This is a genomic window from Cupriavidus phytohabitans, from assembly GCF_017815025.1.
GTDB lineage: Bacteria > Pseudomonadota > Gammaproteobacteria > Burkholderiales > Burkholderiaceae > Cupriavidus.
This window is the reverse complement of sequence record NZ_JAGIQB010000028.1, coordinates 1-56,849: the sequence shown is the minus strand read 5'-3', so window position 1 is coordinate 56,849 and position 56,849 is coordinate 1. Positions and strand designations below refer to the sequence as shown.

55 protein-coding genes and 1 tRNA gene (1 of these 56 running past the window's edge) are annotated in these 56,849 nt (G+C 65.5%); 49 read left to right on the top strand and 7 right to left on the bottom strand.

The features are described from left to right. The 32 genes from J8I34_RS19735 to J8I34_RS19580 all read left to right on the top strand — a co-directional run. A protein-coding gene (locus tag J8I34_RS19735) for a branched-chain amino acid ABC transporter substrate-binding protein (RefSeq protein ID WP_209806760.1) crosses the window boundary here: on the top strand, positions 1-1,036 show its 3' portion. 221 nt of this gene lie to the left of the window's left edge; 1,036 of the gene's 1,257 nt are visible here — the last part of the coding sequence; its start codon lies beyond the left edge, outside the window; the stop codon is at positions 1,034-1,036. 176 nt (positions 1,037-1,212) lie between these two features. Continuing rightward, a complete protein-coding gene (gene rpsO, locus J8I34_RS19730) occupies positions 1,213-1,482 on the top strand; it encodes a 30S ribosomal protein S15 (RefSeq protein WP_010809136.1) in 270 nt (89 codons plus the stop codon). A gap of 444 nt (positions 1,483-1,926) precedes the next feature. Beyond that, entirely contained in the window at positions 1,927-4,101 is a 2,175-nt protein-coding gene (gene pnp, locus J8I34_RS19725) for a polyribonucleotide nucleotidyltransferase (RefSeq protein ID WP_209806759.1), read from the top strand. Between the two features lie 146 nt (positions 4,102-4,247). Further along, positions 4,248-5,252 carry an NAD(P)H-quinone oxidoreductase gene (locus J8I34_RS19720; RefSeq protein WP_029044773.1) on the top strand — a complete coding sequence of 335 codons (1,005 nt, stop codon included), beginning with the start codon at positions 4,248-4,250 and terminating at the stop codon, positions 5,250-5,252. A gap of 128 nt (positions 5,253-5,380) precedes the next feature. Continuing rightward, complete coding sequence (gene tpiA / locus J8I34_RS19715) at positions 5,381-6,118, top strand: triose-phosphate isomerase (protein ID WP_209806758.1); 738 nt, start codon at positions 5,381-5,383, stop codon at positions 6,116-6,118. Positions 6,119-6,192: 74 nt separating this feature from the next. Further along, complete coding sequence (secG, locus tag J8I34_RS19710) at positions 6,193-6,567, top strand: preprotein translocase subunit SecG (protein ID WP_029044771.1); 375 nt, start codon at positions 6,193-6,195, stop codon at positions 6,565-6,567. A gap of 188 nt (positions 6,568-6,755) precedes the next feature. Next, a tRNA-Leu gene (locus J8I34_RS19705) sits at positions 6,756-6,840 on the top strand. Positions 6,841-7,006: 166 nt separating this feature from the next. After that, positions 7,007-7,366 carry an NADH-quinone oxidoreductase subunit A gene (locus J8I34_RS19700; RefSeq protein WP_010809131.1) on the top strand — a complete coding sequence of 120 codons (360 nt, stop codon included), beginning with the start codon at positions 7,007-7,009 and terminating at the stop codon, positions 7,364-7,366. A gap of 6 nt (positions 7,367-7,372) precedes the next feature. Beyond that, positions 7,373-7,855 (top strand): NuoB/complex I 20 kDa subunit family protein, encoded by a 483-nt coding sequence (locus J8I34_RS19695; RefSeq protein WP_011297145.1) that lies wholly within the window; start codon positions 7,373-7,375, stop codon positions 7,853-7,855. A gap of 1 nt (position 7,856) precedes the next feature. Further along, positions 7,857-8,456: an NADH-quinone oxidoreductase subunit C gene (locus tag J8I34_RS19690; RefSeq protein ID WP_209806757.1), complete on the top strand. Its 600-nt coding sequence runs from the start codon at positions 7,857-7,859 to the stop codon at positions 8,454-8,456. A gap of 9 nt (positions 8,457-8,465) precedes the next feature. Further along, positions 8,466-9,719, top strand: coding sequence for an NADH-quinone oxidoreductase subunit D (locus J8I34_RS19685; protein ID WP_029044769.1), 1,254 nt, complete (start codon positions 8,466-8,468; stop codon positions 9,717-9,719). Between the two features lie 184 nt (positions 9,720-9,903). After that, positions 9,904-10,401, top strand: coding sequence for an NADH-quinone oxidoreductase subunit NuoE (gene nuoE, locus J8I34_RS19680; protein WP_029044768.1), 498 nt, complete (start codon positions 9,904-9,906; stop codon positions 10,399-10,401). 1 nt (position 10,402) lies between these two features. Then, a complete protein-coding gene (nuoF, locus tag J8I34_RS19675; protein WP_029044767.1) occupies positions 10,403-11,698 on the top strand; it encodes an NADH-quinone oxidoreductase subunit NuoF in 1,296 nt (431 codons plus the stop codon). A 12-nt stretch (positions 11,699-11,710) separates the two neighbouring features. Then, the gene (gene nuoG / locus J8I34_RS19670) at positions 11,711-14,077 is read left to right on the top strand and encodes an NADH-quinone oxidoreductase subunit NuoG (protein ID WP_209806756.1); all 2,367 of its coding nucleotides are present in this window, start codon (positions 11,711-11,713) and stop codon (positions 14,075-14,077) included. Positions 14,078-14,098: 21 nt separating this feature from the next. Continuing rightward, a complete protein-coding gene (gene nuoH, locus J8I34_RS19665) occupies positions 14,099-15,163 on the top strand; it encodes an NADH-quinone oxidoreductase subunit NuoH (protein WP_029044765.1) in 1,065 nt (354 codons plus the stop codon). Positions 15,164-15,237: 74 nt separating this feature from the next. After that, a complete protein-coding gene (gene nuoI, locus J8I34_RS19660; RefSeq protein ID WP_022534067.1) occupies positions 15,238-15,729 on the top strand; it encodes an NADH-quinone oxidoreductase subunit NuoI in 492 nt (163 codons plus the stop codon). 175 nt (positions 15,730-15,904) lie between these two features. Next, complete coding sequence (locus J8I34_RS19655) at positions 15,905-16,549, top strand: NADH-quinone oxidoreductase subunit J (RefSeq protein WP_029044764.1); 645 nt, start codon at positions 15,905-15,907, stop codon at positions 16,547-16,549. A gap of 16 nt (positions 16,550-16,565) precedes the next feature. Beyond that, on the top strand, positions 16,566-16,871 hold the full coding sequence (gene nuoK / locus J8I34_RS19650; RefSeq protein WP_029044763.1) for an NADH-quinone oxidoreductase subunit NuoK: 306 nt from the start codon (positions 16,566-16,568) through the stop codon (positions 16,869-16,871). A gap of 58 nt (positions 16,872-16,929) precedes the next feature. Next, complete coding sequence (nuoL, locus tag J8I34_RS19645; protein ID WP_029044762.1) at positions 16,930-19,017, top strand: NADH-quinone oxidoreductase subunit L; 2,088 nt, start codon at positions 16,930-16,932, stop codon at positions 19,015-19,017. Positions 19,018-19,044: 27 nt separating this feature from the next. Then, positions 19,045-20,511 (top strand): NADH-quinone oxidoreductase subunit M, encoded by a 1,467-nt coding sequence (locus J8I34_RS19640; RefSeq protein WP_209775531.1) that lies wholly within the window; start codon positions 19,045-19,047, stop codon positions 20,509-20,511. Positions 20,512-20,529: 18 nt separating this feature from the next. After that, positions 20,530-22,005, top strand: a complete 1,476-nt coding sequence (gene nuoN / locus J8I34_RS19635) for an NADH-quinone oxidoreductase subunit NuoN (protein WP_029044760.1) — start codon at positions 20,530-20,532, stop codon at positions 22,003-22,005. A gap of 13 nt (positions 22,006-22,018) precedes the next feature. Continuing rightward, positions 22,019-22,327, top strand: a complete 309-nt coding sequence (locus tag J8I34_RS19630; RefSeq protein WP_029044759.1) for a DUF2818 family protein — start codon at positions 22,019-22,021, stop codon at positions 22,325-22,327. Positions 22,328-22,370: 43 nt separating this feature from the next. Continuing rightward, entirely contained in the window at positions 22,371-23,006 is a 636-nt protein-coding gene (locus J8I34_RS19625; RefSeq protein WP_029044758.1) for an NUDIX domain-containing protein, read from the top strand. 171 nt (positions 23,007-23,177) lie between these two features. Next, positions 23,178-23,633 carry a DUF1178 family protein gene (locus J8I34_RS19620; protein ID WP_029044757.1) on the top strand — a complete coding sequence of 152 codons (456 nt, stop codon included), beginning with the start codon at positions 23,178-23,180 and terminating at the stop codon, positions 23,631-23,633. Positions 23,634-23,730: 97 nt separating this feature from the next. After that, complete coding sequence (locus J8I34_RS19615; RefSeq protein WP_029044756.1) at positions 23,731-24,933, top strand: acyl-CoA dehydrogenase family protein; 1,203 nt, start codon at positions 23,731-23,733, stop codon at positions 24,931-24,933. Between the two features lie 13 nt (positions 24,934-24,946). Then, entirely contained in the window at positions 24,947-26,065 is a 1,119-nt protein-coding gene (locus J8I34_RS19610; protein WP_029044755.1) for an acyl-CoA dehydrogenase family protein, read from the top strand. Positions 26,066-26,237: 172 nt separating this feature from the next. Further along, positions 26,238-26,681 carry a MaoC family dehydratase gene (locus J8I34_RS19605; protein ID WP_029044754.1) on the top strand — a complete coding sequence of 148 codons (444 nt, stop codon included), beginning with the start codon at positions 26,238-26,240 and terminating at the stop codon, positions 26,679-26,681. Positions 26,682-26,717: 36 nt separating this feature from the next. Further along, positions 26,718-27,194, top strand: coding sequence for a MaoC family dehydratase (locus tag J8I34_RS19600; RefSeq protein ID WP_029044753.1), 477 nt, complete (start codon positions 26,718-26,720; stop codon positions 27,192-27,194). Between the two features lie 642 nt (positions 27,195-27,836). Beyond that, a complete protein-coding gene (gene cyoA / locus J8I34_RS19595) occupies positions 27,837-28,799 on the top strand; it encodes a ubiquinol oxidase subunit II (protein WP_209775528.1) in 963 nt (320 codons plus the stop codon). A 14-nt stretch (positions 28,800-28,813) separates the two neighbouring features. After that, positions 28,814-30,787: a cytochrome o ubiquinol oxidase subunit I gene (cyoB, locus tag J8I34_RS19590; protein WP_209775567.1), complete on the top strand. Its 1,974-nt coding sequence runs from the start codon at positions 28,814-28,816 to the stop codon at positions 30,785-30,787. A gap of 5 nt (positions 30,788-30,792) precedes the next feature. After that, entirely contained in the window at positions 30,793-31,437 is a 645-nt protein-coding gene (gene cyoC, locus J8I34_RS19585; protein WP_029044750.1) for a cytochrome o ubiquinol oxidase subunit III, read from the top strand. Next, a complete protein-coding gene (locus J8I34_RS19580) occupies positions 31,437-31,808 on the top strand; it encodes a cytochrome o ubiquinol oxidase subunit IV (protein ID WP_029044749.1) in 372 nt (123 codons plus the stop codon). The genes cyoC and J8I34_RS19580 overlap by 1 nt, the downstream gene beginning before the upstream one ends. A 70-nt stretch (positions 31,809-31,878) precedes the next feature. On the opposite strand, the gene J8I34_RS19575 is transcribed toward J8I34_RS19580, so the two are convergent. Continuing rightward, on the bottom strand, positions 31,879-32,052 hold the full coding sequence (locus J8I34_RS19575) for a hypothetical protein (RefSeq protein WP_156914274.1): 174 nt from the start codon (positions 32,050-32,052) through the stop codon (positions 31,879-31,881). A gap of 323 nt (positions 32,053-32,375) precedes the next feature. On the opposite strand from J8I34_RS19575, the gene urtA reads away from it, so the two are divergent. From urtA to ureG, 13 genes are all read left to right on the top strand, one after another. Next, positions 32,376-33,632 carry an urea ABC transporter substrate-binding protein gene (gene urtA, locus J8I34_RS19570; RefSeq protein ID WP_029044748.1) on the top strand — a complete coding sequence of 419 codons (1,257 nt, stop codon included), beginning with the start codon at positions 32,376-32,378 and terminating at the stop codon, positions 33,630-33,632. A gap of 96 nt (positions 33,633-33,728) precedes the next feature. Continuing rightward, on the top strand, positions 33,729-35,372 hold the full coding sequence (gene urtB, locus J8I34_RS19565) for an urea ABC transporter permease subunit UrtB (RefSeq protein WP_209806755.1): 1,644 nt from the start codon (positions 33,729-33,731) through the stop codon (positions 35,370-35,372). Further along, the gene (gene urtC / locus J8I34_RS19560) at positions 35,372-36,580 is read left to right on the top strand and encodes an urea ABC transporter permease subunit UrtC (protein WP_209806775.1); all 1,209 of its coding nucleotides are present in this window, start codon (positions 35,372-35,374) and stop codon (positions 36,578-36,580) included. The genes urtB and urtC overlap by 1 nt, the downstream gene beginning before the upstream one ends. Next, complete coding sequence (gene urtD, locus J8I34_RS19555; RefSeq protein WP_209806754.1) at positions 36,577-37,425, top strand: urea ABC transporter ATP-binding protein UrtD; 849 nt, start codon at positions 36,577-36,579, stop codon at positions 37,423-37,425. Before urtC ends, urtD begins: the two co-directional genes overlap by 4 nt. A gap of 2 nt (positions 37,426-37,427) precedes the next feature. Further along, positions 37,428-38,120, top strand: a complete 693-nt coding sequence (gene urtE, locus J8I34_RS19550; protein ID WP_209775525.1) for an urea ABC transporter ATP-binding subunit UrtE — start codon at positions 37,428-37,430, stop codon at positions 38,118-38,120. A gap of 109 nt (positions 38,121-38,229) precedes the next feature. Then, on the top strand, positions 38,230-39,099 hold the full coding sequence (locus tag J8I34_RS19545) for an urease accessory protein UreD (protein WP_209806753.1): 870 nt from the start codon (positions 38,230-38,232) through the stop codon (positions 39,097-39,099). Positions 39,100-39,167: 68 nt separating this feature from the next. After that, the gene (locus tag J8I34_RS19540) at positions 39,168-39,470 is read left to right on the top strand and encodes an urease subunit gamma (protein ID WP_029044742.1); all 303 of its coding nucleotides are present in this window, start codon (positions 39,168-39,170) and stop codon (positions 39,468-39,470) included. A gap of 60 nt (positions 39,471-39,530) precedes the next feature. Beyond that, positions 39,531-40,142 (top strand): HupE/UreJ family protein, encoded by a 612-nt coding sequence (locus J8I34_RS19535; RefSeq protein WP_209775522.1) that lies wholly within the window; start codon positions 39,531-39,533, stop codon positions 40,140-40,142. A gap of 13 nt (positions 40,143-40,155) precedes the next feature. Continuing rightward, positions 40,156-40,461: an urease subunit beta gene (locus J8I34_RS19530; protein WP_029044740.1), complete on the top strand. Its 306-nt coding sequence runs from the start codon at positions 40,156-40,158 to the stop codon at positions 40,459-40,461. After that, entirely contained in the window at positions 40,461-42,176 is a 1,716-nt protein-coding gene (gene ureC / locus J8I34_RS19525; protein WP_209806752.1) for an urease subunit alpha, read from the top strand. Before J8I34_RS19530 ends, ureC begins: the two co-directional genes overlap by 1 nt. 29 nt (positions 42,177-42,205) lie before the next feature. Further along, the gene (gene ureE, locus J8I34_RS19520; RefSeq protein WP_209806751.1) at positions 42,206-42,847 is read left to right on the top strand and encodes an urease accessory protein UreE; all 642 of its coding nucleotides are present in this window, start codon (positions 42,206-42,208) and stop codon (positions 42,845-42,847) included. Positions 42,848-42,978: 131 nt separating this feature from the next. Next, positions 42,979-43,671, top strand: coding sequence for an urease accessory protein UreF (locus J8I34_RS19515; protein WP_209775518.1), 693 nt, complete (start codon positions 42,979-42,981; stop codon positions 43,669-43,671). A gap of 14 nt (positions 43,672-43,685) precedes the next feature. Then, entirely contained in the window at positions 43,686-44,315 is a 630-nt protein-coding gene (ureG, locus tag J8I34_RS19510) for an urease accessory protein UreG (RefSeq protein ID WP_029044737.1), read from the top strand. Here ureG and J8I34_RS19505 read toward each other — a convergent pair. Continuing rightward, entirely contained in the window at positions 44,312-44,752 is a 441-nt protein-coding gene (locus J8I34_RS19505) for a helix-turn-helix domain-containing protein (RefSeq protein WP_029044736.1), read from the bottom strand. The genes ureG and J8I34_RS19505 overlap by 4 nt on opposite strands. A gap of 267 nt (positions 44,753-45,019) precedes the next feature. Between J8I34_RS19505 and J8I34_RS19500 the strand changes: the two genes are divergently transcribed. Continuing rightward, positions 45,020-45,859: a hypothetical protein gene (locus tag J8I34_RS19500; protein ID WP_209806750.1), complete on the top strand. Its 840-nt coding sequence runs from the start codon at positions 45,020-45,022 to the stop codon at positions 45,857-45,859. Positions 45,860-45,899: 40 nt separating this feature from the next. Here the strand turns inward: J8I34_RS19500 and J8I34_RS19495 are convergent, their stop codons facing one another. Together J8I34_RS19495 and J8I34_RS19490 are read right to left on the bottom strand one after the other, a co-directional pair. Next, positions 45,900-46,592: a glutathione binding-like protein gene (locus J8I34_RS19495; protein ID WP_209775515.1), complete on the bottom strand. Its 693-nt coding sequence runs from the start codon at positions 46,590-46,592 to the stop codon at positions 45,900-45,902. A gap of 153 nt (positions 46,593-46,745) precedes the next feature. Beyond that, entirely contained in the window at positions 46,746-48,008 is a 1,263-nt protein-coding gene (locus J8I34_RS19490; protein ID WP_209775514.1) for an acyl-CoA dehydrogenase family protein, read from the bottom strand. Positions 48,009-48,206: 198 nt separating this feature from the next. On the opposite strand from J8I34_RS19490, the gene J8I34_RS19485 reads away from it, so the two are divergent. Then, positions 48,207-49,145, top strand: coding sequence for a LysR family transcriptional regulator (locus tag J8I34_RS19485; RefSeq protein ID WP_029044733.1), 939 nt, complete (start codon positions 48,207-48,209; stop codon positions 49,143-49,145). 237 nt (positions 49,146-49,382) lie between these two features. After that, complete coding sequence (locus J8I34_RS19480; protein ID WP_209806749.1) at positions 49,383-50,558, top strand: CAP domain-containing protein; 1,176 nt, start codon at positions 49,383-49,385, stop codon at positions 50,556-50,558. Positions 50,559-50,588: 30 nt separating this feature from the next. Here the strand turns inward: J8I34_RS19480 and J8I34_RS35400 are convergent, their stop codons facing one another. The 3 genes from J8I34_RS35400 to J8I34_RS19465 all read right to left on the bottom strand — a co-directional run bounded on the left by J8I34_RS35400 (position 50,589) and on the right by J8I34_RS19465 (position 54,227). After that, positions 50,589-51,800, bottom strand: coding sequence for a hypothetical protein (locus J8I34_RS35400; protein ID WP_209806748.1), 1,212 nt, complete (start codon positions 51,798-51,800; stop codon positions 50,589-50,591). After that, a complete protein-coding gene (locus tag J8I34_RS19470) occupies positions 51,797-52,378 on the bottom strand; it encodes a sigma-70 family RNA polymerase sigma factor (RefSeq protein WP_232232291.1) in 582 nt (193 codons plus the stop codon). Before J8I34_RS19470 ends, J8I34_RS35400 begins: the two co-directional genes overlap by 4 nt. 100 nt (positions 52,379-52,478) lie before the next feature. Continuing rightward, positions 52,479-54,227, bottom strand: coding sequence for a vWA domain-containing protein (locus J8I34_RS19465; RefSeq protein ID WP_209806747.1), 1,749 nt, complete (start codon positions 54,225-54,227; stop codon positions 52,479-52,481). Positions 54,228-54,424: 197 nt separating this feature from the next. Here J8I34_RS19465 and ggt point away from each other — a divergent pair, with 197 nt between their 5' ends. Then, on the top strand, positions 54,425-56,308 hold the full coding sequence (ggt, locus tag J8I34_RS19460; protein ID WP_209806746.1) for a gamma-glutamyltransferase: 1,884 nt from the start codon (positions 54,425-54,427) through the stop codon (positions 56,306-56,308). The last annotated feature ends 541 nt before the right edge of the window (positions 56,309-56,849 follow it).

The following is a 56,849-nucleotide window of genomic DNA, read 5'->3' as shown; positions in this document are numbered from 1 at the left end:
GCTGGTGACGTTCGACAGCAAGGGCAATGTCGATGAGAGCCTGATCCAGTTCCGCGCCCTGACCGACCGGCGCATTCCCTTCGTCCTGCAGGGCAACAGTTCGGCCGTGGCCGGGGCACTGGTCTCTGCCATCAACCGGCACAATGCGCGCCAGCCCGATGCGCGCGTGCTGTTCCTGAACTATTCGGCGGTCGATCCCAGCCTGACCAACGAGAACTGCAGCTTCTGGCATTTCCGTTTCGACGCCAGCGCCGACATGCGCATGCAGGCGCTGACCGAGGTGATCAGGCAGGACCAGTCCGTGCGCAAGGTCTATCTGATCGACCAGGACTACAGCTTCGGCCATCAGGTGGCGCGTTCGGCGCGCGAGATGCTGGCCGCGCGCCGCCCGGACATCCAGATTGTCGGCGACGAATTCCATCCTATCGGCAAGATCAAGGATTTTGCCCCCTATATCGCCAAGATCAAGGCGAGCGGCGCCGATGCGGTCATCACCGGCAACTGGGGCAACGACCTGACCCTGATGGTCAAGGCGGCACGCGAGGGCGGGCTGCAGGCCAAGTTCTACACGTTCTACGGCAACGGCCTGGGCGCCCCGGCGGCAATGGGCGATGCTGGCGTTGGCCGCGTGCTGGCCGTGGCCGAATGGCACCCGAACGTGGGCGGCGCTGCCTCGGATGCGTTTTACCAGCAGTTCCGGGCGCGTTACCCCGAGCCGAAGGACGATTACGTGCATCTGCGCATGCAGATGATGGTGGAAATGCTGGCACGCGCCATCGAGAAGGCGGGCACCACCGACGCGGTCAGGGTGGCGCGGACGCTGGAGAATATGCGCTACGTCAACGACTTCCATGAAGCTACAATCCGCGCGGAGGACCACCAGGTACTGCAGCCGCTCTATGTGTCCGTGATGGACAAGCAGGGCGGTGCGGTGCGGTTCGACAACGAGGGCTCGGGCTACGGCTTCCGCACCGTGCGCAAGCTGAAGGCGGCGCAGACCACGCTGCCGACCACGTGCCGGATGGAGCGTCCTTGATAGAGCGCCCCTGAGCGCCGGAAGGCCGCGCGGGAGTTCCGATTCTCCTCGCGCGCCTTTTCGGCTATAATGCGCGGCTGTCGTCGCCTGGCTCCTGGCCGGATGGCGGCAAATCCGTGACACGACGCATGCGGCGCATCCCGCGCTGTGGCGGTCGCAAGTGAAAGGAAATCATCATGGCAGTCGCCGATATCAACAAGTCCGAAGTCATCAAGCAGTTCGCCCGTGGCGCCAACGACACCGGCAGCCCCGAAGTGCAAGTGGCCCTGCTGACCACCCGCATCAACGAACTGACCCCGCACTTCAAGGCCAACATGAAGGATCACCACAGCCGCCGCGGCCTGCTGCGCATGGTGAGCCGCCGCCGCCGCCTGCTGGACTACCTCAAGTCCAACGATGCCGACCGCTACCGCGCCCTGATCGAAAAGCTGGGCCTGCGCAAGTAAGCTCGCGCAAGAGGTTGCGTACGATGGCAGCGCGATTCCTGGGTTTGCACGGTTTCGCGTGAGGCCTGGATGCCTGCTTCAGCATTGCTGGGGCAGGCATTTTGCATTTCTGGCCGGGCGATTCCGCGCCGGCCGGTAATGCTGCAGATTGTTGGAGTGATTTTCGCTTCACTGCTTTCGGCGAGGATCTGGATTCGCCGGAACCCCGTTGCGGCAAGGCGCGCAACGGAGTAAGTTGTTCTTTTTTCTGGGTTTAGTATCCGGATCGGCCAAGGAAACAGGGCTTTGTGTCATTCCAGCGCGGCATCGGCAACAGTGCCGCGCTGGAATGGCATAGCACTTCCCTGCGACCGCAGCTGCCTCCGGCAGTTAGCCTGCGGCTGAGAACGCAGGCGTGGCACGCTGCGCAACGATTGCGGCGTGCACGCAAGACAAGGAATGCACATGTCCATGTTCAACAAGGTCGTCAAGGAATTCCAGTGGGGCCAGCACAAGGTCCGCATGGAAACCGGCGAAATCGCCCGCCAGGCCGGCGGCGCCGTGCTGGTCGATGTGGAAGACACCGTGGTGCTGGCGACCGTGGTCGCCGCCAAGAACCCGAAGCCGGGCCAGGACTTCTTCCCGCTGACCGTCGACTACATCGAGAAGACCTACGCGGCCGGCAAGATCCCCGGCGGCTTCTTCAAGCGTGAAGGCCGTCCGTCGGAAAACGAGACCCTGACCTCGCGCCTGATCGATCGTCCGCTGCGCCCGCTGTTCCCGGAAAGCTTCTACAACGAAGTGCAGGTGGTGGTGCACGTGGTGTCGCTGAACCCGGAAGTGCCGGCTGACATCCCCGCGCTGATCGGCGCGTCGGCCGCGCTGGCCGTGTCGGGCATCCCGTTCAGCGGCCCGGTGGGCGCCGCGCGCGTTGGCTACAAGGACGGCCAGTACCTGCTGAACCCGACCCGCTCGCAGATCGCCACCTCGGACCTGGACCTGGTGGTCGCCGGCACCGAGCGCGCCGTGCTGATGGTGGAATCGGAAGCCAACCAGCTGTCGGAAGACGTGATGCTGGGCGCCGTGGTCTATGGCCACGAGCAGATGCAGACCGCCATCAACGCCATCCATGAACTGGTGCGCGAAGGCGGCAAGCCCGAGTGGGACTGGACCCCGGCCTCAAAGAACGAGCCGCTGATCGCCAAGGTCACCGAAGTCGCGCTGCCGCTGCTGCAGGAAGCCTACCAGCTGCGCCAGAAGTCGGCCCGCAGCCAGAAGCTGAAGGAAGTGTCGGCCAACGTGGCCGCCGCGCTGGCGGAAGCGGGCGTGGAAGCCGACAAGGTGGAAGTCGGCAACATCATGTTCGACCTGGAAGCCAAGATCGTCCGCGGCCAGATCCTGAACGGCGAGCCGCGCATCGACGGCCGCGACACCCGCACCGTGCGCCCGATCGAGATCCGTTCGTCGGTGCTGCCGCGCGCGCACGGCTCGGCGCTGTTCACCCGCGGCGAGACGCAGGCGCTGGTGGTGGCCACGCTGGGCACCAAGAGCGACGAGCAGATCATCGACGCGCTGGCCGGCGAGTACCGCGACCGCTTCATGCTCCACTACAACATGCCCCCGTTCGCCACCGGTGAAACCGGCCGCGTGGGCAGCCCGAAGCGCCGCGAAATCGGCCATGGCCGCCTGGCCAAGCGCGCACTGATCCCGGTGCTGCCGAAGGACGATGAATTCGCCTACACCATCCGCCTGGTTTCGGAGATCACCGAATCCAACGGCTCGTCGTCGATGGCTTCGGTCTGCGGCGGCTGCCTGGCGCTGATGGATGCCGGCGTTCCGGTCAAGGCGCACGTGGCCGGCGTGGCCATGGGCCTGATCCTGGAAGGCAACAAGTTTGCCGTGCTGACCGACATCCTGGGCGATGAAGATCACCTGGGCGACATGGACTTCAAGGTGGCGGGTACCGACAACGGCATCACCGCGCTGCAGATGGACATCAAGGTCCAGGGCATCACCAAGGAGATCATGCAGGTTGCGCTGGCGCAGGCCAAGGAAGGCCGCCTGCACATCCTGTCGAACATGCAGGAAGCCATGGGCCACGCCCGCACCGAGCTGTCGGAGCATGCCCCGCGCATGATCACCATGAAGATCCATCCGGACAAGATCCGCGAAGTGATCGGCAAGGGCGGCTCGACCATCCAGGCGCTGACCAAGGAAACCGGCACCACCATCGACATCCAGGAAGACGGCACCATCACCATCGCCTCGACCTCGACCGAAGGCATGGCCGAAGCCAAGCGCCGCATCGAGGGCATCACCGCGGAAGCCGAAGTGGGCAAGATCTACAACGGCACCGTGCTGAAGCTGCTGGACTTCGGCGCCATCGTCAACATCCTGCCGGGCAAGGATGGCCTGCTGCACATCTCGGAAATCGTCAACGAGCGTGTGAAGGACATCAAGGACTGGCTGAAGGAAGGCCAGCAGGTCCGCGTCAAGCTGATCCAGGCCGACGAGAAGGGCCGCCTGCGCCTGTCGCTGAAGGCAGCGCTTGCCGAAGAGGGCGGCAGCATCAGCCCGATCAACGCTGGCGAAGGCGCTGCCCCGGCGGCACCGGCCGGCGGCTCGGAGCAGCAGCAGTAAGCGGGGCAGTCGCTGTCCCAACGGTGCCGCCGTAAGGCGGTGCCGCGGAAAAAACGGCCGGGCGATGCCCGGCCGTTTTTTTGTTTACACTGCGGCAACCCATCGAGCAAAGCCTCACACCGAGCAAAGACAAGGAGCAAAGAAGCATGCAAGCCATCGAGATCCGCGAATACGGCGCCCCCGAAGTCCTCCAGCTGACCGAGCGGCCCGATCCCGTGCCCGCCGCAGGCGAGGTGCTGATCCGCGTGGCGGCAGCCGGCGTGAACCGCCCGGACGTGTTCCAGCGCACCGGCAACTATCCGGTGCCGCCGGGTGCGTCGGACCTGCCTGGCCTCGAAGTGGCAGGCGTGGTGGTCGGCGGCGACCTGTCGCATGCCGACAACCGCTTCGGCTTGAAGGTTGGCGATCGCGTCTGCGCGCTGGTGCAGGGCGGCGGCTACGCGCAGCTTTGCACCGCGCCGCTGGCGCAGGTATTGCCGGCGCCTGACGGTCTCAGCGATATCGAAGCCGCCGCGCTGCCGGAAACCTTTTTCACGGTGTGGAGCAATGTATTCGACCGCGGTTACCTGGGCCAGGGCCCGCGCGGCAAGGACGAAACGCTGCTGATCCAGGGCGGCTCCAGCGGCATTGGCACCACCGCGATCCAGATTGCGAAGGCGCTGGGCTTCACGGTGTTCGTCACCGCCGGCACCGATGAAAAGTGCAAGGCGTGCGAGGACCTGGGCGCCGATCGCGCGATCAACTACAAGACGCAGGACTTCGTTGCCGAGGTAGCCGCGCTGACCGGCGGCAAGGGCGTCGACGTGATCCTCGACATGGTCGCCGGCCCGTACCTGGCGCGCGAGCTGAAGTGCATCGCCGACGATGGCCGCATCGTCATCATCGCGCTGCTGGGTGGCGCCAAGGCCGAGATCCCGCTGGGCGATATCCTGCGCCGCCGCATCACCGTGACCGGCTCGACGCTGCGACCGCGTCCGGCGTCGTTCAAGGGCAAGATTGCCGCGGCGCTGCACGAGCAGGTGTGGCCGCTGCTGGCTGCGGGCAAGATCAAGCCGGTGATCCACCAGGTCTTCCCCGCCGCGCAGGCCGCCGACGCGCACCGCCTGATGGAGTCGAGCGAGCATATCGGCAAGATCGTGCTGACCTGGTGATGCCATACGCCGTGTGCCGGCGCTGAATCCACGCGACAGAATACCGCCGCCCGCCGTTGTCGGGCGGCGGTAGCGTCCCGCCCCTGCCACACGCTACAATAGCGGGTTTGATTTGGGAGGGGCACCTCGTGAGACAAAAGCTCGTCATCGGCAACTGGAAGATGCATGGCAGCCTGGCTGCAAACGCGGCGCTGCTGGAGGAAATCAAGGCCGGCGTGGCGCGTGCGTCGCTGGCGGTGTGCGCACCGTTCCCCTATCTTGCACAATGCCAGGCGGTGCTGAACGGCTCGCAAGTGGCCTGGGGTGCACAGGATGTCTCGGCGGAGGCGCGCGGCGCTTTTACCGGCGAGGTGGCTGCATCGATGTTGGGTGAGTTCGGCTGCACTTATGCGCTGGTTGGCCACTCGGAGCGTCGCACCTACCATGGCGAAACCGACCAGGCCGTCGCCGCCAAGGCGCTGCGCGCGCTGGAATTCGGCATCGTCCCGGTGGTCTGCGTCGGCGAAACGCTGGCCGAGCGCGAGGCAGGCCAGACCGAGGCCGTTGTCGGCCGCCAGCTGCAGGCAGTGCTGGACGCGCTGTCGGTGGAGCAGCTGAGCCGCGTGGTGCTGGCCTACGAGCCGGTCTGGGCGATCGGCACCGGCAAGACCGCGACCAGCGCCCAGGCGCAAGCCGTGCATGCTTTCCTGCGCGGCAAGGTGGCGGCCCGCGACGCCGGCGTGGCCGGGCGCATGGCCATCCTGTACGGCGGCAGCGTCAAGCCGGACAACGCGGCCGAACTGTTTTCCATGGCCGATATCGACGGGGGGCTGATTGGCGGCGCCTCGCTGAAATCGGAAGATTTTCTCGCGATCGGCAACGCCTGAATGCCGGCCGTTCCGGATCGTTTCGATGGTTTCGATCAGGAAGTAACCAGGCAAGTAACGCTTATTTAAATCAAATGGCAATCTTCAAGACTTTGTTGGTGGTGTTGCAGGTGCTGTCGGCCCTGGGCGTGATTGGCCTGGTGCTGATCCAGCATGGCAAGGGCGCCGATGTGGGCGCGGCATTCGGCTCGGGCGCCTCGGGCAGCCTGTTCGGTGCCACCGGCTCGGCAAACTTCCTGTCGCGCACCACCGCCGTGCTGGCCACGCTGTTCTTCGTGTCCACGCTGGCGTTGACGTTGCTGGGCAACTACAAGCCCGCTGCATCGCTGGGCGTGATGGGCGCCGCTCCGGCCTCGGCACCGGCCACGGCAGGCGCATCGGCACCGGCCGCAGCCCCGGCCGCCGCGGCCGGCGCTTCGGCGCCCGCAGGCCCCGCTGTACCGAAATAATCCGATTGCCTTGCGGCGGATTCCTGAGTTTTTTTGCAGTTGTGCGTTGAACAAAGCAAGAAATTTAGGTTAGAATGCAAGGCTTGAAACGATTCCCCAGCGATGGGTCTTGAGCGAAGGCGGAACGCCCCGGCGAGAGTCCCGAAGGGCCTGAAAACCCGGCGCCAGGCAATATTGTTTCTCCCCCAGCCGACGTGGTGAAATTGGTAGACACGCTATCTTGAGGGGGTAGTGGCGAAAGCTGTGCGAGTTCGAGTCTCGCCGTCGGCACCAAACAACTTGATCGGAGTCCCTGGCCGGGCAATGCACCCGAGCGTGGGGCTCCGGCAGTCCGCAAGGCGGCGCGCCATGATTCTCGTGGCTTAGCGCCTGGGGTGGGCAACAGGACGCCGCTTCAGCTGGTGCTGTTGACAACATTCCAGATAAGGCTGGCCGTACCTTGAATCTCGAAGCCTACTTCCCCGTTCTCATCTTCATCATCTTCGGTGTCGTGCTCGGCGTGGCACTGATGTCGATTGGCCGGATCCTTGGTCCGAACAAGCCCGATCCCGCGAAGCTGTCGCCATACGAGTGCGGCTTCGAAGCGTTCGAGGATGCGCGCATGAAGTTCGACGTGCGCTACTACCTCATCGCCATCCTTTTTATCCTGTTCGATCTCGAAACCGCCTTCCTGTTTCCCTGGGGTGTTGCCCTGAGGGATATCGGCTGGCCGGGTTTCATCGCCATGGGCGTGTTTCTGCTGGAATTCATCGTGGGCTTCGTCTACATCTGGAAAAAGGGCGCGCTCGATTGGGAGTGATGTGAAATGGCAATCGAAGGCGTTCTCAACGAAGGCTTTGTCACGACTACCGCTGACAAGCTGATCAATTGGACCCGCACCGGGTCGCTGTGGCCGATGACTTTCGGCCTGGCCTGCTGTGCCGTGGAAATGATGCATGCCGGCGCCGCGCGCTACGATCTGGACCGCTTCGGCGTGGTGTTCCGCCCGTCGCCGCGCCAGTCGGACGTGATGATCGTGGCTGGCACGCTGTGCAACAAGATGGCCCCCGCGCTGCGCAAGGTCTACGACCAGATGGCCGAACCGCGCTGGGTGATCTCGATGGGCTCGTGCGCCAACGGCGGTGGCTACTACCACTATTCGTACTCGGTGGTGCGTGGCTGCGACCGCATCGTGCCGGTGGATATCTACGTGCCGGGCTGCCCGCCGACGGCCGAGGCGCTGATCTACGGCGTGATCCAGCTGCAGAACAAGATCAAGCGTACCAACACCATCGCGCGCAAGGGCTGAAATGGCGAAGCTCGACATCCTGAAGGCCGCGCTCGAGAAGGTTCTCGGCAAGCGCGTGCAGAAATTGATCGAGGCGACCGGCGAACTGACGCTGATCGTCAAGGCCGACGACTACCTGGAAGCCGCCCGCATCCTGCGCGACGATCCCTCGCTGCGCTTCGAGCAGCTGATCGACCTGTGCGGCGTGGACTATTCCGAGTTCGGCGACGGCGCCTGGGAAGGCCCGCGCTTTGCCGCCGTCTCGCACCTGCTGTCGATTACCAACAACTGGCGCCTGCGCCTGCGCGTGTTCGCTCCGGATGACGATTTCCCGGTGGTGGCCAGCCTGATCGACGTGTGGAACTCGGTGAACTGGTTCGAGCGCGAAGCCTTCGATTTCTACGGCATCGTGTTCGACGGCCACCCGGACCTGCGTCGCATCCTGACCGACTACGGCTTCGTCGGCCATCCGTTCCGCAAGGATTTCCCGGTCTCCGGCTACGTCGAGATGCGCTACGACCCCGAGCAGAAGCGGGTCATCTACCAGCCGGTCACGATCGAGCCGCGCGAAATCACGCCGCGCGTGATCCGCGAGGACAAGTACGGCGGTTTGGAGCACTGAGAACGCGCCATGGCAGACATCAAGAATTACACCCTGAACTTCGGCCCGCAGCACCCGGCCGCGCACGGCGTGCTGCGCCTGGTGCTCGAGCTGGACGGTGAAGTCATCCAGCGCGCCGACCCGCATATCGGCCTGCTGCACCGTGCCACCGAGAAACTGGCCGAACAGAAGTCCTGGATCCAGAGCGTGCCCTACATGGACCGTCTCGACTACGTGTCGATGATGTCCAACGAGCACGCATACGTGATGGCGATCGAGCGCCTGCTGGGCCTGGAAGTGCCGGTCCGCGCGCAGTATATCCGCGTGATGTTCGACGAGATCACCCGCATCATGAACCACCTGATGTGGATCGGTGCGCACGCCCTCGACGTGGGCGCGATGGCGGTGTTCCTGTACGCCTTCCGCGAGCGCGAAGACCTGTTCGACATGTACGAGGCGGTGTCGGGCGCGCGCATGCACGCGGCCTACTATCGTCCCGGCGGCGTCTACCGCGACCTGCCTGACACGATGCCGCAATATCGTGCCTCGAAGATCCACAACGAGCGTGCCATCAAGGCGATGAACGAAGCGCGTTCGGGCTCGCTGCTGGACTTCATCGAGGACTTCACCAACCGCTTCCCGAAGTATGTCGACGAGTACGAGACGCTGCTGACCGACAACCGGATCTGGAAGCAGCGGCTGGTGGACATCGGTGTCGTCAGTCCGGAACGTGCGATGCAGATGGGCTTTACCGGCCCGATGCTGCGCGGCTCGGGCATCGAGTGGGACCTGCGCAAGAAGCAGCCGTACGAGGTGTACGACAAGATGGACTTCGACGTGCCGGTGGGCGTGGGCGGCGACTGCTACGCGCGCTACCTGGTGCGCGTGGAAGAGATGCGCCAGTCCAACCGCATCATCAGGCAGTGCATCGAGTGGCTGCGCCGCAACCCGGGCCCGGTGATCACCGATAATCACAAGGTGGCGCCGCCCTCGCGCGTGGACATGAAGTCCAACATGGAAGAACTGATTCACCACTTCAAGCTGTTCACCGAAGGCATCCACGTGCCCGAAGGCGAAGCGTACGCAGCGGTGGAGCACCCGAAGGGCGAGTTCGGCATCTACGCGATCTCGGACGGCGCGAACAAGCCGTACCGCCTGAAGATCCGTGCGCCTGGCTTCCCGCACCTGGCCGCGCTGGACGAAATGGCCAAGGGACACATGATTGCTGACGCGGTAACGATCATCGGCACGCAAGACATCGTCTTCGGCGAGATCGACCGCTAATCACGGACCGCCGGCCCGGACGACGATCCGGGCGCTTTCCGAGGTGCTCCGCCGAGCGGAGCGGCCCGGAAGACCCGCGGCGGACCGGCAAGGCCTAAGGCCCGCCGGCGGAACGGCAGCGACGGCTGCAAACCTGCGGATGGACGCCCAGTGGCGCTGACTCCGCCGTTTTACTGCAATGACCATGCTATCAGCAGAAGCTCTCAAGGAAATCGATCGCGCGATCGCGAAGTATCCGGCCGACCAGAAGCAGTCGGCCGTGATGGCGGCGCTTGCCGTGGCACAGGGCGAGGTGGGCTGGGTTTCCCCCGAAGTCATGCAGTTCGTCGCCAACTACCTCGAGATGCCGCCCGTGTGGGTGGAAGAGGTGGCGACCTTCTACAACATGTACGACACCAAGCCGGTGGGCAAATTCAAGCTCGCCGTCTGCACCAACCTGCCGTGCGCCCTGTCGGGCGGCGAGCGGGCTGGCGAGTACCTGAAGCGCAAGCTCGGGATCGACTACAACGAGACCACCGCTGATGGCTGCTTCACCCTGAAAGAGGGCGAGTGCATGGGCGCTTGCGGCGACGCGCCGGTGATGATCGTCAACAACACCCGCATGTGCAGCTTCATGAGCGACGACAAGCTCGACGCGCTTGTCGACGAGCTCAAGAGCGAAGCCGCCAAGGGGGGCAAGTAATATGACCAGTCTGCACGACCGCCATATCCAGCCGCTGATCCTGGCCGGCCTGGACGGCAAGAATTGGCATCTGGAAGACTACGTCAAGCGTGGCGGCTACCAGCAACTGAAGCGCATCCTGACCGAGAAGATCCCGCCCGAGCAGGTGATCGCCGACGTCAAGACATCGGGCCTGCGTGGCCGCGGCGGCGCGGGTTTCCCGACCGGCCTGAAGTGGAGCTTCATGCCGCGCACGTTCCCGGGTCAGAAATACCTGGTCTGCAACACCGATGAAGGCGAGCCCGGCACGTTCAAGGACCGCGACATCATCCGCTACAACCCGCATGCGCTGATCGAGGGCATGGCCATCGGCGCGTATGCGATGGGCATCACCGTGGGCTACAACTACATCCACGGCGAGATCTGGAACGAGTACAAGATCTTCGAGGAAGCCCTCGAAGAGGCGCGTGCGGCAGGCTTCCTGGGCGACAACATCCTGGGCTCGGGCTTCAGCTTCCAGCTGCACGCCCACCACGGCTATGGCGCCTACATCTGCGGCGAGGAAACCGCGCTGCTCGAATCGCTGGAAGGCAAGAAGGGCCAGCCGCGCTTCAAGCCGCCGTTCCCGGCCAGCTTCGGCCTGTATGGCAAGCCGACCACCATCAACAACACCGAGACCTTCGCCGCGGTGCCGTTCCTGCTGGCCGTCGGCCCGGAAAACTACCTGAAGCTGGGCAAGCCGAACAACGGCGGCACCAAGATCTTCTCGGTTTCGGGCGACGTCGAGCGTCCCGGCAACTACGAGATCCCGCTGGGTACGCCGTTCGCCAAGCTGCTGGAACTTGCCGGCGGCATGCGCGGCGGCAAGCGCATCAAGGCGGTGATCCCGGGCGGTTCGTCCGCGCCGGTGGTGCCGGGCGACCTGATGATGGCGTCCGACATGGACTACGACTCGATCGCCAAGGCCGGCTCGATGCTGGGCTCGGGCGCGGTGATCGTGATGGACGAGACGCGCTGCATGGTCCGCTCGCTGCTGCGCCTGTCGTACTTCTATTTTGAGGAATCGTGCGGCCAGTGCACGCCGTGCCGCGAAGGCACCGGCTGGCTGTATCGCATGGTCAATCGCATCGAACACGGGGAAGGGCGCCAGGAAGACCTGGACCTGCTCAACAACGTCGCGGAAAACATCATGGGCCGCACCATCTGCGCGCTCGGCGATGCCGCGGCGATGCCGGTCCGCGGCATGCTCAAGCACTACTGGAAAGAGTTCGAATATCACGTCGAACACAAGCAGTGCATGGTTCCGGCCTACATCTAAGCGTGGCAGAACATGGTTGAACTAGAGATCGACGGCAAGAAGGTTGAGGTTGCTGAGGGCAGCCTGGTGATGGAAGCGGCCCGCAAGCTGGGCACCTACATCCCGCACTTCTGCTACCACCGCAAACTGTCCATCGCGGCCAACTGCCGCATGTGCCTGGTCGAGGTCGAGAAGGCCCCGAAGGCGCTGCCTGCCTGCGCCACGCCGGTCACCCCCGGCATGAAGGTCTTCACCAATTCGGAGAAGGCGGTCAAGGCGCAGAAGTCCGTGATGGAATTCCTGCTGATCAACCACCCGCTGGATTGCCCGATCTGCGATCAGGGCGGCGAGTGCCAGCTGCAGGATCTGGCCGTGGGCTACGGTGCCTCGGAGTCGCGCTACAAGGAAGAGAAGCGCGTGGTGTTCCACAAGAACGTGGGCCCGCTGATCTCCATGGAGGAGATGACCCGCTGCATCCACTGCACCCGCTGCGTGCGCTTCGGCCAGGAAGTGGCCGGCGTGATGGAGCTGGGCATGCTCAACCGCGGCGAGCACTCGGAAATCACCACCTTCGTCGGCAAGACCGTCGACTCGGAACTGTCGGGCAACATGATCGACCTGTGCCCGGTCGGCGCGCTGACCAGCAAGCCGTTCCGCTACTCGGCCCGTACCTGGGAACTGGCCCGCCGCAAGTCGGTGTCGCCGCACGACGGCCTGGGCGCGAACCTGGTGGTGCAGACCAAGAACCAGCGCGTGATGCGCGTGCTGCCGCTGGAAAACGAAGACATCAACGAGTGCTGGATCTCCGACAAGGACCGCTTCTCGTATGAAGGCCTGAACAGTGCCGACCGCCTGACCCGCCCGCTGCTCAAGCAAGGCGGCGAATGGATGGAAACCGACTGGCAGACCGCGCTGGAATACGTGGCCAACGGCCTGGCCGGCATCAAGCGCGAGCATGGCGCCGACCAGATCGCTGCGCTGGCCAGCCCGCACAGCACGCTGGAAGAACTGTTCCTGCTGGGCAAGCTGGTGCGTGGCCTGGGCAGCGACAACGTCGACTTCCGCCTGCGCCAGTCCGACTTCTCGGCCGCGCTCAAGGGCGCGCCGTGGCTCGGCCTGCCGGTTGCCGACGTCACCGCGCTGCAACGCGTGCTGGTGATTGGCTCCTCGCTGCGCAAGGATCATCCGCTGCTGGCCTCGCGCCTGCGCCAGGCGACCAAGAAGGGCGCCCGCGTGGCCGTGCTGGGTGCCGGCGGTGAAGACCTGCTGATGCCGGCGACCCGCATCGACGTGGCGCCGTCCGGCTGGACCGCCGCACTGGCCGGCGTGGCCCGAGCCGTCGCCGCCGCCAAGGGCGTCGCGGCCCCGGCCGGCACCGAGGGCTTCGATGGTGGCGACGCCGCCGCCAAGACGGCAGAAGCGCTGCTGCAAGGCGAGCGCCGTGCCGTGTTCCTCGGCAACGAAGCGGTGCGTCATCCGCAGTTCTCGGCGCTGCATGCGCTGGCACAGTGGATCGCGACGGAAACGGGTGCGACGCTGGGCTTCCTGACCGAAGCGGCCAACACCGTCGGCGGCTACATCGCCGGCGCGCTGCCGAAGCAAGGCGGCGCCAACGCGCAGGCGATGCTGGACGCGCCGCGCAAGGCCTACATCCTGCTGAACACCGAGCCGGAATTCGACACCGCCGATCCGGGCAAGGCCCTGGCCGCGCTGGCGCAGGCCAACACGGTGGTGGTGCTGTCGCCGTTCCGTTCGGAAGCGGCCATGCAGTACGCTGACGTGATCCTGCCGGTCGCGCCGTTCACGGAAACCTCCGGCACTTTCGTCAACTGCGAAGGCAAGGCACAGAGTTTCAACGGCGTGGTTCGCGCGCTGGGCGAGTCGCGTCCGGGCTGGAAGGTGCTGCGCGTGCTGGGCAATCTGCTGGACGTGGCGGGTTTCGACTACGAAACTGCCGAGTCGGTCCGTGCTGAAGTGTTGTCGGCCCCGGTCGAGGCACAGCTGGACAACGCCACCGATGCGCCGATCCGCGTTGCCGCCGCTGCCGCCAACGGCATCGAACGCATCGCCGACGTGCCTATCTACCACGCCGACCCGATCGTGCGCCGCGCCGACTCGCTGCAGCTGACCGCTGCCGCGCGCCGCGCCATGCAGATCGCGCTGCCGGCCGACATGTTTGCCCGCCTGGGCATCCAGTCGGGCGACCCGGTCCGCGTCACGCAAGGGCAGGGCAGCGTGGTGCTGCCGGCCGTGCTCGAAGCCACGCTGCCGGCCAACACCGTGCGCGTGCCGGCGGCAACGCCGGCGGCCGTGGGCCTGGGCGGCATGTTCGGCACGGTCACCGTAGAGAAGGCCATCGACCTGGCGCCGGCCAACACCGGCGCCGTGGCCACGGCGTAAGAACAAGAGCGAGAAGAAGACATGATTGACTGGATTACCTCGCAAGGGCAGGGCGTACTGGGCGCGTACTGGACGCCGCTGTGGATCCTGATCCGCGCCGTGCTGATCGTGGTGCCCCTGCTGCTGTGCGTGGCTTACCTGATCCTGTGGGAGCGCAAGCTGATCGGCTGGATGCACGTCCGTCTGGGCCCGAACCGCGTCGGCCCGCTCGGCCTGCTGCAGCCGATCGCCGACGTGCTGAAGCTGCTGCTCAAGGAAGTCATGATGCCGACGCAGGTCAGCCGCGGCATGTACCTGATCGCGCCGCTGATGGTGCTGATGCCTGCTGTCGCGGTCTGGGCGGTGATTCCGTTCCAGGCCGAAGTGGTGATGGCGGACGTCAATGCCGGCCTGCTGTACGTGATGGCGATCAGCTCGGTCGGCGTCTACGGCGTGATCCTGGCCGGCTGGGCCTCGAACTCCAAGTACGCCTTCATCGGCGCCATGCGCGCCGCGGCACAGATGGTGTCGTATGAAATCGCCATGGGCTTCGCGCTGGTGACGGTGCTGATGGTCGCCGGCAGCCTGAACCTGTCGGCCATCGTCAACGGCCAGAACACCGGCTACTTCGCCGACATGGGCATCAACATCCTGTCGTGGAACTGGCTGCCGCTGCTGCCGATGTTCGGCGTCTACTTCATCTCGGGCGTGGCCGAAACCAACCGCCACCCGTTCGACGTGGTGGAAGGCGAGTCGGAAATCGTGGCCGGCCACATGATTGAATATTCGGGCATGGGCTTCGCGCTGTTCTTCCTGGCCGAGTACATCAACATGATCATCATCTCGGCGATGACCGCGCTGATGTTCCTGGGCGGCTGGGCGCCTCCGTTCTCGAGCGTGGTCACCAATGCGGTCCCCGGTTTCTTCTGGCTGCTGATCAAGGTTTTCCTGCTGCTGTCGGTCTTTATCTGGATCCGTGCATCGTTCCCGCGCTACCGCTATGACCAGATCATGCGCCTGGGCTGGAAGGTGTTCATTCCGCTGACCGTGGTGTGGCTGATCATCGTGGCGATCTGGATCAAGTCGCCGTGGAACATCTGGCCCTGAACAGCCAAGCGACGGTGCGCCGCCTGCAACACGGCAGAGCGCGCACCGCGTGGAAATACTAGGAAGCAATCGTCATGCTGCTCGCCATCAAGGACTTCTTCAACAGCCTGCTCCTGAAGGAACTCTTCAAGGGCATGGCGCTGACCGGCCGCTATCTCTTCGCGCGCAAGGTCACCGTCCAGTTTCCGGAAGAGAAAACGCCGATCTCGCCGCGCTTCCGTGGCCTGCACGCGCTGCGCCGCTATCCGAACGGCGAAGAGCGCTGCATTGCCTGCAAGCTGTGCGAAGCGGTGTGCCCGGCGCTGGCCATCACCATCGAGTCGGACGTGCGCAACGACGGCACGCGCCGTACCACCCGCTACGACATCGACCTGACCAAGTGCATTTTCTGCGGTTTCTGCGAAGAGGCTTGCCCGGTCGACGCCATCGTGGAAACGCAGATCCTGGAGTACCACGGCGAGAAGCGCGGCGACCTGTACTTCACCAAGGACATGCTGCTGGCAGTGGGCGACCGCTACGAGCCGCAGATCGCGGCGGCCAAGGCTGCCGACGCCAAGTATCGCTGACCGGCGCCAGGCGCCAAACGGCAGGGCTGCCGAAAGTATCAGACGTAGCGGCCGCTGCCACCGAATTTGAATACGGTCCCTCCAATGTGAGGGCCAAAGCAAGGATGCCGCAGGAGCGGGCCACCCGAAGGGGATGGCTTGTGCCGGACGGCCCTGAGAGGATCCGATAGGAACCATGGAACTCACGACCACCATCTTCTACGTCTTTGCGCTGGTGCTGGTGCTCTCCGCACTGAAAGTCATCACTGCGAAGAACCCGGTGCACTCCGCACTGTTCCTCGTGCTGTCGTTCTTTACGGCGGCCGCGATCTGGATGCTGCTCAAGGCGGAATTCCTCGCCATCCTGCTGGTGCTGGTCTATGTCGGCGCGGTGATGGTGCTGTTCCTGTTCGTGGTGATGATGATCGATATCGATATCGAGCACCTGCGCCGCGATTTCTGGACCTACGTGCCGATGGCCTCGGTGGTGGGCGCGCTGATCATTGCCGAGATGGCGATCGTGCTGGTGCGCAACTTCATCGGCACCACCACGCCGGTGGCCGCCAGCGGGTCGCAGGAGCCGGGCTACACGAACACCGGCGCGCTCGGCAAGCTGATCTACACCGACTACATCTACGCCTTCGAAGTGGCCGGCATCATCCTGCTGGTGGCCATCATCGCCGCCGTGGCGCTGACCCTGCGCCGCCGCAAGGACACCAAGGCCCAGGACGTGTCGGCGCAGCTGCGTACCCGCCGCGACGAGCGCGTGCGCCTGGTGCCGATGCAGGCCGAAGTCCAGAACCCGCAGACGGAAGCCGCGGCTGCCGCCAATAAGAACTAAAGCCCGGAGAAACGCTGTGCTCTCTCTCGCCCACTTCCTCGTGCTCGGTGCGATCCTGTTCGCGATCAGCATCGTCGGCATCTTCCTGAACCGCAAGAACGTGATCGTGCTGCTGATGGCGATCGAACTGATGCTGCTTGCGGTGAACATCAACTTCGTCGCCTTCTCGCATTACCTGGGCGACCTGGCTGGTCAGGTTTTCGTTTTCTTCATCCTTACGGTGGCCGCCGCCGAGTCGGCAATCGGTCTGGCAATCCTGGTCGTGCTGTTCCGCAACCTGGATACGATCAACGTGGACGACATGGACACCCTGAAGTACTGATCCGTGCCGCACTACGCAGATAACCAAGACTCACCGACCGCACACCAATAAGCGTCCTATGGCAACCACGCTCAACCCCAACCTGCTGCTCGCGATTGCGCTGGCGCCGCTAGTCGGCTCAGCAATCGCCGGCCTGTTCGGTACCAAGTTCTTCGACCTGTTTTCCTCGGAGTCGCGCGGCGGCCGGATGGTGGCGCATTCCGCGACCATCCTGGGCGTGGCTATTTCCTTCGTGCTGTCTGTGATGGTGCTGCTCGACGTGATGAACGGCGCCGGCTACAACGGCACCGTCTACGAGTGGATGGCCATCGGCAGCCTGAAGATGGAGGTCGGCTTCCTGGTCGACTCGCTGACCGCGATGATGATGGTCGTGGTGACCTTCGTCTCGCTGATGGTGCATATCTACACCGTCGGCTACATGGACGGGGATCCCGGCTACAACCGCTTCTTTGCCTACATCTCGCTCTTCACTTTCTCGATGCTGATGCTGGTGATGAGCAACAACTTCCTGCAGCTGTTCTTCGGCTGGGAAGCGGTGGGCCTGGTGTCGTACCTGCTGATCGGCTTCTGGTACACGCGCCCGACGGCGATCTTCGCCAACCTGAAGGCGTTCCTGGTCAACCGCGTGGGTGACTTCGGCTTTATCCTGGGCATCGGCCTGCTGCTGGCCTACAGCGGCAGCATGAACTACACCGAAGTATTCGCCGCGCGCGACCAGCTGGCTACCGTGGTTTTCCCGGGCACCGACTGGATGATGATCACCGTCGCGTGCATCTGCCTGTTCATCGGCGCGATGGGCAAGTCGGCGCAGTTCCCGCTGCACGTCTGGCTGCCTGACTCGATGGAAGGTCCGACCCCGATCTCCGCGCTGATCCACGCGGCAACGATGGTGACCGCGGGCATCTTCATGGTCGCGCGCATGTCGCCGCTGTTCGAGCTGTCGGATGCCGCGCTGTCGTTCGTGCTGGTGATCGGCGCCATCACCGCGCTGTTCATGGGCTTCCTGGGCATCATCCAGAACGACATCAAGCGTGTGGTCGCGTACTCGACGCTGTCGCAGCTGGGCTACATGACCGTGGCGCTGGGCGCATCGGCCTACTCGGTGGCGGTGTTCCACCTGATGACGCACGCCTTCTTCAAGGCGCTGCTGTTCCTGGGCGCGGGCTCGGTCATCATCGGCATGCACCACGACCAGGACATCCGCAACATGGGCGGCCTGCGCAAGTACATGCCGATCACCTGGATCACGTCGCTGGTGGGTTCGCTGGCGCTGATCGGCACGCCGTTCTTCGCGGGCTTCTATTCCAAGGACTCGATCATCGAGGCCGTGGCCGAGTCGCATATCGCCGGTTCGGGCTTTGCCTACTACGCCGTGCTGGCCGGCGTGTTCGTGACCGCGTTCTACTCGTTCCGCATGTACTTCCTGGTCTTCCACGGCAAGGAGCGCTGGGGCCAGAACCATGCGCACCAGCACCATGAGGGCGACCACGAGGACGAGGAAGTCTCGCACGACCACCACCATGGCCTGGCCGCCGGCGAGAAGCCGCACGAGTCGCCGTGGGTGGTGACCCTGCCGCTGGTGCTGCTGGCGATCCCGTCGGTGATTGTCGGCGCTATCGCGATCGAGCCGATGCTGTTCGGCAACTTCTTCAAGATGGGCATCGCCTTCAAGGACGTGATCTTCGTCGGTGAGAACCACCACGCCATGGCCGAGCTGAAGGAAGCGTTCCACGGCTGGGTGCCGATGGCGATCCACTCGCTGACGACGCCCGTGCTGTGGCTGGCCGTCGCCGGTGTCGTGCTGTCGTGGTTCTTCTACATGAAGCGCCCGGATATCCCCGAGGCCATCGCGAACCGCTTCTCGGGCCTGTACAAGCTGCTGGACAACAAGTACTACATGGACGCCATCAACCAGGCCGTGTTCGCCCGCGGTGCACGCCTGCTCGGTACCGGCCTGTGGAAGGGCGGCGACCAGAGCCTGATCGACGGCCTGTTCGTCAACGGCGCGGCGCGTGTGGTGGCATCGTTCGCTTCGGCCAGCCGCTACCTGCAGTCGGGCTACATCTACCACTACGCGTTCGCGATGATCGTCGGCATGCTGGTGCTGCTGACGCTGACGATCACGGGCGTGATCGGCACCAAGTGATAGGCACCAAGTAAGGAAAACATAGAAATGGTTCTGTCTTTCTCAATCTGGCTGCCTGTCTTTTTTGGCCTGCTGATCCTCGCCTTCGGCTCGGACCGTAGCCCTGGCTTCGTGCGGTGGATGTCGCTGTTCGGCTCGATCGTCAGCTTTATCGTCACGCTGCCGCTGGTATTCCACTTCGACCGCGCCACCGCGGCGATGCAGTTCATGGAAAAAGCGAACTGGATCGAGCGCTTCAATATCCAGTACCTGCTGGGCGTTGACGGCATCTCGATGTGGTTCGTGGTGCTGACCGCCTTCATCACGGTGATCGTGGTGATCTCGGCCTGGGAAGTGATCACCGAGCGCGTGGCTGAATACATGGCCTCGTTCCTGATCCTGTCGGGCCTGATGATCGGCGTCTTCTGCGCGCTGGACGGCATGCTGTTCTACGTGTTCTTCGAGGCCACGCTGATCCCGATGTACATCATCATCGGCGTGTGGGGCGGCGCGAACCGCGTCTACGCGGCCTTCAAGTTCTTCCTGTACACGCTGCTGGGCTCGCTGCTGACGCTGGTCGCGCTGCTGTACCTGTACAACAAGACCGGCACCTTCCAGATCCTGGAATGGCACCAGGCCAAGCTGTCGATGAACGAGCAGATCGTGCTGTTCATTGCCTTCTTCGCCGCGTTCTCGGTCAAGGTGCCGATGTGGCCGGTGCACACCTGGCTGCCTGACGCCCACGTGGAAGCGCCGACCGGCGGTTCGGTGGTGCTGGCCGCCATCATGCTGAAGCTGGGCGCCTACGGCTTCCTGCGGTTCTCGCTGCCGATCGCGCCCGACGCCAGCCACTACCTGGCCCCGTTCATCATCACCATCTCGCTGATCGCGGTGATCTACATCGGCCTGGTCGCGCTGGTGCAGGCTGACATGAAGAAGCTGGTGGCGTACTCGTCGATCGCCCACATGGGCTTCGTCACGCTGGGCTTCTTCATCTTCAGCGACATCGGCGTCGAGGGCGGCATCGTGCAGATGATCTCGCACGGCTTTATCTCGGGCGCGATGTTCCTTTGCATCGGCGTACTGTACGACCGCGTGCACTCGCGCCAGATCGCCGACTACGGCGGCGTGGTCAACACCATGCCCAAGTTCGCGGCGCTGGTGGTGTTCTTTGCGATGGCCAACTGCGGCCTGCCGGCCACCTCGGGCTTCGTCGGCGAATTCATGGTGATCCTGGGTGCGGTCAAGTTCGACTTCTGGATCGGCGTGCTGGCAGCCACCGCCCTGATCTTCGGCGCCGCCTACTCGCTGTGGATGGTCAAGCGCGTGATCTTCGGCGACGTTGTGCACCAGCATGTGCGCGAGCTGGCCGACCTGAACAAGCGTGAATTCGTCATGCTCGGCCTGCTGGCCATCATGACCCTGTACATGGGCCTGCACCCGAAGCCCTTTACCGACGTGATGCACCCGTCCGTGGTCAACCTGCTGCAGCACGCGGCGCAGTCGAAGCTGTAATCGGGGAGAGATATCAATATGCAACCGTCCTCGACACTCGCCCCCGTGGCGCCGATCATCTTTCTGGCGATCGCCATCGCCGCGATCAACTGGATCGACCTGGCCCGGGGCAAGGGCAAGCAGAGCGTGGCCTATCCGCTGTCGCTGCTGACCACGGCGGTGCTGACCGTCTGGTTCGGCATGAACGCCGCCGCCGGCGAGACGCACTATGCGTTCTCCAACCTGGTGGTGATCGACCCGATGGCCAACGTGCTGTCCGCGTTCTGCGCGGCCGGCCTGTTCATCACGCTGGTCTATACGCGCAGCTACCTGGCCGATCGCGACATGTTCGCCGGCGAGTTCTACATGCTGGCGCTGTTCACGCTGGGCGGCCAGATCGTGATGATCACCGGCAACAACTTCCTGACCCTGTACCTGGGCCTGGAACTGCTGTCGCTGTCGTCGTATGCGCTGGTGGCGCTGCGCCGCGAGTCGCGCGTGACGTCTGAGTCGGCGATGAAGTATTTCGTGCTGGGCGCGCTGGCTTCGGGTTTCCTGCTGTACGGCATCTCGATGATGTACGGCGCCACCGGTTCGCTGAACCTGGGCGAGGTGTTCCGCGTGGTCGAGTCGGGCCGCGTCAACACCACCATGCTGGCCTTCGGCGTGGTGTTCATCGTCGCCGGCCTGTCGTTCAAGCTGGGTGCCGCGCCGTTCCACATGTGGATCCCGGACATCTACCAGGGTTCGCCGACCGCGGTGACGCTGCTGATCGCGGGCGGCCCGAAGGTTGCCGCGTTCGCGCTGTTCATCCGCGTGCTGGTGGAAGGCCTGCTGCCGCTGGCCAACGATTGGCAGATGATGCTGGTGGTGCTGTCGATCATCTCGCTGGCGATCGGCAACCTGACCGCCATCGTCCAGTCCAACCTGAAGCGGATGCTGGCGTACTCGACCATTTCGCACATGGGCTTCGTGCTGCTGGGCCTGCTGTCGGGCGTGGTGGCCAGCAAGGCTGATGGCGCCGCCGATGCGTACAGTTCGGCGATGTTCTACTCGGTGACCTACCTGCTGACCACGCTGGGCACCTTCGGCATCATCCTGCTTCGTACCAGCAAGGGCTTCGAGGCCGAGACGCTGGAAGACCTGAAGGGCATGTCGCGCCGCAACCCGTGGTTCGCCTTCCTGATGCTGGTGATGATGTTCTCGCTGGCCGGCATTCCGCCGACCGTGGGCTTCTACGCCAAGCTGGCGGTGCTGGATGCGGTGATCAAGGCCGGCATGAGCTGGCTGGCCGTGGTCGCGGTGATGTTCTCGCTGATCGGCGCCTTCTACTATCTGCGCATCGTCAAGCTGATGTACTTCGATGAGCCGGTTGGCGAAGAGCAGCTGGAAGCGACTGCCGGCCTGCGCTCGGTGCTGAGCCTGAACGGCGCCGCTGTGATCGTGCTGGGCATTTTCCCGGCCGCGCTGATGAACCTGTGCTACCAGGCCATCCGCTCGACCCTGGGCTCCTGATCCGCCAATATCCATGAGCGCATCCGCAAGCGGCTGGTTTGTCATCCTGCTGGCACTCGTCAGTGCGAACCTGCCGTTTGTGAACCAGCGCCTGTTCATGGTGATCCCGCTCCGGTGGGCGCACAAGCCGCTGTGGCTGCGCCTGCTGGAGCTGATCGCCTGGTATGCGGTGGCCGGTGCCACCGGTTTCGCGGTGGAGGCCGGCCTCGGCAATGCCTTCCCGCAGGGCTGGCAGTTCTACGCCATCACCGCCTGCATGATGCTGGTGTTCGCCTTTCCGGGCTTCACCTGGCAATACCTCGTCAAACACCGCACGGCCTGAAGCCGGTCTTGTCGGCGCCGGGCCTGCCTGCTCCGGAGCGTCCATGACCGACAAGATCCAACGCGGCACCCATTCGCTCGCCGATTCCGCCGACCCCGCCGGAAACGACGACGCACTGAAAGAAGTCTGCGTCGCCTCGGCCACGGTCCATCGCGGCAAATTCCTCACCCTGAAGCAAGACATCGTCCGCCTGCCCGACGGCAAGCAGACCGGGCGCGAGTACATCGTGCATCCGGGCGCCGTGATGATGATCCCGTTGTTCGACGACGGCACCGTGCTGATGGAGCGGCAGTTCCGTTATCCGGTCGGCGAAGTCATGCTGGAATTCCCCGCCGGCAAGCTCGATCCGCAAGAGGGCGCGCAACGCTGCGGCGAACGCGAGTTGCAGGAAGAGACCGGCTATACGGCCAAACGCTGGGACTACCTGACGCGCATCCATCCGGTCATCTCTTACTCGACCGAGTTCATCGACATCTTCCTGGCGCGCGACCTGACGCATGGCGAGGCGCAGCTGGACGACGGCGAATTCCTGGAGACGTTCATCACGCCAGTGGGGCAGGTGATTGACTGGGTGCGCAGCGGCCGCATCACGGATGTGAAGACCATCATCGGCGCGTTCTGGCTCGAGAAAGTCGTTTCCGGTGCATGGCAGCCGGGCGAGCAGACAATGCCGCGCTGACTCGCTTCGGCAGCGGGGCGCGCACTGCGCTAAGCTGGGTGTAAAGGTGGTGAGCGCATGTGCCTAACACTGCATGTTCGTTCTCCGAACGGTCGTTCGAGAAAATTTAGCACGACCGTTCACAAAATTTCGATTCGCGGATAATATAGCTTTTGACGGGCTGGAAAGATCATGAAGGTGCTCGACCTGCGCTGCGCGCATGACCATCGTTTCGAGGGCTGGTTTGCCTCGGAGGAAGAAGCGCAGTCGCAAATCGCGCGCGACCTCGTCCAATGCCCGGTCTGTGGCGACCACGCCGTGACGCGGCTACCCAGCGCGCCGCGCCTGAACCTGTCAGGCGCGACCGCGCCGAAGGGTGCCGCCAAGCCGGCGCAACAAGCGGCAACCGCCGCGGCGCCGGCGACACTGCAAGCGCTGTACATGAAGGCAGTGAAGCAGGTGCTGGCCCAGACCGAGGACGTTGGCGAGCGCTTTGCCGAGGAGGCAAGGCGCATGCACTATGACGAAGCGCCGGAACGCGGCATCCGCGGCTCCGCTTCGCCAGAGGAAGTGCAGGCGCTGGCCGAGGAGGGCATCGAGACTTTCCCGCTTATCGTGCCGGATGCGCTGAAGCAGACGGCTCACTGAATTGCGTCCTGTGCCCGTTGCTGTCGGCGCATGACGCGCAAGGCAGAACAAACCGCCGGCAGCCTGAGACGATGCCGGCACCATCATGGAGACGGGCATGGATCTCAACTACTCGGCGTCCGACAACGCCTTCCGCGAGGAAGTGCGTAGCTGGCTCGAAGCCAACTTGCCGGCGGATATCCGCAGCAAGATTCTCAACCACCGCCGTCCGAACCGCGACGACCTGGTGCGCTGGCACAAGATCCTCGCCGGCAAGGGCTGGTCGGCGCCGCACTGGCCCGTCCAATTCGGCGGCACCGGCTGGAACGCCACCCAGCGCCATATCTGGGACGAAGAGAACGCCCGCGTCGGCGCGCCCGGCGTGCTGCCGTTCGGCGTGGCCATGGTGGCGCCCGTGATCATGAAGTACGGCAACGAGCAGCAGAAGTCGTACTACCTGCCGCGCATTCTGGACTGCACCGACTGGTGGTGCCAGGGCTATTCGGAGCCGGGCTCGGGTTCGGACCTGGCTTCGGTCAAGACCCGCGCCGAGCTGACCTCGGACGGCAAGCACTACATCGTCAACGGCCAGAAGACCTGGACCACGCTCGGCCAGCACGCCGACATGATTTTCTGCCTGGTGCGCACCGATCCGGAAGCCAAGAAGCAGGAGGGCATCTCCTTCCTGCTGATCGACATGAAGACGCCTGGCATCACCGTGCGTCCGATCATCATGCTCGACGAAGAGCATGAGGTGAATGAAGTCTTCTTTGATAACGTCAAGGTGCCGGTGGAGAACCGCGTCGGCGACGAGAACAAGGGCTGGACCTACGCCAAGTACCTGCTTGGCCATGAGCGTACCGGCATTGCGCGCGTGGGCAACTCCAAGCGCGAGCTGGGCTTCCTGAAGCGCGTGGCGCGCCAGCAGCAGAAGAATGGCAAGCCGCTGCTGGAGGATCCGGTGTTCGGCGCCAAGGTGGCCGCGCTGGAAATCGAACTGATGGCGCTGGAGATCACCGTGCTGCGCGTGGTGTCGAGCGAAGCCGCCGGCAAGGGCCCTGGCCCCGAAGCCTCGATGCTGAAGATCAAGGGCACCGAGATCCAGCAGTTGCTGACCGAGCTGATGGTCGAGGCCGTCGGCCCATATGCCCAGCCGTTTGACACGGCCTACCTGGAGTGCGAGACCGAGCACGCGGTGACCGGCAACGACGACGCCGCGCCGCTGGCCGCGTACTACTTCAACTATCGCAAGACCTCCATCTACGGCGGGTCCAACGAAATTCAGAAGAACATCATCAGCCAGATGATTCTGGGGCTGTGAGGAGACACGTAACATGAACTTCAATCTCAGCGACGAACAGAAGCAACTGGCCGACGCCGTCCGCCGTTTTGTCGAGAAAGACTACGGCTTCGAGGATCGCAAGAAGAACTACGAAAGCGCCGCCGGCTACGGCGAATCCGCCTGGGGCTCGCTGGTCGAGCTCGGCCTGACCGCGCTGCCGGTGCCGGAAGCGCAGGGCGGTTTCTCGGGCAAGGCGCTCGACATGATGGTGGTGCAGCAGGAGCTGGGCCGCGGGCTGGTGGTGGAGCCGTACCTGGCCACCGTGGTGGGTGCCTACGCACTCGGCCTGGCCGGCGGCCAGGATGCGCTGCTGGAGCAGGTCGCCGGCGGCGAACTGAAGCTGGCCGTGGCCTTCAACGAGCCGCAGGCGCGCTATGAACTGAACAACGTGCGCGTCACCGCCCGCGACGGCAAGCTCAACGGCCGCAAGACCGTGGTGCTGCATGGCGCGCAGGCCGACAAGCTGATCGTGTCGGCGCGCAGCAGCGGCGGCGATGCCGACCAGGATGGCATCTCGCTGTTCCTGGTCGACGCCAAGGGCGCCGGTGTCAGCATCAAGGACTACCGCACCATCGATAACCTGCGCGCGGCCGACATCACCTTCCAGGATGCGCCCGCCCAGTTGCTGGGCGAGGCCGGCAAGGCCTTCCCGGTGATCGAGCAAGTGGCCGACTATGCCGCGGTGCTGCTGTGCGCCGAGGCCGTGGGCGTGATGGACACCCTCAACGCCGCCACGCTGGAATATGCCAAGACGCGCCAGCAGTTCGGCCAGCCGATCGCGCGCTTCCAGGCGCTGCAGCACCGCATGGTCGAGATGTTCATCCATGCCGAGCAGTCGCGCTCGATCACGCTGCTGGCCGCGGCCCGCTTTGAAGAGGCTACGCCGGAAGAGCGCCGCCGCTACGTCTCCGCCGCCAAGGCGCGCGTGGGACAGGCTGCGCGCACGGTCGGCCAGGAAGCGGTGCAGATCCACGGCGGCATGGGCGTGACCAACGAATTGCCGGCCGCGCACATGTTCAAGCGGCTGACGCTGATCAACACCACCTTCGGCGACGTTGATCACCACCTGGGCCGGTTCGCTGCCCAGCCGGGGTTCCAGGAAGCAGCCTGATCCTCGCGTCTGCCATGCCAGTCAAAACCGCGCCGTAGTCCCAGGCGCGGTTTTTTTCTTTGCGCGCTGTTAGGGGCGGGTTCGGCAAATACGGACGCTCCGCCCCAGCCTGCGTGCGATCATCGTCAAGACAAGGCCATCCCCATTGCCATCCACAACGGAGAGACAATCAATGCTGTATTTCGAGGATTTTGAGGTCGGCAGCCGCCGTGAACTGGGTTCCTACGTCGTCACCGAGGAAGAGCTGCTCGCCTTTGCCCGCCAGTACGACCCGCAGCCGTTCCATATCGACAAGGAAGCCGCCGCCAGCAGCATCTACGGCGGGCTGATCTCGAGCGGCTGGATGACGTGCTCGATCATGATGCGCCTGCTGGTGCTGAGCACCACCGGCAAATCGGCCAGCATGGGCTCGCCCGGCGTGGACGAGATCCGCTGGATCAAGCCGGTCTATGCCGGCGACACGTTGACCGTGGTGCTCAACGTGCTGGACACGCGCCCCTCGCAATCGAAGCCCGACCGCGGCATCGTGCATACGCAGTGGGAAGCCACCAACCAGCGCGGAGAACTGGTCTGCACGGTCAAGGGCATGGGCATGTACGGCCGCCGCCCCGCATAACGACACATCCACCCACCCATCGAGGAGACAACCGAAATGCGTACCATCGCAACGCTGGAAGAGCTGGAAGGCCTGCAAGGGCAGGAAGTCGCGGTCAGCGACTGGATGGAGGTGACCCAGCAGCAGGTCAACCAGTTCGCCGAGGCCACCGGCGACCACCAGTGGATCCACGTCGACGTGGAGCGCGCCAGGAAGGAATCGCCCTATGGCGGCCCGATCGCCCACGGCTTCCTGACGCTGTCGCTGCTGCCCAGGTTCATGCATAACGCGCTGCACATGCCGTCGAAGATCGGCGTCAACTATGGCCTGAACCGCGTGCGTTTCACCGCACCCGTGCCGGTGGGCAGCAAATTACGGGCACGAATCAAGCTCCTCAAGGTCGAACGGCTCGATCCGCTGCCGAAGTCGCCCGAACTGCTGGGTGCCCAGTCCACGTGGGAGGTGACGATCGAGCGCGAAGGCAGCGAGCGTCCGGTATGTGTCGCGGAGTCGATTTCTCGCCGCTACGGATGAGCGGAAAACGACCGAGTCGCAGTTGAGCTGCGACAAAGCTTTTGATGCGCTGCGACAATATGCCACACAGAAATGTCGCACCTGCAAAGCCGCGCCAATGCGCGGCTTTGTGCATATTTATGATCGAAATTGTGATCTTGACGGCAATCAAGTGCTGCGATGCGACGACGGCACGTGATTGTCCGTTTATCTGAACGCTGTGTTCTGTGGCGTTGGGTTTACCCTCAATGTTGCGTTGCGGTACATTCGCGCCCACGATGTTTTACGTGTTGCGCTCCCCGGCCGAAAACCGCGCTTGCTGCCAGGCTTCTGATGGCAAGTCCGTCGGGAAGTGCAAAAACCTCGTATTCCAACGCTACCCGGCCGCTGTACTGAGCCGGGACCGTTCGCGGTTTCGGCCACCAGGTGCCGCAGCGCCGGCAAGGTCCCACAGGGCCTGCAGCGCGCGCAGTCAGTTGTCCTTCCGTGTTCATGGCGTTGCAAGGCCGCATGGTCCCCCGGCGTTAGATCCGCCGCCCGACCGCAACGCCAGCTAAGGACACGTCCTTCCGGTTTTCCCATAGCCCCACGCCTCTTGCGCGAGCATCAGGCGGTTTAGCCACGCTTTTGCCCAAAGCGCGGTGCAACCAAACCAGTCGTGACATGAAGAAACCCATACTGCCGCGTTGGACGCGGTTCCTGCCCTGCCTCGGCCTGCTCCTGCTGGCCGGTTGCAACATGACGCTGCTCGACCCGAAAGGGCAGGTCGGCGTCGACATCAAGAACATCATCCTGATCGCCACCTGGCTCATGCTGCTGGTGGTGGTGCCGGTGATCGTGCTCACGCTGGTGTTCGCCTGGAAGTACCGCGCGTCCAATACCAAGGCGCGCTATGAGCCGGACTGGTCCCACTCGACTGCGATCGAAGTGGTGGTGTGGCTGATCCCGTGCCTGATCATCATCGCGCTGGGCATCATCACCTGGAAGTCCTCGCACGACCTGGACCCGTACAAGCCGCTGGAATCGAACAAGAAGCCGGTCACCGTCGAGGTGGTCGCGCTGAACTGGAAGTGGCTGTTCATCTATCCGGAACTGAAGATCGCCACGGTCAACCAGATCGCCTTCCCGGTCGACACCCCGGTGAACTTCAAGATCACCTCGGATTCGATCATGAATTCGTTCTTCATCCCGCAACTGGGCAGCCAGGTGTACGCCATGGCAGGGATGGAGACCAAGCTGCACCTGATCGCCAACCATGCCGGCTCGTATGACGGCGTGTCCGCCAACTACAGTGGCGGCGGCTTCTCGGGCATGAAGTTCACGGCGGTCGCCATGTCGAATTACGAGTTCGACGAGTGGGTCGCCAAGGTTCGCGCCTCGTCGACCGAACTGGGCGTTGAAGGCTACAAGACGCTGGCACAGCCCAGCGAGAAGGAGCCGGTCACGTACTACGGCAAGGTGGAAGACCAGCTCTTCCACAACATCCTGCACAAGTACATGGACCACAGCAGCACGGCTGTCGCCGCGGACAGGTTCAAGGGCGGCCCGATCTGCACGTCGCGCAACACCCTCGGTGAAGAGCAGTTGTCGATGACCACGCCGGCCAAGCTGGCGGCGGGCGCGTAATCCTGGGAGCAATGATGTTTGGCAAGTTGAGTTTGTCGGCGATTCCGTTTCATGAGCCGATCATCATGGTCGTGCTGGCCGGCGTCGCCCTGGGCGGTGCCGCGCTACTGGGCGCGATCACGTATTTCAAGAAGTGGGGCTATCTCTGGAACGAGTGGTTCACGTCCGTCGATCACAAGAAGATCGGCGTGATGTACTGCCTGGTCGCCCTGATCATGCTGCTGCGCGGCTTTGCCGACGCAGTCATGATGCGTACCCAGCTGGCGCTCGCCACCAATGGCGCCACCGGTGTCCTGCCGCCCGAGCACTACGACCAGATCTTCACCGCCCACGGCGTGATCATGATCTTCTTCGTGGCCATGCCGCTGATGACCGGCCTGATGAACCTGGTCGTGCCGCTGCAGATCGGCGCGCGCGACGTGGCCTTCCCGTTCCTGAACACGCTGTCGTTCTGGCTGTTCGTGGCGGGTGCCATGCTGGTCAACATCTCGCTGGGCGTCGGTGAGTTCGCCAAGACCGGCTGGCTGGCCTACCCGCCACTGTCGGGCCTGGATTACAGCCCTGGCGTAGGGGTGGACTATTACCTCTGGAGCTTGCAGATCTCGGGCCTGGGCACGCTGCTGACCGGCGTGAACTTCCTGGTGACGATCCTGCGCATGCGCGCCCCGGGCATGACCCTGATGCGCATGCCGGTGTTCACCTGGACCGCGCTGTGCACCAACGTGCTGATCGTGGCCGCCTTCCCGGTGCTGACCGTGACCCTGGCGCTGCTGGGCCTGGACCGCTACTTCGGCATGCACTTCTTCACGAACGACGGTGGCGGCAACGCCATGATGTACGTGAACCTGATCTGGATCTGGGGCCACCCCGAGGTGTACATCCTGATCCTGCCGGCGTTCGGCATCTTCTCTGAAGTGATTTCCACGTTCTCCGGCAAGAAGCTGTTTGGCTACAAGGGCATGGTGTACGCGACCGCCGCGATCATGGTGCTGTCGTTCATCGTGTGGCTGCACCACTTCTTCACGATGGGCTCGGGCGCCAACGTCAACGCGTTCTTCGGCATCACGACCATGATCATCTCCATCCCGACCGGGGTGAAGATCTTCAACTGGCTGTTCACCATGTACCGCGGCCGGGTCCAGATGACCTCGCCCGTGCTGTGGACGCTGGGCTTCATGATCACCTTCGTGATCGGCGGCATGACCGGCGTGCTGATGGCCGTGCCTGCTGCTGACTTCGTGCTGCACAACAGCCTGTTCCTGATCGCCCACTTCCACAACGTGATCATCGGCGGCGTGCTGTTCGGCTACCTGGCCGGCATCACCTACTGGTGGCCGAAGGCGTTCGGCTTCACGCTGAACGAGCGCCTGGGCAAGTGCGCCTTCTGGTGCTGGCTGGTCGGCTTCTACTTCGCCTTCATGCCGCTGTACGTGCTGGGCCTGATGGGCATGACCCGCCGCCTGAACCACACCGACAACCCGGCCTGGACGCCGTGGCTGTACCTGGCCGTGGTGGGCGTGGTGTTCGTGGCGCTGGGCATCTTCTTCCAGGTGTTGCAGATCGTCGTCTCGATCCGCGACCGCAAGAAGCTGGCCGACGTGACCGGCGACCCGTGGGGCGGCCGTACCCTGGAGTGGGCCACCTCGTCGCCGCCGCCGTTCTACAACTTCGCGCACACTCCGGTGGTGCGTGACCTGGACGCGTTCGCCGACATGAAGGCCCGTGGCGAGACCCTGCCGACCGAAGGCTACGAGAAGATCCACATGCCCAAGAACACGGGCGCGGGCTTCATCATCGGTGCCTTCAGCCTGGTGTTCGGCTTTGCCCTGACCTGGCATATCTGGTGGATGGCCATCGTTGGCCTGGTGGGCATGGTGTGGGCGTTTATCCACCGCAGCAACGACGACCATATCGATTACTACGTGCCGGCCACCGAGGTCGAGCAGATCGAAACGCGCCATCTGCAGCGCATTGCTTCGCAGGCCTAAGAACCATGTCGACTCAAGTCCTAGACCGCATCCCCGCGCAGGCCGGCGCCAAGGCCCACGCTGACGCGCATGGCCATGACCATGCGCACCACGATACCAGTGCCAATACGGTGTATGGCTTCTGGATCTACCTGATGAGCGACTGCATCATCTTCGCCGGGCTGTTCGCCACCTTCGCCGTGCTGCGCGGCGAACTGGCGGGCGGGCCGTCGGCGAAGGAGCTGTTCGAGCTCAACTACGTGCTGGTGGAGACCTTCATCCTGCTGTTCTCCTCGATCACGTACGGCATGGCGATGATCTCGCTGCAGAACCGCAGCCTCAAGCACGTGCAGACGTGGCTCGGCGTCACGTTCCTGCTGGGCGCGGCGTTCATGGCGATGGAAATCAACGAGTTCCACCACCTGATCGCCGAAGGCGCCGGCCCGGGCCGCAGCGCGTTCCTGTCGTCGTTCTTCACGCTGGTCGGCACCCACGGCCTGCACGTCGCCAGCGGCATGCTGTGGATGATCGTGCTGATGTGGCAGCTGGGCAAGAAGGGCATCACCCCGACGCTTAGCAAGCGCCTGATGTGCCTGTCGCTGTTCTGGCACTTCCTGGACGTGGTCTGGATCGGCGTGTTTACCGTGGTCTACCTGATGGGACATCTGTGATGGCACAACACAACGCACCCGCGGCGCACGGCGCCCACGACTCGCACGCCGCGCACGATTCGCATGGCAGCACCCACGCCAGTTTCAAGTCGTACCTGATCGGCTTCGTGCTGGCGGTGGTCCTGACCGTGATTCCGTTCAAGCTCGTGATGGACGGCACCATGGACAAGGGCACGATCCTCTGGATCATCCTCGGCATGGCCGCGGTCCAGATCCTGGTCCACCTGAAGTACTTCCTGCACCTGGACACCTCGTCCGAGCAGCGCAGCAACGTGATCGCGCTGCTGTTCACGGCGCTGATCCTGGTGATCGTGGTGGCCGGTTCACTGTGGATCATGTACAACCTGAACGCCAACATGATGCCGATGTAAGGACTGCTGTCCTGGCATCGAAAAAACGGGGCCCCGCGAGGGGCCCCGTTTTTTATTTGCAGCTACCTCATCAAGGCTTGAACGTATCGCCAAGCACCACGCCTTCGCAGCGTGGGTCGGCACTGCCCACCAGCACCGCCGAGCCGCCGATGGTGTTGAGGGTGATCGCGCTCAGGCCGCTCGATTGCCATTGGTCATGTGGTACGAGCCGCGCCCTGACGCGGACTGCGTGGATTGTCGCCATTGGCAAGCCCCGTACGCTTCGGCGCCGGTTCCCCTTGCCCAGTGCGGCGCCGGCCGGCCGCTGACGACACGACCGATTCTGGCGCATGGCCGCGACCCGCTCGCGGGCACCATGCACCGTCACTGCTCCCATTTCTCCCGTTGCACTATCTCGGTGCCGGTTCACGCTGCACGCTCGTGGTGCGCGATGGTTCCTGCGACCCGCTGAAGCCATGCGCGCCGCGCGCAGCGGCCGGGTTGCCGCTCAAAACCGATGGCACGCTAGTTGCAGATGCATCACCTCGGGGAGCGTGTCCCTACTAACACCACAAACGGGAGCTGCAAATGCAACGACGTGACATGCTGAAGCTGTCGGCCATCGCCGCCGCGGCAATGATCGGTACCAGCCCGCTGGCCATGGCGCAGTCCAAGGAACCGATCAAGGTCGGGATCCTGCACTCGCTGTCCGGCACCATGGCCATCTCGGAGACGTCGCTGAAGGACGTGGCCCTGATGACCATCGACGAGATCAACAAGAGCGGCGGCGTGCTCGGCCGCAAGCTCGAGCCGGTGGTGGTGGACCCGGCCTCCAACTGGCCGCTGTTCGCGGAGAAGGCGCGCCAATTGGTCAGCAAGGACAAGGTCGCGGTGACCTTCGGCTGCTGGACCTCGGTGTCGCGCAAGTCGGTGCTGCCGGTCTATGAAGAGCTGAACTCGCTGCTGTTCTACCCGGTGCAGTATGAAGGCGAGGAAATGTCCAAGAACGTCTTCTACACCGGCGCCGCGCCCAACCAGCAGGCGATCCCGGCGGTGGAATACCTGATGAGCAAGGAAGGCGGCGGCGCCAAGCGATTCTTCCTGCTGGGCACGGACTACGTCTACCCGCGCACCACCAACAAGATCCTGCGCGCGTTCCTGAAGAGCAAGGGCGTTGCCGACAAGGATATCGAAGAGGTCTATACCCCGTTCGGCCACAGCGACTACCAGACCATCGTCGCCAACATCAAGAAGTTCTCGCAGGCCGGCAAGACCGCGGTGATCTCGACCATCAACGGCGATTCCAACGTGCCCTTCTATAAAGAACTGGGCAATGCCGGCCTGAAGGCCAAGGACGTGCCGGTGGTGGCGTTCTCGGTGGGCGAGGAAGAACTGCGCGGCATCGACACCAAGCCGCTAGTCGGCCACCTGGCGGCGTGGAACTACTTCATGTCGGTCAAGAACGCACAGAACGATGCCTTCAAGAAGCAGTGGGCGGCCTGGGTCAAGGCCAACAATCTGCCGGGCGGCGACAAGCGCGTGACCAATGACCCGATGGAAGCCACCTATGTCGGCATTCATATGTGGGCACAGGCCGTGAAGAAGGCCGGCAGCACCGATACCGACAAGGTGCGCGCGGCCATGTACGGCCAGACCTTCAAGGCGCCGGACGGCTTCACGCTGACCATGGGCGAGAACCACCACCTGTACAAGCCGGTGATGATCGGCGAAGTGAAGGGCGACGGCCAGTTCTCGGTGGTGTGGAAGACGCCGAAGGCAGTACGTGCGCAGCCGTGGAGCCCGTTCATCTCGGGCAATGAAGGGAAGCCGGACAAGGTGATGTAAGGCGGTCGGCTTCCCTCTGTTTGGCTCCCCTCTCTCGCTTGCGGGAGAGGGGAGTGTGCACTCAGCTTGCCAACACCTTCGCACTTGCCAGCCGCTATGCGCTATTCGATATCCCTTCCCGTTCCGCCCTGGCTGCGCGTCCTGGTGGCAGCGCTGCTACTGGCCTCAGCGCCCTGGGCCATGGCGCTGACGCAGGCTGACCTGAAGCCGCTGGCCGAGGACGACTTCGACGCCAAGACTGCGGCGTTGTCCGCGTTGGCGAAGGCATCGCCCGCCGAAGCCGCACCGATCCTGAAAGCCTTGCAGGACGACGCCCTGCAATATGCGCCGTCGGTCGGCATGGTGCGCCAGGACGGCGACAATACGGTCGATGCGATCACCGGCAAGCCGGTCAAGGTCAAGCCGGACGAACTCGAATCCCTGACCCTGAACAACAGCCTGCGCGCGCTGGTCGACAGCGCCGCCAGCAGCCTGCTGCTGCAATCGCCCGACATCGCGGCGCGCGCGCAGGCCATCGGCACATTGCGCGACCAGCCGGAAAGCGCCTCGCTTGCCGCCGTGGAAGCCGCGCGCAAGACCGAGGCCGATGCCGGCCTGCGTGCCAGCCTCGACGTGATCTGGGCGAACCTCGTGCTGGCAGAACCTGCGGATGCCGCCGCGCACGATGCGCGGCTCGAAGCGATCCGCATCCTCGCCAGCGACAGCAACCCGCAGAGCCGCCAGAAGCTGGCGCCGCTGGTCGAGCGCGACAGCGCCGGCAACTACCGCGAGGCCGATGCCGACGTGCGCCTGGCCGCGCAGCAGGCGCTGGACCAGCTGCGCAGCGACCAGCGCCGCGCCGAGCTGATCGGCAACCTGTTTGCCGGCCTGAGCCTGGGCAGCGTGCTGCTGCTGGCGGCGCTTGGGCTGGCCATCACCTATGGCCTGATCGGCGTCATCAACATGGCGCACGGCGAGTTCCTGATGATCGGCGCCTATGCCACCTATGTGGTGCAGTCGCTGTTTCGTACCTATGCGCCTGAGGCGTTTGCATGGTACCTGCCGGCAGCGCTGCCGGCGTCGTTCCTGGCGGCGGCGCTGGTGGGCTTCGTGCTGGAGCGGCTGGTGCTGCGCCACCTGTACGGCCGCCCGCTCGAAACGCTGCTGGCCACCTTCGGCATCAGCCTGCTGCTGATGCAGGCGGTGCGCACGCTGTTCGGCGCGCAGAACGTCGAAGTGGCCAACCCCGGATGGATGAGCGGCGGCTTCGAATGGATGCCGGGACTGGTGATCCCGTATAACCGCGTGGTCATCATCCTGTTCGCGCTGGCGGTGGTGGCAGTGGCATGGGCGGTGCTCAACCGCACGCGGCTCGGGCTGTTCGTGCGCGCCACCACGCAGAACCGCACCATGGCGGCGTGCGTCGGCGTGCGCACCTGGAAGGTCGACAGCTACGCCTTTGCCTTCGGTGCCGGCATTGCCGGGCTGGGCGGCTGCGCGCTATCGCAGATCGGCAATGTCGGTCCGGACCTGGGCCAGGCCTACATCATCGATTCGTTCATGGTGGTGGTGCTGGGGGGGGTGGGGCAGCTGGCCGGCACCATCGTGGGTGCGTTCGGGTTGGGCATCATCAACAAGTTCATCGAGCCGTTCTATGGCGCGGTGCTGGCCAAGATCCTTGTCCTGGTGCTGATCGTGCTCTTTATCCAGAAACGGCCGCAGGGACTTTTCGCGCTCAAGGGGCGCAGCGCGGAGGCATGATGCAGCGATTCCAACCTGATTCTTCCGCGATGCCTTTCCGGCTTGCCGTGCCGGAACGCCAGTCGCTGTTCTCGCCACGCGGCTGGATGGCGCTGGCGGTGCTGACCGTGATCGTCGGCATCGGCGTGCCGGTGTGCGCGCTGCTCGTGCCGGAAGGCCATCCGTTGCACCTGTCGGCGTATGCGCTGACGCTGGTCGGCAAGATCATGTGCTTTGCGCTGGCGGCGATCGCGCTCGACCTGGTGTGGGGCTACTGCGGCATCCTGAGCCTTGGCCATGGCCTGTTCTTCGCGCTGGGCGGCTATGCCATGGGCATGTACCTGATGCGTTCGATCGGGCGCGAAGGCGTGTACAAGAGCGACCTGCCGGACTTCATGGTGTTCCTCGACTGGAAGGAGTTGCCATGGTTCTGGCACGGCACCGACCACCTGGGCTATGCGCTGCTGCTGGTGGTGCTGGTGCCGGGCGTGCTGGCGTGGCTGTTCGGCTTCTTTGCCTTCCGCTCGCGCATCAAGGGCGTGTACCTGTCCATCATCACGCAGGCGATGACGTATGCGGCGATGCTGCTGTTCTTCCGCAACGAGACCGGCTTCGGCGGCAACAACGGCTTTACCGATTTCAAGCGCATCGCCGGGTTTGCCATCGCCGCGCCGCAGACGCGCACGGCGCTGTTCGTGCTGACCTTCCTGGCGCTGCTGGGCGGCTTTGTGGCCTGCCGCTACATCGTCACGTCCAAGCTGGGCCGCGTGGTGACAGCGGTGCGCGATGCCGAGATGCGCGTCATGTTCTCCGGCTACAACCCGCTCGGCTACAAGCTGTTCGTGTGGACCTTCTCGGCCGTGCTGTGCGGCATCGCCGGCGCGCTGTACGTGCCGCAGGTCGGCATCATCAACCCGGGCGAGATGTCGCCCGGCAACTCGATCGAAATGGCGGTGTGGGTCGCCGTGGGCGGGCGCGGCACGCTGATCGGGCCGGTCATCGGCGCGTTCCTGGTCAACGGCGCCAAGACGCTCTTCACCGCCCACTTCGCCGAGTACTGGCTGTTCCTGCTGGGGGCGATGTTCGTGCTGGTGACGCTCTACCTGCCCGACGGCGTGACCGGCCTGTGGAGGCGCCTGCGAGAGCGCCGCGCTGCATCCGGGGCACCATCCGTGCCCGAGCCGGTTTCCACACCCGCGGTCGCGGGCCGCACCGGAGGTGAAGCATGAACGCCGCACTCGAATACGGCCAGGCCGAAAGCGGCGACGCCACCGGGCTGGGCCGGGTGCTGGAGCCGGGCACCATCGATGTGTCGCATGGCCCGATCCTGTACCTGGAAGACGTCACCGTGCAGTTCGACGGCTTTCGCGCGCTCAACAAGCTGAACCTGTCGATCGACCATGGCGAACTGCGCTGCGTGATCGGCCCCAACGGCGCTGGCAAGACCACGATGATGGATGTCATCACCGGCAAGACCGGCCCGCGCAACGCCAATGTCAGCGGGCGCGTGTTCCTCGGCCAGACCATCGACCTGATGCGGATGACCGAGCCGCGCATCGCGCAGGTCGGCATCGGCCGCAAGTTCCAGAAGCCAACCGTGTTCGAGCAGCATGCGGTGTGGGAGAACCTGGAGCTGGCGATGAAGGCCGACAAGCGCTGGTGGTCGTCGCTGCGCGCGCGGCTGACCGGCGAGGGTCATCGCCGCATCGAACAGACGCTGGCGCTGACCGGCCTGGAGGACGAGGCGTACCGGCCCGCCGGCCTGCTGTCGCACGGGCAGAAGCAGCGGCTGGAGATCGGCATGCTGCTGATGCAGCAGCCACAGCTGTTGCTGCTCGACGAACCCGTGGCCGGCATGACCGATGAGGAAACCATGCAGCTCGCCAGCCTGCTCAACGGCCTGCGCGGCAGCTGCTCGATGATGGTGGTGGAGCACGACATGGAGTTCGTGGCGGCGCTGGCGGGCGATGCCGGCAAGGTCACGGTGCTGGCCGAGGGCAGCGTGCTGGCCGAAGGCACGCTCGACAGCGTCAAGCGCGACGAACGCGTGATCGAATCCTACCTGGGGAGATAGGCATGCTGCAGGTCAATGCACTGAACCAGTTCTACGGCGGCAGCCATATCCTGCGCAACGTCTCCTTCGACGTGCCGGCGGGCAAGCTGACCACGCTGCTCGGCCGCAATGGCGTAGGCAAGAGCACATTGCTGAAATGCCTGATGGGCGTGGTGCCGACGCGCAGCGGCAGCATCCACTGGGACGGCAAGCCGCTGGAGAAGAAGGCGCCGTACGAGCGCGTCTCGGCCGGACTGGCTTATGTGCCGCAGGGGCGCGAGATCTTCCCGCGGCTGACGGTCGAAGAGAACCTGCTGATCGGTGCCGCCAGCCGCGCGCGGCCAGCGGGTGTGCCGGATCGCATCTATCAATTGTTCCCGGTGCTGCGCACCATGCGCCAGCGCCGCGGCGGCGACCTGTCCGGCGGCCAGCAGCAGCAACTGGCGATCGGCCGGGCACTGATGAGCGAGCCGCAACTGCTGATCCTCGACGAGCCGACCGAGGGCATCCAGCCGTCGATCATCCAGGACATCGGCCGTGCGCTGCGGTTGCTGGTAGACGAGTTCGGCATGACGGTGCTGCTGGTCGAGCAGTACTATGAATTCGCGCGCCATATCGCCGACCACTATGTGGTGATGAGCCGGGGCGAGGTGGTTGCCCGCGGTGCCGGGGCCAGCATGGAACAGGACGGCGTACGGGAGTTGATTGCCGTGTAAGCGCGGGGCGGGGAATGCGCATCGCACGCCGCTTTCGCACAGACAGGGGGCGCGCTATGATTGCCTGCAACCCCCGCCATCGCGCGCGCCCCGCCGGCCTTGCCACGCCATGCGTCATCCCGATTTTCCTTCGTCACTCGCCGTGCCTGCCGCATGGCAGGCCAGCCTGCGGCTGCGTTTTGCGCAACGCGGCGAACGCTCCGCGCTGGTCGAACGCCGCCACCAGGGGCCATTGCTGGTGCAGAAGCCGCTCTATCCCGAAGGCGGCATCTGCCATGCCGTCATCCTGCATCCGCCGGCAGGCGTGGCGGGTGGCGACAGCCTGGATATCGATGTGACGGTCGAAGCCGGCGCCCATGCGGTGCTTGCCACGCCCGGCGCCACCAAGTGGTACAAGTCGCTTGGCCGCGACGCGGCGCAGCAGGTGCGGCTGTCGGTCGGCCCGGGGGCGCGGCTGGACTGGCTGCCGCAGGAGAACATCGTGTTCGACGATGCGCGTGCGCGGATTGCGACGGTGCTCGACGTAGCGCCGGGCGGCAGCGCGATCGGCTGGGATGCCGTAGTGCTGGGCCGGCAGGCGTCGGGCGAGCAATGGGCGCGCGGCGCGTTGTGGCTTGATACACGCGTCGGCGCTGGCGAGCGCGCGCTGTGGATTGAACAGTCGCATCTCGATGCGGGATCGCCGCTGCGCGCCGCGGTAGCGGGACTCGACGGCCTCAATGTGCTCGGCACGCTGTGGGCGGTGGGCGAGGGCGCCACGCAGGAACTGGCGGAATTATTGGCCGAGCGATTGCCCTACGGGCCGGAGTTGCGCGCGGGCGTGACCTGCCTGGCAGCCCAGGGCCAGTCGATGCTGCTGGTGCGCGTGCTCGGCCGGCAGATGGAGGCCGTGCGCCACGTGATGGTCGATAGCTGGCAGGCGTTGCGCGAGCCGATGCACGGCGTGGTGGCGCGGCCGCTGCGCCTGTGGGCGACGTAGGGCGACGTAGGGCGACGTAGGGCGACGTAGGGCCGCGATCGGACAACGAGACACACAAGGAACAAGAGATGGAACTGACGCCGAGAGAGAAGGACAAGCTGCTGATCTTCACCGCTGCGCTGCTGGCTGAACGGCGCAAGGCGCGGGGACTCAGGCTCAACTATCCGGAAGCCGTGGCGCTGATCACCGCGGCCATCATGGAAGGCGCGCGCGATGGCCGCACCGTGGCCGACCTGATGCACGAAGGCACCACCGTGCTGACGCGCGACGAGGTGATGGACGGCGTCGCCGAGATGATTCCCGAGATCCAGGTCGAAGCGACGTTCCCCGACGGCACCAAGCTGGTGACGGTGCACCATCCCATCGTCTGAGCCTGCGCCTGAACGACCGATTCCGATCGATTCGAACAACCAAGCCAACCGAGAGCCGACATGAACCGTTCCGCCTGCCTGCGCCTTGCCCTGGGCGCCACCCTGACCGTTGCCGCCACCGCCGCGCTGGCGCACCCGGGCCATGACGCCGCCACCGTCGGCGCCAGCCTGTGGGCCGGCCTGGCGCACCCGTTCAGCGGCGCCGACCACCTGCTGGCAATGGCGGCGGTCGGCGTGTGGAGTGCGCTGGTGGCACGCTCGGCTGCCGATACGCTGCGCCTGCCACTGGTCTTCGTCGCGCTGATGCTGGCCGGCGCCGCGCTCGGTCTGGCTGGCATGGCGCTGCCCGCGGTTGAACCGATGATCGCCGTGTCGTTGCTGGTGGTGGGCCTGATGCTGGCGCTGCGCGCCCAACTGCCGGCCTGGGCCGGTGCCCTGCTGGTAGGGGGCTTTGCGGTGTTCCACGGCTATGCGCATGGCGCCGAGCTGCCGGCTACCGCCGAGGCGATGCCCGCCGTGCTCGCCTACGTCGGCGGCTTTGCCGTCGCGACCATGGCGCTGCACCTGCTCGGCATCGGCGCCGGCACGCTGCTGCGCCGCCATGCCGGCTGGCTGGCCCGCCTGGCCGGTGCCGGCGTGGCGCTGTACGGCACCGGCCTGCTGATGGCCTGAGGAGATACACACCATGATCCCCGGTGAACTGATGCCCGCCGATGGCGAGATCGAACTCAACGCCGGCCGCGCCACGGTCAGCGTGACGGTGGCCAATACCGGCGACCGGCCGATCCAGGTCGGCTCGCACTTCCACTTCTACGAGACCAACCCCGCGCTGTCATTCGATCGCGAGGCCACGCGCGGCTTCCGGCTGAATATCGCGGCGGGTACGGCGGTACGTTTCGAACCTGGACAGACCCGCACCGTCGAACTGGTGGCCCTGGATGGCGACCGCATCGTCTACGGCTTCAACGGCAAGATCATGGGAGCGCTGTGATGGCAACGATCTCCAGGCAGGCCTACGCCGAGATGTTCGGCCCGACCACCGGCGACCGCGTGCGGCTGGCGGATACCGGGCTCATCATCGAGGTCGAGAAGGACTTCACCATCTACGGCGAGGAAGTGAAGTTCGGCGGCGGCAAGGTGATCCGCGACGGCATGGGCCAGAGCCAGCGCATGGCGAAGGACTGCGTCGACACGGTGATCACCAATGCGCTGATCGTCGACCACTGGGGCATCGTCAAGGCCGACATCGGGCTGAAGGACGGGCGCATCGCGTCGATCGGCAAGGCCGGCAACCCGGATATCCAGCCGGGCGTGACCATCGTGGTCGGGCCGGGTACGGAGGTGATCGCGGGCGAGGGCATGATCGTCACGGCGGGCGGCATCGACAGCCATATCCATTTCATCTGCCCGCAGCAGATCGAAGAGGCGCTGATGAGCGGCGTCACCACGATGATTGGCGGCGGCACGGGGCCGGCGACAGGCACCTTCGCCACCACGGTGACGCCGGGGCCTTGGTTCATGGAGCGGATGCTGCAGGCGGTGGACGCCTATCCGATGAATATCGGCCTGCTCGGCAAGGGCAACGCCAGCCGGCAGGCACCGCTCCTGGAGCAGGTGGAGGCCGGTGCGATCGGGCTGAAGCTGCATGAGGACTGGGGTACCACGCCGGCGGCGATCGATACGTGCCTGTCGGTGGCGGACGCGACCGACACGCAGGTGGCGATCCACACCGATACGCTGAACGAGGCCGGATTTGTCGAGGCCACCATCGCCGCGTTCAAGGGCCGCACCATCCATACGTATCACACCGAAGGTGCCGGCGGCGGCCATGCGCCGGACATCATCAAGGTCTGCGGCGAGGCCAATGTGCTGCCGTCGTCGACCAACCCGACGCGGCCGTACACGGTGAACACGCTGGACGAGCACCTCGACATGCTGATGGTGTGCCACCACCTCGACCCGTCGATTGCCGAGGACATCGCCTTCGCCGAAAGCCGCATCCGCCGCGAGACCATCGCCGCGGAGGATATCCTGCATGACCTCGGCGCGTTCTCGATGATCTCCAGCGACTCGCAGGCCATGGGCCGCGTCGGCGAGGTCATCATCCGCACCTGGCAGACCGCGCACAAGATGGCGCTGCAGCGCGGCAAGCTGCCGGGCGATCCGCACGATGCGCGCGGCGGGCACGACAACTTCCGCGTCAAGCGCTATGTCGCTAAGTACACCATCAACCCGGCGCTGACGCATGGCATCGCGCATGAGGTGGGCTCGGTCGAGGTCGGCAAATGGGCCGACCTGGTGCTGTGGCGTCCGGCGTTCTTCGGCGTCAAGCCCAGCCTGATCCTGAAGGGCGGCATGATCGCCGCCGCGGCGATGGGCGATCCCAATGCGTCGATCCCGACACCGCAGCCGGTGCATTACCGGCCGATGTTCGCATCGGCGGGCGGGGCGCTGCACCGCTCTTCGCTGACCTTTGTCTCGCAGGCGGCGCTTTCGGCCAATATCGGCGAGCGCTATGGCCTTGCCAAGACGCTGTCGGCGGTGCGCGGAACACGCACGGTCAGCAAACGCGACATGGTGCACAATGACTGGCAACCGCACGTCACGGTCGATCCGGAGACCTACCAGGTAGTTGCCGACGGCCAGCTGCTGATCTGCGAGCCCGCCACCGAGCTGCCCATGGCGCAGCGCTATTTCCTGTTCTGAACCGCCGGGGCCCGCGCCCCGCATCGCGCATGCTGAAGATCGACAAATTCCTGAGCGCCCCGCACGGCATCGCGCCGGTGCTGGTGCGCCGTGCTCCCAAGCTGGTCCTGCCTTTCAACGAACGCAGCAAGAGCCGCTTGCGCGCGGTGCTCGACAACGGCACCGAGGCCGCGCTGTTCCTGCCGCGCGGCACGGTGCTGCGGGGTGGCGATTTGCTGGTGGCCGAGGATGGCAGCTTTGTCGAGGTGCGGGCCGCGGCGGAGGCCGTTCTGGATGTGCGTTCGGAAGATCCGCATGCGCTGATGCGCGCGGCGTATCACCTGGGCAACCGGCACACGCCGGTGGAGATCGGGCGCGACTATCTTCGGCTCGAGTACGACCCGGTGCTGGCCGACATGCTGCAGCGCCTGGGCGTGCGTGCCGAGCGCGCGGAGCTGCCGTTCGAGCCGGAAGCCGGGGCGTATGGCGGCGGGCACAAGCATGGGCACGATGCCACGTTCGCGGAGGACTATGCGGCGGCTCAGGCGGTGTTCCACGAGCATCATGGGCACTCGCACTCGCACTCGCACTCGCACTCGCACTCGCACTCGCACTCGCACTCGCACGGGCATGCTCATGATCACGAACATGGCGACGCGGATCATGATGCAAATTGCGTGCATAAGCATTGATTACATTAGTGCTGACTACAATGGGCGCGCGCTGTGAATCAGCCGGAAAACCTTACCAATACCGACACCGCGCTCCCCTCTCCCGCTTGCGGGGGAGGGAAGCAAGACGATGGCAAGCGGGTGCTGTAGCCATGACCACCCTCCACCAACTCATCTCCCTGCTGCACCTCGCATCCCCCGCCTTGCCCATCGGCGGCTTCAGCTATTCGCAAGGGCTTGAAGCCGCGATCGAGGCCGGCGTCATCCATGACGCCCAGACCGCCGAGCGCTGGATCCGCGACAACCTGCTGCACGTCCAGGCGCAATGCGAGGCACCGCTGTGGCTACTGTTGCATCGCTGCTGGCGTGCCGGTGACACGGCAGCAGTGCAGGCGTGGAATGACTGGTTCCACGCCACCCGCGAAACCTCGGAGCTTCGTCTCGAAACCGAGCAGATGGGCTGGTCGCTGGCGAAGCTGATCGCCCAGATGGAGTGGGGGACGCCGGCATTGCGCGAGGCGCTGGCAACGCTATCGCCGCTCTGCCTGCCATCCGCCTTTACCGCAGCGTGCGTTGCGCTGGACGTCGACGCCCGTGACGGCCTGGCCGCCTATTGCTTCAACTGGGCCGAGAACCAGGTTGCCGCCGCGATCAAGGCGGTGCCGCTGGGACAGGTCGCCGGGCAACACATGCTGCGCCGTCTTCACGCAGCGGTGCTGGAAACCGTAGACGAAGCCACGCACCGCGCCGATGCCACGCCGCCGCAACTGTCGACCTTTTCCCCGATGCTGGGCCTGCTTTCCGCACGCCACGAAACGCAGTACTCCCGGCTGTTCCGTTCCTGAATCCACACCCCACCATGACCCAGGCCCGTACCAAGAAGAATCCTCCGCTGCGCGTCGGCGTCGGCGGCCCGGTTGGCTCCGGCAAGACCACGCTGCTGGAGATGCTGTGCAAGGCCATGCGCGACCGCTATGACCTGGTCGCGATCACCAACGACATCTACACCAAGGAAGACCAGCGTCTGCTGACGATCTCCGGCGCGTTGCCGGCGGAACGCATCATGGGCGTGGAAACCGGCGGCTGCCCGCACACCGCGATCCGCGAGGATGCGTCGATCAACCTTGAAGCGGTGGACCGCATGCTGGCGAAGTTCCCGGATGCCGACGTGGTGTTCATCGAGTCCGGCGGCGACAACCTCGCGGCAACGTTCAGCCCAGAACTTTCTGATCTGACGATCTACGTGATCGACGTAGCCGGCGGTGAGAAAATTCCGAGAAAAGGCGGCCCGGGAATTACCAAGTCCGACCTGCTGGTGATCAACAAGACAGACCTCGCGCCATACGTCGGCGCGTCCCTGGAAGTGATGGAGAGCGATGCCCGCAAGATGCGCGGCACCCGGCCGTTCGTGATGGGCAGCGTCAAGTCCGGGCAGGGCCTTGACGAAGTCATCCGCTTCATCGAACGGCAGGGCATGCTTGGCGTCTAGGGCTCGATGTCGCCCGCGGCGGCCCTGGCGCCGGGTTTGACGTAGCTCACCGGCGGGCGGAAGCTGCCCTTGCCCGCCAGCGCCCGGGCAACCGCCGCCACCAGGTTCAGCTCGGGCTCGTTGAGCTCGGCCATATGGCGCATGGTCGCCTCGATGGCTGCCTGCTGCCGGTTGCCGTAGGGCATCGGCGCCTGCTCCACCTGCAGCTCGCTGACATCGTGGCGTGCGAAGTCCAGCATTTCAGACGGCGGGACCGCAAGGGTCTCGGCCAGCGTGCAGATGTTGATCAGCGCCAGGTTGCGCTTGCCCCCTTCGATGCCGCTCAGGTAGGAACGCGCCAGACCGCTTTCCAGCGACAGCGTCTCCTGGGACCAGCCGCGCTGCTTGCGCAGCCAGGCGAGATGCAATCCGAAAAGTCTGAGATGTCGAGTAGTCATGGGATCGTAAGAAGTTCGGAGTGTTCTGAGGCTAAGGGTTTGACCTTGAGGCCACGACAACTTATTCTCCCCCTCACTATCGATGCCCGATCCGCGGAATAAGGGATGCGCCAGTGCATATGGCGCGGCACGATGGCATGACACCGGGCGGCTTGCATGGCCGCGCCAGACGGGACCACTGTGCGATGCCGGAGCGCGATGCTTTCGCGTGCGCCGCGTTGCGCGGACAGGATGACCGCATCCTGTCGCCCTGCTCAGGGAATTGCCATGCAGATATTCACGCTGTTCGAGGCGCAGATGCGCGCCTTCCAATCCGGCCACCATGCCGTGGCGGATCTGACCATCGGTTTCCAGTCGCGCTTGCTGTCCTCCACGGCAGGGCTGGGCGAAACCTGCGACTACGTATTTCTCCGTGCGGGAGAGGCCCAGCCCGAATTCGTGGCGCAGCGGCCCGAGTGGTGGGCCTGCCTTCGCGGGGGGCTGCGCATGTCGGCGCCCGGGCGCGGCAGCCTGCTGACCGGCGGCGGTGAGTTGTTCGCTCCCGCCACCGGCGTGCCGATGCAGGTCCGCGCGACGGTCGATACGATCCTGCTGCGCGCCGTGGCGCAGGATGTGGCCGCGGCGCCGGTGTCACTGCCCGCTGGCGCGTGTCGCTGCACGCTGGGGCAGCTGGGTGCGAACGATCCCGGCGGCATGGCCGGCGCATCACCGGACGAGTCCGCGCTGCAAAGCCCGGCAGGCATGCGGCCCGAGTTCATCCAGCTTGATGACTCGGGCGGCGACTGGGCGCAGCGGCTGCGCGCGCGCGGCTTGCGCTGGGCGCTGTGCTATCGCGGTGCTGCAGGCTTGTATTGGCACCGGCCCGAGGCGCCAGCGGCGGACGAGGCGGCGTTCCTGCAGCCTGGCGCGCTTTACGCGCCGGACGCGAATGAAACCTGTCGTCTCGACGTGCTCATGCCCGGCACGGCCCTGCTGTGCTGTTTCGGCCCGCCGGGCGGGCACGGTGCTCGCGGGCATGAAAACGAAGGCGGAACCGGCCAGGCCGCGCGCTGCCCCGGACGGTTGCCCAGGGAGCGCATCGACACGCAGGCATTGGTGGCGGCGTGAACGCCGCGGTGGCCCGGGATCATGCCCGGGCCGGCGGCCCTCAGTGGCGCTTGTACTGCGTGGCGCCGAACAGCACCTCGCGCGCCTTGTCGTCCTGCAGCGCCTTGCGCGCGCTGGCCAGCACCTCGACGCCGCGCTTGACCGCGGGGCGTTCGGCGATCTCGTTGAACCAGCGCTTCAGGTGCGGGTATTCGTCAAGCTCGACGCCCTGGTTCTGCCAGCTGCGCAGCCACGGGAAGGTGGCGATGTCGGCGATGGTGTACTGGTCGCCAGCCAGCCATTCGTGCTTCGACAGCTGCGTGTCGATCACGCCGTACAAGCGCCTGGCCTCGTTGGTATAGCGGTTGACCGCGTACTCGATCTGCTCCGGGGCGTAGATGCGGAAGTGGTGCGCCTGGCCCAGCATCGGGCCGACGCCGCCCATCTGGAACATCAGCCACTGCAGCGCGTCGTACTTGCCGCGCACGTCCTCGGGCAGGAACTTGCCGGTCTTGCCGGCCAGGTACAGCAGGATGGCGCCCGATTCGAACAGCGAGATCGGCTTGCCGTCCGGGCCGTCGGGGTCGACGATGGCGGGAATCTTGTTGTTGGGGCTGATCTTCAGGAAGTCCTCGCCGAACTGGTCGCCGGCGCCGATGTTGATCGGATGGACCTTGTACTCCAGGCCACATTCTTCCAGCATGATGTGGACTTTGTGGCCGTTGGGCGTTGCCCAGGTATAGACGTCGATCATCGCAAAAGCTCCCCTGGCTGCGATCGTGGTGACTGCCACGTCAACCACTGACGTGGCGAACCGGGCGATTTAAGCACAGAAGAAAAAAACGCGCAGGCAGGCTGCGCGTTTCCATGCTGGCGTCAGGGGCGAGCGCGCCCCCGCGGCGGGCGCTCAGAAGCCGCGCGCCACCGGCATCTTGATGCTGTCCGGGTTCACGTTCATGTGCTTGGCCAGTTCCAGCTTGGCGACGGCGTTGCGGTGCACCTCGTCCGGACCGTCGGCCAGGCGCAGCGTGCGCTGGTGCGCCCACCAGTTGGCCAGCGGGAAGTCGCTGGAAACACCGGCGGCGCCATGCACCTGGATGGCCCAGTCGATCACCTTCAGCGCCACGTTCGGTGCCACCACCTTGATCATCGCGATCTCGGCCTTGGCCACCTTGTTGCCGACGGTGTCCATCATGTACGCGGCCTTGAGCGTCAGCAGGCGCGCCATCTCGATCTCGCAGCGCGCTTCGGCGATGCGTTCCTGGGTGACGCCCTGGCTGGCCACCGGCTTGCCGAAGGCCACGCGCGACAGCGCGCGCTTGCACAGCAGTTCCAGCGCGCGCTCGGCCACGCCGATGCTGCGCATGCAGTGGTGGATACGGCCCGGGCCGAGGCGGCCCTGCGCAATCTCGAAGCCGCGGCCTTCGCCCAGCAGGATGTTCGAGGCCGGCACGCGCACGTTCTTCAGCTCGATCTCCATGTGGCCGTGCGGCGCGTCGTCGTAGCCGAACACCGGCAGGAAGCGCTTGATGGTGATGCCCGGCGTGTCGGCCGGCACCACGATCATCGACTGCTGCTCATGGCGGCCGGCGTCGGGATTGGTCTTGCCCATCACGATGTAGACCTTGCAGCGCGGATCACCGGCGCCCGAGGACCACCATTTGGTGCCGTTGATGACGTAGTGATCGCCGTCGCGCTCGATGCGGCATTCGATATTGGTGGCGTCGGACGAGGCCACCGCCGGCTCGGTCATCAGGAAAGCCGAGCGGATCTCGCCGGCGAGCAGCGGCTCCAGCCACTTGTCCTTCAGTTCCTCGGACGCATAGCGCTCCAGCGTCTCCATGTTGCCGGTGTCGGGCGCGGCGCAGTTGAACACCTCGGCCGACCAGGGCACCCGGCCCATGATCTCGCACAGCGTGGCGTATTCCAGGTTGGACAGGCCCTGCGGCGCGCGCGGCGAGCGCGGCAGGAACAGGTTCCACAGGCCGGCTTCGCGCGCCAGCGGCTTCAGTTCCTCGATCACCTTGGTCGGGATCCAGGCGTTGCCGGCGCGGCGGTTGGCGTCGATCTCTTCGGCGAAGCGCTTCTCGTTCGGATAGATGTGCTTGTCGAAGAAGGCCAGCAGCTTGGCCTGCATTTCCTTGACCTTCGGGCTGTACTCGAAATCCATGTGGTCTCCTCGCTACGGATCGGTGGGCGCCGCGCATTGGCAACGGCGGGCAACGGCGGGCAACGGCGCCGGTTGGCTTCGTCAATCAGGCAGACATCGCCGATGCAATGCACTCTATCTGAAAGACGGTAATAAGAAAAATGAATTTTCTGGATTTGCCAGTATCAATTCCCTGCATTCCGTGCCAGAATCTCCGTCATGCAGCTCTCCCGCATCGACCTCAACCTCTTCGTGGTGTTCGACGCCATCTACAGCGAAGGCAGCATCACCGCGGCCGCGCGCCAGCTCAACCTGACGCAGCCGGCGGTCAGCCATGCGCTGGGGCGGCTGCGCACGCTGTTCGACGACCCGCTGTTCGAGCGCCGCGGGCAGGGCATGGCGCCCACGCCGCTGGCCCGTTCCCTGGCCGGCGAGGTGCGCGGCGCACTGCAGTCGTTTGCCCGGACGCTGCAGGACACGCCGCACTTCGATCCCACCAATACGGTGCGGCGCTTCACCATCGGCATGCGCGACGCGCTGGAATCGACACTGCTGCCGCCGCTGATGGCGCGGGTGACGGCGATGGCGCCGCACGTGGAAATCGCCGCGATCCGCTTTGACCGGCGCGAGATGGAGTCCGAGCTGCTGGCCGGCACCATCGATACCGCGATCGACATCCTCCTGCCGGTCTCGCCGGCTATCCACCACGCGCCGTTCATGAACGACCCGATGGTGGTGCTGGCGCGCCGCGACCATCCGCTGGTGAAGAAGGAGCTGACGCTGGAGCGCTACCTCGCGGCCGAGCACGTGCACGTGTCGTCGCGCCGGCGTGGCGCCGGGCTGGAGGACCAGGCGCTGCACCGCATGGGCCTGACGCGGCGCGTGCGGCTGCGCTGCCAGCACTATGCCGCCGCCTGCCGCGTGGTCAGCTGCACCGATCTTCTGGCCACGCTGCCGCTGCGCTATGCGCGCATCGCCAACGAGCCTTACGCCAACCGGCTGCTGTCCCTGCCGTTCAAGGTTCCGACGCTGGAGCTGCACCTGTACTGGCACGCGGGTGGCGAGAACGATGGCGCCAACCGGTGGCTGCGCGAGCAATTGCTGGCGGTGATGACATCACTCGGTGGCGGCACCGCCGATGTGACGCCGGCGGGCTAAGCGCTGTGCGCGTCGCATGCCGGTTGCGTCAACGTGCGCCCGGCGTGGCTACTGTGCCGCGCGCGCGGTTCACACGTAAGCATTTGTTCGCAGGCTAGACCCTGCGGGGTCACCCTCATACCATCGTCCGGTCTTTCTGCCTCCGGCGCCTCCCGCGCCGGTTGTTCGCCGCTGCTTCGCCACGTGCGGATCCCTCAGGCGGATGCCTTCTTCCGACGACTACGACAATCCAGACCGATGACCGGGACACGCTTGCTTGCTGATTGCCAACCGACGCTGCCGCGACGCGCGCGGCACACCACGTTCACCCTGACCGGCCTCTGCGCTGCCGCCGTGCTGGCCCTGTCCGCCTGTGGCGGCGGTGGAGACGGCGGCGACGGCGCCACGTCGGCCGGCGCGCCGCAAGGCTCCTCGCAATCCGGCACCCAGTCCAGCGCGAGCCCTGGTTCGACGTCTTCCACGCCGACCACTGCCGGTGGCTGCTACACCGTCAGCGGTGCGGCACCGGCGCCTGCGGCCGGCAGCGGCATCACGCTGTTGCCGGCGCGCGGCAGCGCGGTCAGCAACTACCGCGTGCTGGAGGAACCGCGCACTGCGGGCCTGTGCTACGCGAACTACCGCCGCGAGCAGGTCGGCCTGCCGCCGCTGGCCGCGCGCGACCCGCTCAACACCGTGGCGCAGAACCACACCGCGTACATGCTGGCCAACGCCACGCTGACGCACGACGAAATCAGCGGCCGGACCGGCTATACCGGTGCCACGCCGAACGAGCGCATCCAGGCAGCCTACCCGACCAATGCCACCGCGGAAGTGGTGGCCGGCGCCAATCGCTGGACCTCGGTGGCCAACGCCAACCTGTCGATGACGCCCAAGGATGCGCTGGTTTCCGACCTGGTCAACGCGCCGTTCCACCGCGCCGCGCTGCTGGGCAGCTACGGCTCGGCCGGCAGCGGCTTTGCCGAAAGCGTGGGCCCGAACGGCAGCGGCACGTCGGCAAGCTACTACCAGACCATCGACCTGGCCGATGCGTCCAAGGGCGGCAGCGACAACCAGATGGTGGCGTACCCGTTCAACGGCCAGGCCGACGTGCCGGCGAGCTGGGTCAACTCCGAAAGCCCCAACCCGGCGCCGGGCTACGAAGGCAAGACCGTGGGCTACCCGGTTTCGCTGCAGGCGATCAATACCTCGCTGCAGTTCGATGCCGACAACTTCGCCATCACCGACGCGCAGGGCAACAGCGTCAATTGCCTGAAGGTCGACAGCCGTTCGTCGGGCCTGTCCAGCGCCGCGCGCGGACTGGCGATCTGCACGCCGGTGGCACCACTTGCCAGCGGCCAGCGCTACAACGTGCGCGTGACCGGCCGGCTGGGTTCGCAGCCGGTGGACCTGAGCTGGTCCTTCACCACGCGCTGATCTTCCCCGATCAGCCAGGCACCGCCGCGCTCACTGCGGCGCGCGGTGCTGCAGCTCGATGCGCACCTGGCCCGGCGCCAGCGTGCGGTCAGGCTGCACGGCATACGGCAACGGCGGGCGCTGCCCCGCCGGCATCGACTGCCACAGCCGTTCCACCCACTCCCTGATGTCCGCGCTGTCCGGTTCGGCCGCCCACAGGCCGAGCGGCGGGGTTGCCTGCATGCGCGCTGCGACTGCCGCGGGATCTTCCTGTACCGAGACGACCATCGCTGCGGCGGCAAGCGCTGCGGGTGCGCGTGCCGCTGCCAGCGGCGGGGCGGCCTTGCGCGCGAAGTCGGCGCCTGGGGCGGCGGCTGGTGCCGGTGCAGGCGCGGCTTCCGCCATGGCGGAGTATGCAGGCATCGGCGGGGCTGCTGCGACGGCGGGAGCCTGTGGCAGCAAGCCTTCGGTGGCAGGGGCGGGCATGGCCTGTGTTTCGCCGCGTGGCGTCGCCTTGCGTTCGGCGGGCGGCTGCACGCGCTGGCGCGGGGTGGCTTCGCGTTCTTGCCGTAGCTCCCGCGATGCCGGCAGAGCGGCCTTGGGTGCCGGCGGCGTGGGGTTTGCCGGCGCGGCGACGGGTGCGTCCTGCACGCGCGCGGGAGCGTCCCCGGCCGTCGGAGCCGCAGTCGGCGCGGGCGCGGTTGCCGGTGTGGCCGCCTGTGGTGTGGTCGACTCGCGCACCGCGCCCGGTTGCAAGGCGCCTTCGTCGACCTGCCGCAGCACGATGCTGGTGGTCAGCCCCGCCACGGCCGCCACGCTCGCCACGGCGCCGAGCGAACGCCACCAACGGCGTGCGCGTGTCGTGCGTGTCTGTTCTGTCCGCCCTGCGGCCTGCGCGATGGCCGTGCTGCGCGCCTGCGCCGCCAGCCAGTCGCGCGTGGCATCGCTGACGGGCGCACCCAGGGCTTGCGCCGCCGGCTGGCCCGCCTCAATGCTGGCCAGCACCGCATCGCGCCGGCCCGCCTGCGCTGCCTGCAGCCGCGCGGCTTCTTCCAGCACCGCGGACGCCAGCCCCGGCGGCGCGGAGAAAGGCAGGCCGAATGGCAGGGCGCCGGCGCGGCGTGCGTCGGCTTCCTGTTGGGCCGCGTGCGCCGCGGCTTGCACGGCAGCGGCCAGCCGCTCCGGTGGCAGGTAGGCAGGCAATGCCTTCAGCAGCGCGGCAAGCCGGTCCTGCCCGTCGATGAAGCGGTCGGCGGCGCTCATGGCCGAGGCTCCCGCGCGCCCGGCAGGGTGCCCGCCAGCTCGGCACGCAACCGCGCGAAAGCGTAGCGCAGCCGGCTCTTCACCGTCTCGAACTTCTCGCCCAGCATCTGCGCGATATCCTCGACGCTCATGTCGCTGAAAAAGCGCAGCACCACTACCTCGCGCTGTGCCGCCGGCAGTTGCAGCAGCGCGAGGTGGACATGGTGCGCATGCTGCCGCAACTGCAGCTCGGCTTCTGGCGACAGGTCGTCGACGGGCAGCTCGGGCGGCTGGCCGTCGTCCGTATCGCGGCGCTGGCGCGCATCCGCGCTGCGCACCTGGTCGAGCCAGGCATTGCGCGCGATCTGGTACAGGAAGGTGCGAAACGCCGCGGCAGGCTGGTAGTCGCCGCAGCGGGTCATCAGCTTGATCCACGTCTTCTGCGCGATGTCCTCGGCCTCGCCGGTATTGCCCTGGCACAGCCACGCCACGTAGTTGTAGAGGCCGGCGTTGTGGCGGCGGAACAGCTCGGCGATGGGTTGCTCGATGATGCCGGACGCGACCAGCAGCATCAGGTCCGGGTCGGGCAGTGCGGCCAACGGGGGAGACGGGACGGGATCTGGAGCCTGCATGCGTCCGAGTATAAGAGTGCGCAGGGCGGGGCGACAAACCGCTGCGCCGCCCTGTGCCGCGACGTTGTCAGCGCGCCGCCCGCTCGGGTACCGCGCCACCGGCATCCGCCGGTTTGCTGGTTGCGAGGCTTTGCGCAAGGTCGACCAGCTTGAGGAATTCGCCGCGGTAGCCGAAACGGTCGGGGCCGCGCGCGGCTTGCGCCAGCGCGTGCGCCTCGGCGTAGCCCCAGCTTCCGGTGTGCTTGCCGCCGCGCAGCGCCTGGCCGAAGCCGGCCACTGCGGCGGCGAAGCGGAAGTCGTCGTCGCCCTGGGCCAGGGTCCGGATCGCCTGCCGCGCCACGGTGACATCCATCAGCTGGCTCGTGCTGGCCGCAGGCAGCTTGTAGCGCAGCTTCACATGCGCCAGTTCGCCGTCGCGGGCGGGTGCCGGCGTGGCCGGCTGGTAGCGCAGCGGATCGACCAGCCCGGGCTGGCCGGCCAGCGTCAGCTCGTACAGCGCGGTTACCGTATGGCCTGCGCCGATGTCGCCGGCATCGACCTTGTCGTTGTTGAAATCCTCGCGCGCCAGCAAGCGGTTTTCATAGCCGATCAGCCGGTATTCCTTCACCGTCGCCGGGTTGAATTCCACCTGGATCTTCACGTCGCGGGCGATGGTGGCCAGCGTCGAGCTGATCTCGCTCGCCAGCACCTTGTTGCCTTCCATCAGGTTGTCGATATACGAGTACGTGCCGTCGCCGGCATCGGCCAGCTGCTCCATCAGCTGCTCGTTGTAGTTGCCAGTGCCGAAGCCCAGTGTCGACAGCGATACGCCCGACTTGCGCTTTTCTTCGACCATGCCCTTGAGCTGCCGGAAATCTGTGACGCCGACATTGAAGTCGCCGTCGGTGGCGAGCAGCACCCGGTTGATCCCGTCTGCAATAAAACTCTGCTGCGCGGCCTGGTAGGCCAGTGCGATGCCGCTGGCGCCGGCGGTGCTGCCGCCTGCCACCAGCTGGTCGATGGCGGCGCTGATCGCGGCCTTGTCGCTGCCCGGCGTGGGGGGCAGCGCCACGCGGGTGCCGCCGGCATAGGTGACCAGCGTAATGCGGTCCTGCGCGCGCAGCTTGTTCACCAGCAGCTTCAGCGATGACTTGAGCAGCGACAGCTTGTCGGGCGAATCCATGGACCCTGACACATCGACCAGGAACACCAGGTTGGCCGGCGGCAGCGCGCCGCTGGCGATGTCCTTGCCCTTGATGCCGATGCGCAGCAGCACGTTGGACGGATGCCAGGGCGCGGGCGCCAGCGCGGTGTGCACGGCGAAGGGCCTGCCGTCGGCGGGCTGGGCGTAGTCGTACGGGAAGTAGTTCAGCAGTTCTTCCACGCGCACGGCATCCGCGGGCGGCAGGCGGCCGGCATTGAGCAGGCGGCGCATATTGCTGTAGCTGCCGGTATCGACGTCGATGCTGAAGGTGGACACCGGGGCCTGCGCGACGAGCTTGACGCCGTTTTCTTCGATCTGGCCGTAGCGCTCGCGATCCGCGGCCGGGGGTGGCCGCAGGTGGTAGGGCGGCGACATGGCCTGCGCGGCATGAGGTGCGATAGCGCGCATCTCGGCGGCCGGAGTGGAATTTGCGGCCTTGGCCGCTTCGGCGGCACGGTCCCAAACCGGCGCGGGCGCCGGGGCCGGCGAATCGGATTGCGGTGCCTGCGTCAGTGAAGGCGAATGCCCGCCGCAGGCCGACAGCGCCAGGGCCAGCGCGGCGGCGCAGCAGGCAGCGGCGGCCCGGATCCGCCGGGCGTCAACGGTGGACACGACCGGTGCGCGAAGTTGCATGTTGTTCTCCTGGTGGGCCGCAGGCGGGACGCCAGGTGGCCTGTCCATGAAACGGCGCACGGTTCCCGGAGGGGTTAGATCCTCCACGTTTTTTTCGCTGCACGCCCAATCAGGTGACGGAAATCAGACTTCGCCCGACCCCCACATGCGGCGATCGCCACTACAATCGCCTGATTCCTTCCCCCAGGAGACATCGCATGGCCCGCTTTGACCTTGATTCGGTGGTGTGGCGCAGCACGCTGGCCCTGACTACGGCCGCGCTGCTTGGCGCGTGTGGAACGCAGGGCGGAGGGACCGGGACGCCCGCGGCAACGGCGGCACCAGCTGCTGCCGCGGCGCCTGCGGCGGCCATGCCGCCTGCCCCGGAGGTCGCTTCCGGCTACCGCGCCGGCATGTCGACGGTCTATGCGCAGCGCCATATGGCCGCCGCGGCCAATCCGCTGGCCAGCGAGGCCGGGCGCGCCATGCTGCGCCAGGGCGGCTCGGCCATCGATGCCGCCATCGCCATGCAGGCCGTGCTGACGCTGGTCGAGCCGCAGGCCACCGGCATCGGTGGCGGCGCCTTCATCATGTACTGGGACGGCAAGCGCGTGCAGGCCTTCGACGGCCGCGAAACCGCTCCCGCCGGCGCCACCGAGAACCTGTTCATGCGCGCCGACGGCAAGCCGATGGAATTCAGCGAGGCACAGATCGGCGGGCGTTCGGTCGGCACGCCGGGTGTGATGCGCGCGCTGGAGATGGCGCATCGGCAGCACGGGCGCCTGCCGTGGGCCAAGCTGTTCGAGCCGGCGATCTCGCTGGCGGAGAAGGGCTTCCCGATCTCGCAGCGCCTGTACACGCAGGTGGCCGCCGACAAGTTCCTGGCCAACTCGCCGGAAATGGCCGCGTACTTCCTCGATGCGCAGGGCAAGCCCAAGCCGGCAGGCACGGTACTGAAGAACCCCAAGCTCGCGCAGACGCTGCGCGATATCGCGCGGCGCGGCGCCGGCGTGCTGTACGGCGGCCCGATCGCGCAGGACATCGTCGCCAAGGTCAACGGCAGCGCCAACCGGGGCTCGCTGTCGATGGCTGACCTGCGCGGCTACCGGGCCAAGCAGCGCGTGCCGGTCTGCACCGACTACAAGCGCTGGAAGATCTGCGGCATGCCACCGCCGTCGTCAGGCGGTATCGCGATTGCGCAGATCCTGGGCACGCTGCAGGCGCTGGAGACAAAGAATCCCAAGTACGCGCTGGCAGCGCTCAAACCGCAAAACGTCAATACGCCCGCGCAGGTGGAAGCCAATCCGGACGCGGTCCACGCTATCGCCGAAGCCGACCGCCTGGCCTATGCCGACCGCGGCCTGTATGTGGCGGATGCCGATTTCGTGCAGATCGATGTCGCCGGCCTGGTCAATCCCAACTATCTTGCGTCCCGAGCCGAGCTGATCGGCGACAAGAGCATGGGCAAGGCGCAGCCGGGCGTGCCGCCGGGGCCTGCGGTGGCGTACGCCCCGGACCGCTCGCCACCGCGCATCTCCACCTCGCAGATCGTCGCGGTCGATGACCGCGGCGGCGCGATCTCGATGACCACGACGATCGAGTCGTACTTCGGCTCGCATCTGATGGTGCGCGGGTTCATGCTGAACAACCAGCTGACCGACTTCTCCTTCGTGCCGAGCGAGAACGGCAAGGCGGTGGCCAATCGCGTCGAGCCGGGCAAGCGGCCGCGTTCGTCGATGGCGCCTACGCTGGTATTCGACCGCCAGACCGGGCAGTTGGTGGCCACGGTCGGTTCGCCCGGCGGCTCGCAGATCATCGAGTATGTGTCCAAGACGCTGGTCGGCATGCTGGACTGGAACATGGATCCGCAGGCGGCGATCGGGATGGGTAATTTCGGCAGCAGGAATGGACCTACCGAGGTAGAGAAGGGGCTGGTGTCGCCGGGGCTGGTGCAGGCGCTGCAGCAGCGCGGGCACCAGGTTGCCGAGATTGAGATGACCAGCGGGACGCAGGCTATCGTGCGGCGGCCGGGGCCGGACGGGAAGGTGGTTTGGGCGGGTGGGGCGGATCCGCGGAGGGAGGGGGTGGCGGTGGGGGATTAAGGGGGGGCGGTTTTCGCGTGCTGCCAGTGTGGTCGCTGTTTGTGACATGCTGTCGGCCGTTGAAGCGCCTGGTTCCGCCCTGCTGGGCGGGTCACATTTTGTCCGAGCGACAAAACGTAACCAAAAAGCGCGTCGCCTGAGCGGCTGGCAATCAATTTATCGGCGTGGGTGGTTCGGACGGTGGTGATTTCCGTTCGATGTGGTTAGTGGTCCGAAGCTGCTACGCCAGGTGAGTTAGGGATAGTGGCTGCGTCGACCCACTATTGAACGATCCCCATGTCGGGCGTAGGCCGCCTGCTGCCGGCGTCAACGCGAGGACGCCTACGGCTGCGCTGCGCGCGCTCAGTAGTAGGTCGGGGGCACGGGCACGGAGTGCGTCGCTGCGCTCGCACGGCGACCCCGGGGCCCGAAACCCGGACGAGGACGCGGGCGGCTGCGCTGCCCTTAGGGCCGGCGCGCAGCGCAGCGGACCTATCCGGAATTTTGTGTACGAGGCATATCATGGAGGTAATGACCATGGATATGCCAATGAAGAAGAAAC

Coding starts and splice junctions, on each gene's coding strand:
- rpsO (WP_010809136.1), top strand. CDS start 1,213: ATGGCAGTCGCCGATATCAACAAGTCCGAAGTCATCAAGCAGTTCGCC.
- pnp (WP_209806759.1), top strand. CDS start 1,927: ATGTCCATGTTCAACAAGGTCGTCAAGGAATTCCAGTGGGGCCAGCAC.
- J8I34_RS19720 (WP_029044773.1), top strand. CDS start 4,248: ATGCAAGCCATCGAGATCCGCGAATACGGCGCCCCCGAAGTCCTCCAG.
- secG (WP_029044771.1), top strand. CDS start 6,193: ATGGCAATCTTCAAGACTTTGTTGGTGGTGTTGCAGGTGCTGTCGGCC.
- J8I34_RS19695 (WP_011297145.1), top strand. CDS start 7,373: ATGGCAATCGAAGGCGTTCTCAACGAAGGCTTTGTCACGACTACCGCT.
- J8I34_RS19690 (WP_209806757.1), top strand. CDS start 7,857: ATGGCGAAGCTCGACATCCTGAAGGCCGCGCTCGAGAAGGTTCTCGGC.
- J8I34_RS19685 (WP_029044769.1), top strand. CDS start 8,466: ATGGCAGACATCAAGAATTACACCCTGAACTTCGGCCCGCAGCACCCG.
- nuoE (WP_029044768.1), top strand. CDS start 9,904: ATGCTATCAGCAGAAGCTCTCAAGGAAATCGATCGCGCGATCGCGAAG.
- nuoF (WP_029044767.1), top strand. CDS start 10,403: ATGACCAGTCTGCACGACCGCCATATCCAGCCGCTGATCCTGGCCGGC.
- nuoG (WP_209806756.1), top strand. CDS start 11,711: ATGGTTGAACTAGAGATCGACGGCAAGAAGGTTGAGGTTGCTGAGGGC.
- nuoH (WP_029044765.1), top strand. CDS start 14,099: ATGATTGACTGGATTACCTCGCAAGGGCAGGGCGTACTGGGCGCGTAC.
- nuoI (WP_022534067.1), top strand. CDS start 15,238: ATGCTGCTCGCCATCAAGGACTTCTTCAACAGCCTGCTCCTGAAGGAA.
- J8I34_RS19655 (WP_029044764.1), top strand. CDS start 15,905: ATGGAACTCACGACCACCATCTTCTACGTCTTTGCGCTGGTGCTGGTG.
- nuoL (WP_029044762.1), top strand. CDS start 16,930: ATGGCAACCACGCTCAACCCCAACCTGCTGCTCGCGATTGCGCTGGCG.
- J8I34_RS19640 (WP_209775531.1), top strand. CDS start 19,045: ATGGTTCTGTCTTTCTCAATCTGGCTGCCTGTCTTTTTTGGCCTGCTG.
- nuoN (WP_029044760.1), top strand. CDS start 20,530: ATGCAACCGTCCTCGACACTCGCCCCCGTGGCGCCGATCATCTTTCTG.
- J8I34_RS19630 (WP_029044759.1), top strand. CDS start 22,019: ATGAGCGCATCCGCAAGCGGCTGGTTTGTCATCCTGCTGGCACTCGTC.
- J8I34_RS19625 (WP_029044758.1), top strand. CDS start 22,371: ATGACCGACAAGATCCAACGCGGCACCCATTCGCTCGCCGATTCCGCC.
- J8I34_RS19620 (WP_029044757.1), top strand. CDS start 23,178: ATGAAGGTGCTCGACCTGCGCTGCGCGCATGACCATCGTTTCGAGGGC.
- J8I34_RS19615 (WP_029044756.1), top strand. CDS start 23,731: ATGGATCTCAACTACTCGGCGTCCGACAACGCCTTCCGCGAGGAAGTG.
- J8I34_RS19610 (WP_029044755.1), top strand. CDS start 24,947: ATGAACTTCAATCTCAGCGACGAACAGAAGCAACTGGCCGACGCCGTC.
- J8I34_RS19605 (WP_029044754.1), top strand. CDS start 26,238: ATGCTGTATTTCGAGGATTTTGAGGTCGGCAGCCGCCGTGAACTGGGT.
- J8I34_RS19600 (WP_029044753.1), top strand. CDS start 26,718: ATGCGTACCATCGCAACGCTGGAAGAGCTGGAAGGCCTGCAAGGGCAG.
- cyoA (WP_209775528.1), top strand. CDS start 27,837: ATGAAGAAACCCATACTGCCGCGTTGGACGCGGTTCCTGCCCTGCCTC.
- cyoB (WP_209775567.1), top strand. CDS start 28,814: ATGTTTGGCAAGTTGAGTTTGTCGGCGATTCCGTTTCATGAGCCGATC.
- cyoC (WP_029044750.1), top strand. CDS start 30,793: ATGTCGACTCAAGTCCTAGACCGCATCCCCGCGCAGGCCGGCGCCAAG.
- J8I34_RS19580 (WP_029044749.1), top strand. CDS start 31,437: ATGGCACAACACAACGCACCCGCGGCGCACGGCGCCCACGACTCGCAC.
- J8I34_RS19575 (WP_156914274.1), bottom strand. CDS start 32,052: ATGGCGACAATCCACGCAGTCCGCGTCAGGGCGCGGCTCGTACCACAT.
- urtA (WP_029044748.1), top strand. CDS start 32,376: ATGCAACGACGTGACATGCTGAAGCTGTCGGCCATCGCCGCCGCGGCA.
- urtB (WP_209806755.1), top strand. CDS start 33,729: ATGCGCTATTCGATATCCCTTCCCGTTCCGCCCTGGCTGCGCGTCCTG.
- urtC (WP_209806775.1), top strand. CDS start 35,372: ATGCAGCGATTCCAACCTGATTCTTCCGCGATGCCTTTCCGGCTTGCC.
- urtD (WP_209806754.1), top strand. CDS start 36,577: ATGAACGCCGCACTCGAATACGGCCAGGCCGAAAGCGGCGACGCCACC.
- urtE (WP_209775525.1), top strand. CDS start 37,428: ATGCTGCAGGTCAATGCACTGAACCAGTTCTACGGCGGCAGCCATATC.
- J8I34_RS19545 (WP_209806753.1), top strand. CDS start 38,230: ATGCGTCATCCCGATTTTCCTTCGTCACTCGCCGTGCCTGCCGCATGG.
- J8I34_RS19540 (WP_029044742.1), top strand. CDS start 39,168: ATGGAACTGACGCCGAGAGAGAAGGACAAGCTGCTGATCTTCACCGCT.
- J8I34_RS19535 (WP_209775522.1), top strand. CDS start 39,531: ATGAACCGTTCCGCCTGCCTGCGCCTTGCCCTGGGCGCCACCCTGACC.
- J8I34_RS19530 (WP_029044740.1), top strand. CDS start 40,156: ATGATCCCCGGTGAACTGATGCCCGCCGATGGCGAGATCGAACTCAAC.
- ureC (WP_209806752.1), top strand. CDS start 40,461: ATGGCAACGATCTCCAGGCAGGCCTACGCCGAGATGTTCGGCCCGACC.
- ureE (WP_209806751.1), top strand. CDS start 42,206: ATGCTGAAGATCGACAAATTCCTGAGCGCCCCGCACGGCATCGCGCCG.
- J8I34_RS19515 (WP_209775518.1), top strand. CDS start 42,979: ATGACCACCCTCCACCAACTCATCTCCCTGCTGCACCTCGCATCCCCC.
- ureG (WP_029044737.1), top strand. CDS start 43,686: ATGACCCAGGCCCGTACCAAGAAGAATCCTCCGCTGCGCGTCGGCGTC.
- J8I34_RS19505 (WP_029044736.1), bottom strand. CDS start 44,752: ATGACTACTCGACATCTCAGACTTTTCGGATTGCATCTCGCCTGGCTG.
- J8I34_RS19500 (WP_209806750.1), top strand. CDS start 45,020: ATGCAGATATTCACGCTGTTCGAGGCGCAGATGCGCGCCTTCCAATCC.
- J8I34_RS19495 (WP_209775515.1), bottom strand. CDS start 46,592: ATGATCGACGTCTATACCTGGGCAACGCCCAACGGCCACAAAGTCCAC.
- J8I34_RS19490 (WP_209775514.1), bottom strand. CDS start 48,008: ATGGATTTCGAGTACAGCCCGAAGGTCAAGGAAATGCAGGCCAAGCTG.
- J8I34_RS19485 (WP_029044733.1), top strand. CDS start 48,207: ATGCAGCTCTCCCGCATCGACCTCAACCTCTTCGTGGTGTTCGACGCC.
- J8I34_RS19480 (WP_209806749.1), top strand. CDS start 49,383: ATGACCGGGACACGCTTGCTTGCTGATTGCCAACCGACGCTGCCGCGA.
- J8I34_RS35400 (WP_209806748.1), bottom strand. CDS start 51,800: ATGAGCGCCGCCGACCGCTTCATCGACGGGCAGGACCGGCTTGCCGCG.
- J8I34_RS19465 (WP_209806747.1), bottom strand. CDS start 54,227: ATGCAACTTCGCGCACCGGTCGTGTCCACCGTTGACGCCCGGCGGATC.
- ggt (WP_209806746.1), top strand. CDS start 54,425: ATGGCCCGCTTTGACCTTGATTCGGTGGTGTGGCGCAGCACGCTGGCC.